This window comes from Stutzerimonas stutzeri (genome assembly GCF_000952685.1).
Classification (GTDB): domain Bacteria; phylum Pseudomonadota; class Gammaproteobacteria; order Pseudomonadales; family Pseudomonadaceae; genus Stutzerimonas; species Stutzerimonas stutzeri_E.
This window is the reverse complement of the sequence record NZ_JYHV01000014.1, coordinates 114,848-170,105: the sequence shown is the minus strand read 5'-3', so window position 1 is coordinate 170,105 and position 55,258 is coordinate 114,848. Positions and strand designations below refer to the sequence as shown.

59 protein-coding genes (2 of these 59 cut by a window edge) are annotated in these 55,258 nt (G+C 60.8%); 31 read left to right on the top strand and 28 right to left on the bottom strand.

Annotation, left to right across the window (positions count from 1 at the left end; genetic code table 11):
* Positions 1-261, bottom strand: partial view of a DUF2231 domain-containing protein gene (locus tag UF78_RS07615; protein WP_045161488.1) — the 5' portion only. The gene continues 204 nt to the left of window position 1, outside the view; the window shows 261 of its 465 coding nt (coding positions 1-261); the start codon lies at positions 259-261; its stop codon lies off the left edge, out of view.
* Positions 262-408: 147 nt separating this feature from the next.
* Between UF78_RS07615 and coxB the strand changes: the two genes are divergently transcribed.
* The 3 genes from coxB to UF78_RS07600 are packed head-to-tail and all read left to right on the top strand — an operon-like array spanning position 409 to position 4,189.
* On the top strand, positions 409-1,302 hold the full coding sequence (gene coxB / locus UF78_RS07610; RefSeq protein WP_045161740.1) for a cytochrome c oxidase subunit II: 894 nt from the start codon (positions 409-411) through the stop codon (positions 1,300-1,302).
* Complete coding sequence (ctaD, locus tag UF78_RS07605) at positions 1,299-3,830, top strand: cytochrome c oxidase subunit I (protein WP_045161487.1); 2,532 nt, start codon at positions 1,299-1,301, stop codon at positions 3,828-3,830. The genes coxB and ctaD overlap by 4 nt, the downstream gene beginning before the upstream one ends.
* The gene (locus UF78_RS07600) at positions 3,830-4,189 is read left to right on the top strand and encodes a hypothetical protein (RefSeq protein ID WP_045161486.1); all 360 of its coding nucleotides are present in this window, start codon (positions 3,830-3,832) and stop codon (positions 4,187-4,189) included. Before ctaD ends, UF78_RS07600 begins: the two co-directional genes overlap by 1 nt.
* Before the next feature lie 42 nt (positions 4,190-4,231).
* Here UF78_RS07600 and tusA read toward each other — a convergent pair whose 3' ends face one another.
* Positions 4,232-4,483: a sulfurtransferase TusA gene (gene tusA, locus UF78_RS07595; protein ID WP_045161485.1), complete on the bottom strand. Its 252-nt coding sequence runs from the start codon at positions 4,481-4,483 to the stop codon at positions 4,232-4,234.
* 64 nt (positions 4,484-4,547) lie between these two features.
* Complete coding sequence (gene rlmM / locus UF78_RS07590; protein ID WP_045161739.1) at positions 4,548-5,597, bottom strand: 23S rRNA (cytidine(2498)-2'-O)-methyltransferase RlmM; 1,050 nt, start codon at positions 5,595-5,597, stop codon at positions 4,548-4,550.
* 300 nt (positions 5,598-5,897) lie between these two features.
* Between rlmM and acnA the strand changes: the two genes are divergently transcribed.
* On the top strand, positions 5,898-8,573 hold the full coding sequence (gene acnA, locus UF78_RS07585; protein WP_045161484.1) for an aconitate hydratase AcnA: 2,676 nt from the start codon (positions 5,898-5,900) through the stop codon (positions 8,571-8,573).
* Between the two features lie 187 nt (positions 8,574-8,760).
* The gene (locus tag UF78_RS07580; RefSeq protein ID WP_045161483.1) at positions 8,761-10,329 is read left to right on the top strand and encodes a methyl-accepting chemotaxis protein; all 1,569 of its coding nucleotides are present in this window, start codon (positions 8,761-8,763) and stop codon (positions 10,327-10,329) included.
* 78 nt (positions 10,330-10,407) lie between these two features.
* On the opposite strand, the gene UF78_RS07575 is transcribed toward UF78_RS07580, so the two are convergent.
* Positions 10,408-11,091 (bottom strand): alpha/beta family hydrolase, encoded by a 684-nt coding sequence (locus UF78_RS07575; protein ID WP_045161482.1) that lies wholly within the window; start codon positions 11,089-11,091, stop codon positions 10,408-10,410.
* 82 nt (positions 11,092-11,173) lie between these two features.
* Between UF78_RS07575 and ccoN (UF78_RS07570) the strand changes: the two genes are divergently transcribed.
* The 12 genes from ccoN (UF78_RS07570) to UF78_RS07515 all read left to right on the top strand — a co-directional run bounded on the left by ccoN (UF78_RS07570) (position 11,174) and on the right by UF78_RS07515 (position 23,267).
* Positions 11,174-12,598 carry a cytochrome-c oxidase, cbb3-type subunit I gene (gene ccoN / locus UF78_RS07570; RefSeq protein WP_045161481.1) on the top strand — a complete coding sequence of 475 codons (1,425 nt, stop codon included), beginning with the start codon at positions 11,174-11,176 and terminating at the stop codon, positions 12,596-12,598.
* A gap of 10 nt (positions 12,599-12,608) precedes the next feature.
* Positions 12,609-13,220: a cytochrome-c oxidase, cbb3-type subunit II gene (gene ccoO / locus UF78_RS07565; RefSeq protein WP_045161479.1), complete on the top strand. Its 612-nt coding sequence runs from the start codon at positions 12,609-12,611 to the stop codon at positions 13,218-13,220.
* Positions 13,221-13,319: 99 nt separating this feature from the next.
* A complete protein-coding gene (gene ccoP / locus UF78_RS07560) occupies positions 13,320-14,255 on the top strand; it encodes a cytochrome-c oxidase, cbb3-type subunit III (protein ID WP_045161478.1) in 936 nt (311 codons plus the stop codon).
* A 355-nt stretch (positions 14,256-14,610) separates the two neighbouring features.
* Positions 14,611-16,038 carry a cytochrome-c oxidase, cbb3-type subunit I gene (ccoN, locus tag UF78_RS07555; RefSeq protein ID WP_045161477.1) on the top strand — a complete coding sequence of 476 codons (1,428 nt, stop codon included), beginning with the start codon at positions 14,611-14,613 and terminating at the stop codon, positions 16,036-16,038.
* A gap of 12 nt (positions 16,039-16,050) precedes the next feature.
* Entirely contained in the window at positions 16,051-16,662 is a 612-nt protein-coding gene (gene ccoO / locus UF78_RS07550) for a cytochrome-c oxidase, cbb3-type subunit II (RefSeq protein WP_045161476.1), read from the top strand.
* 6 nt (positions 16,663-16,668) lie between these two features.
* Complete coding sequence (locus tag UF78_RS07545) at positions 16,669-16,851, top strand: CcoQ/FixQ family Cbb3-type cytochrome c oxidase assembly chaperone (RefSeq protein WP_045161475.1); 183 nt, start codon at positions 16,669-16,671, stop codon at positions 16,849-16,851.
* Complete coding sequence (gene ccoP / locus UF78_RS07540; protein WP_045161474.1) at positions 16,852-17,769, top strand: cytochrome-c oxidase, cbb3-type subunit III; 918 nt, start codon at positions 16,852-16,854, stop codon at positions 17,767-17,769. It begins immediately after the preceding gene.
* Between the two features lie 136 nt (positions 17,770-17,905).
* Positions 17,906-19,318, top strand: coding sequence for a cytochrome c oxidase accessory protein CcoG (gene ccoG, locus UF78_RS07535; protein WP_045161473.1), 1,413 nt, complete (start codon positions 17,906-17,908; stop codon positions 19,316-19,318).
* 11 nt (positions 19,319-19,329) lie between these two features.
* The gene (locus UF78_RS07530) at positions 19,330-19,833 is read left to right on the top strand and encodes a FixH family protein (RefSeq protein ID WP_045161472.1); all 504 of its coding nucleotides are present in this window, start codon (positions 19,330-19,332) and stop codon (positions 19,831-19,833) included.
* A 7-nt stretch (positions 19,834-19,840) separates the two neighbouring features.
* Positions 19,841-22,285 (top strand): heavy metal translocating P-type ATPase, encoded by a 2,445-nt coding sequence (locus UF78_RS07525; protein WP_045161471.1) that lies wholly within the window; start codon positions 19,841-19,843, stop codon positions 22,283-22,285.
* Positions 22,286-22,336: 51 nt separating this feature from the next.
* Complete coding sequence (ccoS, locus tag UF78_RS07520) at positions 22,337-22,546, top strand: cbb3-type cytochrome oxidase assembly protein CcoS (RefSeq protein ID WP_045161470.1); 210 nt, start codon at positions 22,337-22,339, stop codon at positions 22,544-22,546.
* Positions 22,539-23,267, top strand: coding sequence for a sulfite exporter TauE/SafE family protein (locus UF78_RS07515; RefSeq protein WP_045161469.1), 729 nt, complete (start codon positions 22,539-22,541; stop codon positions 23,265-23,267). Before ccoS ends, UF78_RS07515 begins: the two co-directional genes overlap by 8 nt.
* A gap of 57 nt (positions 23,268-23,324) precedes the next feature.
* Here UF78_RS07515 and nadE read toward each other — a convergent pair whose 3' ends face one another.
* Entirely contained in the window at positions 23,325-24,152 is an 828-nt protein-coding gene (gene nadE / locus UF78_RS07510) for an ammonia-dependent NAD(+) synthetase (RefSeq protein WP_045161468.1), read from the bottom strand.
* 192 nt (positions 24,153-24,344) lie between these two features.
* Between nadE and hemN the strand changes: the two genes are divergently transcribed.
* The 4 genes from hemN to UF78_RS07490 all read left to right on the top strand — a co-directional run bounded on the left by hemN (position 24,345) and on the right by UF78_RS07490 (position 27,736).
* Positions 24,345-25,727: an oxygen-independent coproporphyrinogen III oxidase gene (gene hemN / locus UF78_RS07505; protein WP_045161467.1), complete on the top strand. Its 1,383-nt coding sequence runs from the start codon at positions 24,345-24,347 to the stop codon at positions 25,725-25,727.
* A 95-nt stretch (positions 25,728-25,822) separates the two neighbouring features.
* A complete protein-coding gene (gene fnr, locus UF78_RS07500; RefSeq protein WP_045161466.1) occupies positions 25,823-26,557 on the top strand; it encodes a fumarate/nitrate reduction transcriptional regulator Fnr in 735 nt (244 codons plus the stop codon).
* Positions 26,558-26,567: 10 nt separating this feature from the next.
* The gene (locus tag UF78_RS07495; protein WP_045161465.1) at positions 26,568-27,116 is read left to right on the top strand and encodes an adenine phosphoribosyltransferase; all 549 of its coding nucleotides are present in this window, start codon (positions 26,568-26,570) and stop codon (positions 27,114-27,116) included.
* 2 nt (positions 27,117-27,118) lie between these two features.
* The gene (locus UF78_RS07490; RefSeq protein WP_413043408.1) at positions 27,119-27,736 is read left to right on the top strand and encodes an SCO family protein; all 618 of its coding nucleotides are present in this window, start codon (positions 27,119-27,121) and stop codon (positions 27,734-27,736) included.
* Between the two features lie 28 nt (positions 27,737-27,764).
* Here UF78_RS07490 and UF78_RS07485 read toward each other — a convergent pair whose 3' ends face one another.
* The 8 genes from UF78_RS07485 to pdxB form a co-directional block, all read right to left on the bottom strand.
* Positions 27,765-28,472: a transporter substrate-binding domain-containing protein gene (locus UF78_RS07485; protein ID WP_052679278.1), complete on the bottom strand. Its 708-nt coding sequence runs from the start codon at positions 28,470-28,472 to the stop codon at positions 27,765-27,767.
* A gap of 10 nt (positions 28,473-28,482) precedes the next feature.
* The gene (locus tag UF78_RS07480) at positions 28,483-29,256 is read right to left on the bottom strand and encodes an ABC transporter permease (protein WP_045161464.1); all 774 of its coding nucleotides are present in this window, start codon (positions 29,254-29,256) and stop codon (positions 28,483-28,485) included.
* The gene (locus UF78_RS07475) at positions 29,256-29,999 is read right to left on the bottom strand and encodes an ABC transporter ATP-binding protein (RefSeq protein WP_045161463.1); all 744 of its coding nucleotides are present in this window, start codon (positions 29,997-29,999) and stop codon (positions 29,256-29,258) included. The genes UF78_RS07480 and UF78_RS07475 overlap by 1 nt, the downstream gene beginning before the upstream one ends.
* A 96-nt stretch (positions 30,000-30,095) precedes the next feature.
* The gene (locus tag UF78_RS07470) at positions 30,096-31,085 is read right to left on the bottom strand and encodes an ABC transporter substrate-binding protein (RefSeq protein WP_045161462.1); all 990 of its coding nucleotides are present in this window, start codon (positions 31,083-31,085) and stop codon (positions 30,096-30,098) included.
* A 197-nt stretch (positions 31,086-31,282) separates the two neighbouring features.
* Entirely contained in the window at positions 31,283-31,882 is a 600-nt protein-coding gene (gene recR / locus UF78_RS07465; RefSeq protein WP_045161461.1) for a recombination mediator RecR, read from the bottom strand.
* A 133-nt stretch (positions 31,883-32,015) separates the two neighbouring features.
* Positions 32,016-32,342: a YbaB/EbfC family nucleoid-associated protein gene (locus UF78_RS07460; RefSeq protein WP_025241324.1), complete on the bottom strand. Its 327-nt coding sequence runs from the start codon at positions 32,340-32,342 to the stop codon at positions 32,016-32,018.
* 15 nt (positions 32,343-32,357) lie between these two features.
* Complete coding sequence (gene dnaX / locus UF78_RS07455) at positions 32,358-34,403, bottom strand: DNA polymerase III subunit gamma/tau (protein WP_045161460.1); 2,046 nt, start codon at positions 34,401-34,403, stop codon at positions 32,358-32,360.
* A gap of 115 nt (positions 34,404-34,518) precedes the next feature.
* Complete coding sequence (pdxB, locus tag UF78_RS07450; RefSeq protein ID WP_045161458.1) at positions 34,519-35,664, bottom strand: 4-phosphoerythronate dehydrogenase PdxB; 1,146 nt, start codon at positions 35,662-35,664, stop codon at positions 34,519-34,521.
* Between the two features lie 121 nt (positions 35,665-35,785).
* On the opposite strand from pdxB, the gene UF78_RS07445 reads away from it, so the two are divergent.
* The gene (locus tag UF78_RS07445) at positions 35,786-37,174 is read left to right on the top strand and encodes an MATE family efflux transporter (RefSeq protein ID WP_045161457.1); all 1,389 of its coding nucleotides are present in this window, start codon (positions 35,786-35,788) and stop codon (positions 37,172-37,174) included.
* Between the two features lie 21 nt (positions 37,175-37,195).
* On the opposite strand, the gene UF78_RS07440 is transcribed toward UF78_RS07445, so the two are convergent.
* Entirely contained in the window at positions 37,196-37,951 is a 756-nt protein-coding gene (locus UF78_RS07440) for a sulfite exporter TauE/SafE family protein (RefSeq protein WP_045161456.1), read from the bottom strand.
* Between the two features lie 104 nt (positions 37,952-38,055).
* Here UF78_RS07440 and UF78_RS07435 point away from each other — a divergent pair, with 104 nt between their 5' ends.
* Positions 38,056-39,012, top strand: coding sequence for a LysR family transcriptional regulator (locus UF78_RS07435; protein WP_045161455.1), 957 nt, complete (start codon positions 38,056-38,058; stop codon positions 39,010-39,012).
* A 12-nt stretch (positions 39,013-39,024) separates the two neighbouring features.
* On the opposite strand, the gene UF78_RS07430 is transcribed toward UF78_RS07435, so the two are convergent.
* Positions 39,025-39,366, bottom strand: coding sequence for a ribonuclease E inhibitor RraB (locus tag UF78_RS07430; protein WP_045161454.1), 342 nt, complete (start codon positions 39,364-39,366; stop codon positions 39,025-39,027).
* A 358-nt stretch (positions 39,367-39,724) separates the two neighbouring features.
* On the bottom strand, positions 39,725-40,585 hold the full coding sequence (gene speE, locus UF78_RS07425) for a polyamine aminopropyltransferase (protein WP_045161453.1): 861 nt from the start codon (positions 40,583-40,585) through the stop codon (positions 39,725-39,727).
* Between the two features lie 164 nt (positions 40,586-40,749).
* Between speE and UF78_RS07420 the strand changes: the two genes are divergently transcribed.
* On the top strand, positions 40,750-41,757 hold the full coding sequence (locus UF78_RS07420; RefSeq protein ID WP_080890573.1) for a DNA-3-methyladenine glycosylase family protein: 1,008 nt from the start codon (positions 40,750-40,752) through the stop codon (positions 41,755-41,757).
* On the opposite strand, the gene UF78_RS07415 is transcribed toward UF78_RS07420, so the two are convergent.
* The 8 genes from UF78_RS07415 to aroC form a co-directional block, all read right to left on the bottom strand.
* On the bottom strand, positions 41,654-42,208 hold the full coding sequence (locus UF78_RS07415; protein WP_080890567.1) for a histidine phosphatase family protein: 555 nt from the start codon (positions 42,206-42,208) through the stop codon (positions 41,654-41,656). The two genes, UF78_RS07420 and UF78_RS07415, sit on opposite strands and share 104 nt — an antisense overlap.
* Position 42,209: 1 nt before the next feature.
* Complete coding sequence (locus tag UF78_RS07410) at positions 42,210-42,401, bottom strand: PLDc N-terminal domain-containing protein (RefSeq protein ID WP_045161451.1); 192 nt, start codon at positions 42,399-42,401, stop codon at positions 42,210-42,212.
* 3 nt (positions 42,402-42,404) lie between these two features.
* Complete coding sequence (locus UF78_RS07405) at positions 42,405-42,614, bottom strand: PLD nuclease N-terminal domain-containing protein (protein ID WP_021207933.1); 210 nt, start codon at positions 42,612-42,614, stop codon at positions 42,405-42,407.
* Between the two features lie 69 nt (positions 42,615-42,683).
* Entirely contained in the window at positions 42,684-43,367 is a 684-nt protein-coding gene (mtnC, locus tag UF78_RS07400; RefSeq protein WP_045161449.1) for an acireductone synthase, read from the bottom strand.
* A 2-nt stretch (positions 43,368-43,369) separates the two neighbouring features.
* Positions 43,370-43,915 carry a 1,2-dihydroxy-3-keto-5-methylthiopentene dioxygenase gene (locus UF78_RS07395; protein ID WP_045161448.1) on the bottom strand — a complete coding sequence of 182 codons (546 nt, stop codon included), beginning with the start codon at positions 43,913-43,915 and terminating at the stop codon, positions 43,370-43,372.
* An 87-nt stretch (positions 43,916-44,002) separates the two neighbouring features.
* On the bottom strand, positions 44,003-44,623 hold the full coding sequence (locus tag UF78_RS07390) for a methylthioribulose 1-phosphate dehydratase (protein ID WP_045161446.1): 621 nt from the start codon (positions 44,621-44,623) through the stop codon (positions 44,003-44,005).
* Positions 44,620-45,771 carry an MFS transporter gene (locus UF78_RS07385; protein WP_045161444.1) on the bottom strand — a complete coding sequence of 384 codons (1,152 nt, stop codon included), beginning with the start codon at positions 45,769-45,771 and terminating at the stop codon, positions 44,620-44,622. The genes UF78_RS07390 and UF78_RS07385 overlap by 4 nt, the downstream gene beginning before the upstream one ends.
* A 90-nt stretch (positions 45,772-45,861) precedes the next feature.
* Positions 45,862-46,953: a chorismate synthase gene (gene aroC, locus UF78_RS07380; protein WP_045161442.1), complete on the bottom strand. Its 1,092-nt coding sequence runs from the start codon at positions 46,951-46,953 to the stop codon at positions 45,862-45,864.
* Between the two features lie 155 nt (positions 46,954-47,108).
* Here aroC and UF78_RS07375 point away from each other — a divergent pair, with 155 nt between their 5' ends.
* Both UF78_RS07375 and UF78_RS07370 read left to right on the top strand, forming a co-directional pair.
* Positions 47,109-48,074 carry an alpha/beta hydrolase family protein gene (locus UF78_RS07375; RefSeq protein ID WP_045161441.1) on the top strand — a complete coding sequence of 322 codons (966 nt, stop codon included), beginning with the start codon at positions 47,109-47,111 and terminating at the stop codon, positions 48,072-48,074.
* A gap of 67 nt (positions 48,075-48,141) precedes the next feature.
* On the top strand, positions 48,142-48,930 hold the full coding sequence (locus UF78_RS07370; RefSeq protein WP_045161440.1) for a hypothetical protein: 789 nt from the start codon (positions 48,142-48,144) through the stop codon (positions 48,928-48,930).
* 36 nt (positions 48,931-48,966) lie between these two features.
* Here the strand turns inward: UF78_RS07370 and prmB are convergent, their stop codons facing one another.
* The gene (prmB, locus tag UF78_RS07365; RefSeq protein WP_045161439.1) at positions 48,967-49,887 is read right to left on the bottom strand and encodes a 50S ribosomal protein L3 N(5)-glutamine methyltransferase; all 921 of its coding nucleotides are present in this window, start codon (positions 49,885-49,887) and stop codon (positions 48,967-48,969) included.
* Positions 49,888-50,075: 188 nt separating this feature from the next.
* On the opposite strand from prmB, the gene UF78_RS07360 reads away from it, so the two are divergent.
* The 4 genes from UF78_RS07360 (at position 50,076) to folE (ending at position 52,381) form a co-directional block, all read left to right on the top strand.
* Positions 50,076-50,669 carry a cysteine hydrolase family protein gene (locus UF78_RS07360; protein ID WP_045161438.1) on the top strand — a complete coding sequence of 198 codons (594 nt, stop codon included), beginning with the start codon at positions 50,076-50,078 and terminating at the stop codon, positions 50,667-50,669.
* 84 nt (positions 50,670-50,753) lie between these two features.
* Entirely contained in the window at positions 50,754-51,071 is a 318-nt protein-coding gene (locus UF78_RS07355; RefSeq protein ID WP_045161437.1) for a hypothetical protein, read from the top strand.
* 92 nt (positions 51,072-51,163) lie between these two features.
* Entirely contained in the window at positions 51,164-51,721 is a 558-nt protein-coding gene (locus UF78_RS07350; RefSeq protein ID WP_045161435.1) for a Smr/MutS family protein, read from the top strand.
* A gap of 114 nt (positions 51,722-51,835) precedes the next feature.
* Positions 51,836-52,381, top strand: coding sequence for a GTP cyclohydrolase I FolE (gene folE / locus UF78_RS07345; RefSeq protein WP_025241301.1), 546 nt, complete (start codon positions 51,836-51,838; stop codon positions 52,379-52,381).
* Between the two features lie 45 nt (positions 52,382-52,426).
* Here the strand turns inward: folE and UF78_RS07340 are convergent, their stop codons facing one another.
* Positions 52,427-53,029: a glutathione S-transferase family protein gene (locus UF78_RS07340; protein WP_045161434.1), complete on the bottom strand. Its 603-nt coding sequence runs from the start codon at positions 53,027-53,029 to the stop codon at positions 52,427-52,429.
* A gap of 38 nt (positions 53,030-53,067) precedes the next feature.
* Entirely contained in the window at positions 53,068-54,234 is a 1,167-nt protein-coding gene (locus UF78_RS07335) for a PLP-dependent aminotransferase family protein (protein WP_045161432.1), read from the bottom strand.
* Positions 54,235-54,313: 79 nt separating this feature from the next.
* Between UF78_RS07335 and UF78_RS07330 the strand changes: the two genes are divergently transcribed.
* Entirely contained in the window at positions 54,314-54,757 is a 444-nt protein-coding gene (locus UF78_RS07330) for a MarR family winged helix-turn-helix transcriptional regulator (RefSeq protein WP_045161431.1), read from the top strand.
* Between the two features lie 151 nt (positions 54,758-54,908).
* Here the strand turns inward: UF78_RS07330 and rpsA are convergent, their stop codons facing one another.
* Positions 54,909-55,258 carry the 3' portion of a 30S ribosomal protein S1 gene (rpsA, locus tag UF78_RS07325; RefSeq protein ID WP_019339331.1) on the bottom strand. The gene runs 1,336 nt beyond the window's last position, so 350 of the gene's 1,686 nt are visible here — the last part of the coding sequence; its start codon lies off the right edge, out of view — the gene reads right to left on this strand; its stop codon occupies positions 54,909-54,911.

Sequence of the window (55,258 nt, the reverse complement as noted above, 5' to 3'; positions counted from 1 at the left end):
GGCGGTTATCTTCAGTCGAATCTCACGCACCGTGAGCAGATCGATCAGCCCGAAAATGCTCGCGACCCAGCCTCCCAGTGCACCCACTCCAGCCAGCCAGAGCCCGGCACGCCACCAAAAATCGTCCAACGTCCAGAGATGGGCGAGATCGACCGGCAGCAGGCCAGTCAAAGCCGCAACCGGGAAATGAATCAACATCGGGTGCAGAGGATGCCCGGCAATAGCGGCGCGGCTATGAATCGAATATTGGGATTTGGCCATCCGGCACTCCAACGTCAGAAAGGGGGACGGGCCACGCAACCGCTCGAACGTGCCGGCCGTCTCTTGAAATGGACCACGCTGGCGCTGGCAGTTCCTTCGTTGACCGGCTGCGGTGGCCCACTTTCCACCCTCGATCCGGCCAGCCCCATGGCCCGGCAGGTGGCCAACGTCTGGTGGGGCATGTTCGGCTTCGCCAGCCTGGTGCTGGTGGCGGTCACTGCGATCTGGATCTATGCGCTGGCCCGCGAGCCACGCCAGACCAGCGAGGAACAGGCGATACGACTCAACCGCCGTTGGGTCATTGGTGGCGGCATCGTCCTGCCTAGCCTGAGCATTATCGTACTGCTGATAGTTGGCATCCCGACTGGCCGCAGCATGCTGCCCCTCCCGGTGGAAGGCGAGCAACCGCTGAAGGTGCGAGTCACCGGCCATCAATGGTGGTGGGAGGTCCATTACCCCGACAGCGGCGTAACCACAGCGAACCAGCTGATCATTCCGGCTGGCCGGCTGATCGACGTTCAGGTCACCAGCGCCGACGTCATCCACTCATTCTGGATCCCCAGACTTGGCGGCAAGATGGATATGCTTCCGGGACGCACCAATGTGATTCGCATCGAGGCCGGGCACGCCGGGATCTTCCACGGCCAGTGTTCGGAGTTCTGCGGTCTCCAGCACACACGTATGAAACTCCATGTCGAGGCCCAGCCAGCGGCCGACTTCGAGACCTGGATCGCCGCCAGGAAAAACCTGACATTCGAGCAGCGCGCACCGGGTGCGGCCGGTCAGGTGTTCAACGATCGCTGCGGCCAGTGTCATCGTGTTGCAGGCATTACCGATGGCAATCGTGCGCCGGACCTAACCGACCTCGCCACCCGCCCCAGCCTGGGTGCCGGGGTAATCGAAAACAACCGCGAAGGTCTGCGTCGTTGGCTGCGTGAGCACAAGGAACTCAAATTCGGCAATGGCATGCCGGCGCACGACGACGTTCCGCCGGAAACCCTCGACCAGATCGCTGTTTGGCTGGAGACGCTCGCGCCATGAATGCTTCGTTCAGGGGCAGCGCCCCGTCTACCGATCCCGATCAGCTCCACGACCAGTTCAACGACGTCTGGGGCAACCCACGCGGCTGGCGCGCACTGACCATCGTCAATCACACCAGCATCGGCCTGCGCTTTCTGATCACGGGCGGTGTGTTCTTCCTGATCGGCGGGTTGATGGCGATGTTGATCCGCACCCAGCTGGCCATGCCCGGCTATGTGCTGATGGAGCCCGACGTCTACAACCAGGTCTTCACCATGCACGGCTCGGTGATGATGTTCCTGTTCGCCGTGCCGATGATGGAAGGCCTGGCGGTCTATCTCATCCCGAAAATGATCGGCGCGCGCGACCTGATCTTCCCGCGGCTCTCCTCGCTCGGCTACTTCTGCTACCTGTTCGGCGGCATCATTCTGCTGTCCAGCGTGTTTCTCGGGGTCGCGCCGAAAGCCGGCTGGTTCATGTACACACCGCTTTCCAGCTCTTCGCACATGCCGGGGGTGAATTCGGACTTCTGGTTGCTGGGCATCACCTTCGTCGAGATCTCCGCGGTCAGCGCCGGCGTCGAGCTGGTGGTCTCGATCCTGCGCACCCGCACCAATGGCATGGCGCTGCATAAGATGCCGCTTTATGCCTGGTACATCCTGGTCATGGCGCTGATGATCGTGTTCGGCTTCCCACCGCTGATCCTGGGCAGCATTCTGCTGGAGTTGGAGCGCGCCGCCGGCCTGCCCTTCTTCGACACCGCCAAGGGCGGCGATCCAGTGCTCTGGCAGCATCTGTTCTGGCTGTTCGGCCATCCCGAGGTGTACATCATCTTCCTACCCGGAGCGGGCATCGTCTCGACGCTGTTGCCGGTGTTCTGCCAACGGCCCTTGGTCGGTTATCGCTGGGTGGTGCTCGGCGTGCTGACCACCGGTTTTCTCAGCTTCGGGCTCTGGGTACACCATATGTTCACGGTGGGCATTCCGGCGCTGGCGCTGGGCTTCTTTTCCGCGGCGAGCATGCTGGTGGCAATCCCCACCGGGGTGCAGATCTTCGCCTGGGTCGCCACGCTCTGGCTGGGCAAGCCGGTCTATCACGTGCCTATGCTCTGGCTGGTCGGCTTTCTGATCGTCTTTGTCTGCGGTGGCCTGACCGGTGTCATGGTGGCCCTGGTGCCCTTCGATTGGCAGGTGCATGACACCCATTTCGTAGTGGCACACATGCATTACGTGCTGGTCGGCGGCATGTTCTTCCCACTGATGGCCGGCCTCTATTATTGGTTGCCGCACTTTTCAGGGCGCATGCCCTCGGTGCGCCTGGGCCGCTGGGGCTTCTGGCTGGTGTTCATCGGCTTCAACACCACCTTCCTGATCATGCACTGGACAGGCCTGCTGGGCATGCCGCGTCGGGTCTATACCTACGACACGGGCCTGGGCTGGGACATACCTAACCTGGTCTCGTCGATTGGCAGCTTCGTCATGGCGATCGGCATCGGCACCATCCTGCTCGACATCGTGTTGCATTTCCGCTTCGGTCAGCCGGCAAAAGAGAATCCCTGGAACGCCGACACGCTGGAATGGGCCACGGCCCTGCCACCGAGCCCGTACAACTTCGTCAGCCTACCGGATATCACCGACCGGCATCCTCTGTGGAAAGACCCGGGACTGCCGAAGAGCATTGCGCGTGGCGAACACGCGTTGACCACGATCGATCACGGTCGACGGGAAACCTGGGGTTCGGATCCGTTGACTGGCGAGGCGCGGGAAATCATTCATTTGCCGGGCAACAGCTGGTGGCCGTTCGTGGCCTCGGTATTTCTCGCCGTGCTATGCCTGAGCCTGTTGAACAAGTTCTACTGGGTCGCGCTCATTGCCACCCTCGTAACGCTGGTCGTGCTTTTGCGCTGGTCATGGGAAAACGGCGCGCACCCGGCGGCCGCTCCGGACGCACACACCCAGCCGGGCGAACCCCCGCTGCACTCGCGCACCTTCGACGGTCCGGGATTGTGGGGCATGGGCGTCACCTTGCTGGCCAACGCCACCCTGTATCTGTCGCTGCTGTTCGGCTGGTTCTACCTGTGGACCGTTTCGCCGGAATGGCAGGTTCCGCAGCGATCCGACCTCAACACCTGGCTGATGTTGGCCAGTGCCATTGTGCTGACGATCGGGACGCTATGGATGCGCCGTATACCGGCGCGGCTTCGTCGGGGCGACAACACCCGGTTGCAGAGCAATCTGGGCATGGTTGCCGCGATCGGCGTGGTCCAGTTCGGCATGCTGCTGTGGGTATTGCTGGGCGCCAATCTGCGAATCACCGAAACCGCCCACGATGCGGTGATCTTCGTGATCCTCGCCTACAGCCTGATCCATTGTGGGCTCGCGGCGATCTGCACGCTGCTACAGATGCTACGGGTACATTACGGTTATGTCGGTGAGAAGGCGCCCTACGAACCGGTGGTGGTCGAGCAACTCTGGTACTACAACCTGGGGGTGGTCTGGAGTGCTTATGCGGCGATCGCTCTGTTCCCGTCGGCCGTGGGAGGTGCCTGATGAAATACCGCCGCACCTCGATTTTCCATCCGATGCAGATCCCATTCGGGCTGACCATCTGGAGCTTCTGGTTCGCCACCATGTACGGCTCGCAGGCCGTGGTCTGCTCGATCGCGCCGCCGGACCCGGGTCAGGACATCTTCAATTGGCTGAACGCCAGTTTCGGCGTGTTCACGCTGATGGTGGTCGCGCTGCTGCTTTGGTTGGGCCGTCGGTCCTGGAAGCTGTCGCGCAAGCCGCATGAGCTCAATGAGCGGCAGGTATTCGTCACCAAGGTCGCATCGGGAATTCATTTCATCGCCGCGTTGGCGACGGTATTCGTCGGGCTTCAGCTGGCTTTCTTGCCGCCCTGCGTCTGACCGAACGACAACCCGGCGATGGTTTCAGACCGAGCAGCACGCTCAGTCGGTCTTCTTGCGGATCCAGTAGAGATAGGTGCCCTCTTCGATCTGTTGCTCCACCAGCTCGTGCCCGAGAAACACGCAGAACTTGGGAATATCACGCTGGGTGGACGGATCGGTTGCGATCACCTTGAGCAGTTCGCCGCCGCCGAGTCCGCGCACCTTGTTGTGCAGCATCATCACTGGCTCGGGACAGTTCAGGCCGCTGGCATCGAGCACCGCGTCGGCAGACAGTTCAGCAGATTGAGACATCACAGGCTCCTAAAACAGAACGGCATTGTCGCCCAGACAGATCATGCGGTCACCCGCTGCCGCGTCACAGGCGACGCAAATGGCAGGTCACTTCCTCGCGGTCATGGTAAAGCTGCTTGCAGCCAATGCTCGCTTTCACCCCTCGTTCGGCAAGCCCATCGGCGATGCGTTCCAGCAGACGCTTCACCTCCGCGTAACGCTGTTTCATTGGCAGCTTGAGGTTGACCACCGCCTCTCGACACAAACCTTCACCGATCCAGGTTTCCAGCAGGGCGGCGTTCTTTGCCGGCTTCTCGACGATATCGCAGACCATCCAGTCCACCGGCCGCTTCGGACGGAAAGCGAACCCGTCGGCTCGGTAATGGCCGACCAGACCGGATTCGAGCAATTCCTCGTTCATCGGACCGTTATCCACCGCCATCACTTCCATGTCCCGGTTGACCAACTGCCAAGTCCAGCCGCCTGGCGAGGCACCCAGGTCCACCGCGGTCATCCCAGGCGCCAATCGCGTATCCCACTGGTCACGGGGAATGAAGTGGTGCCAGGCCTCTTCCAGTTTCAGTGTCGAGCGGCTCGGCGCCTGCCGAGGGAACTTCAGACGGGGAATGCCCATTGGCCACATGGCGCTGTTCTCTGCCTCGGCAATGCCAAGAAATACCTCGCGACCACTTTTAAAAGTCAGCAGCAGGCGCGGCCCCGGGCCATCTTCGACCAGCCGCCCGGCTTTGGTCAGCGCCTTGCGTAACGGGGCCTCGAACTTACGGCAGAAGTTCGACAGTTCCTTGCCGTCGTTGGTATCCAGCACCTCGAGCCAGACGCTGCCGCATACTGGGTAGGTCTTGAGGTGTTCGAGCAATACGCCGATACGGTCGGTCTCTGGCAATGCCAGATGCTCGCCACGCGCCCATTGCCGAACGAAGATCAAGCGGGCGAAGCGCACGCCGCGCATCATGCGCTGCGCTTGTTCCGGCTCGCTGCAAATAAACTCGGCGCAGGCACTGTTCGGTTTCGCCTTGGCGTAGCCGGCCACGCTCAGTCGGGCGGCCTGGTCGCTGATCTCGGCGCAGACTTCGTTTTCGAAGCCTGGGCGGCAATGCAGCAGCAATGTATTCATGGTACGAACCCTGTTGTCGCGCAAAGGTGCAATAGCGTCGAAGCGCTCTGCGACCAAAGCCGCGCATGATAGCCGACTGGGGAACCCGGGGCTTACTGCCCCGGTCCAGTGAACAGTCACCTCGGAATAATTGCGGCTGCATACGGCATTGCCTGCTGTACATCACTCGATGCCTTGGCCCGGATTCCATTGCCAACTGGATCGGCGGCCCGTTCGTGGCGAAATGATTCGCCAAGGGCTAGCTTCAACAGACCGCTCCCTACTCAGCCAGCCCGACCGTGCGGGCACAAGGAGAGACGAATGCCATCCCTGGACAGCCTGAATTGCCGACGAAGCCTCGATGTAAACGGCAAAACCTATCACTACTTCAGCCTCCCCGAAGCGGCGAAGCAGCTCGGCGACATCAGCCGCCTACCGACCTCGCTCAAGGTGCTGCTGGAAAACCTGTTGCGCTGGGAAGATGACGTCACGGTACGCACCGACGATTTCACTTCATTGGCGGTGTGGTTGAAGACTCACACATCGGAACGCGAAATCCAGTATCGCCCCGCGCGGGTGCTGATGCAGGATTTCACCGGTGTTCCCGCAGTGGTCGACCTGACGGCCATGCGCGATGCGGTGTCACGTGCCGGTGCTGACCCTCAGCGCATCAACCCACTGTCACCCGTGGACCTGGTCATCGATCACTCGGTGATGGTCGACCGCTTCGGCAGCAACAGCTCGTTCGCGCAGAACGTCGAGATCGAAATGCAACGCAACGGAGAGCGCTACGAGTTTCTACGCTGGGGCCAGCAGGCCTTCGACAACTTCCGCGTGGTACCGCCGGGTACCGGCATTTGCCATCAGGTCAATCTCGAATACCTGGGTCAGGTGGTCTGGACGAAAGAAGAGGATGGAGAAACCATCGCCTATCCGGACACCCTGGTCGGCACCGATTCGCACACCACCATGATCAACGGCCTCGGCGTACTGGGCTGGGGCGTGGGCGGTATCGAAGCGGAAGCGGCGATGCTCGGCCAACCGGTGTCGATGCTGATCCCCGAAGTCATCGGCATGCGCCTGACTGGCAAGCTCAACGAAGGCGTCACGGCTACCGACTTGGTGCTCACCGTCACGCAGATGCTGCGCAAGCACGGCGTGGTGGGGAAATTCGTCGAGTTCTTCGGCCCGGGCCTGGATCATCTTCCGCTCGCCGATCGCGCTACAATCGGCAACATGGCGCCCGAATACGGCGCCACCTGCGGCTTCTTCCCGGTGGACCAGATCACCATCGATTACTTGCGCCTGACAGGCCGAGATCCGGACCGCATCGCTCTGGTCGAGGCGTACAGCAAGGCGCAGGGCATGTGGCGCGACAGCAACTCACCGGACCCGGTGTTCACCGCTACGCTGGAGCTCGATCTCGGTCAGGTCCAGCCCTCCCTCGCGGGGCCAAAGCGTCCTCAGGATCGGGTCTCGCTGGGTGACATCGGTGCCAGCTTCGATCTTCTGTTGGAAACCAGCGGCAAGATTCAGCATGCAGACACGGCGGTGCCTGTCGTCGGCGAAAGCTTCGATCTCAAACACGGCGCGGTGGTGATTGCCGCGATTACCTCCTGCACCAACACCTCCAACCCGAACGTCTTGATGGCCGCCGGCCTGGTGGCCAAGAAGGCACTCGAGCGCGGCCTGAAACGCGCGCCCTGGGTTAAATCCTCGCTCGCGCCAGGCTCCAAGGTGGTCACTGATTATCTGGAGCGCGCCGGCCTGACGACCTATCTGGACCAACTCGGCTTCAACCTGGTCGGTTATGGCTGCACCACCTGCATCGGTAATTCCGGTCCGCTACCCGACGCGATCGGCCAGGCGATCACCGAGAACGACCTGATCGTCTCCTCGGTACTGTCTGGCAACCGCAACTTCGAAGGGCGCGTGCATCCGATGGTCAAGGCCAACTGGCTGGCTTCGCCACCCTTGGTCGTGGCGTTCGCGCTGGCCGGCACCACGCGAATCAATATGGACAAGGACCCGCTGGGTTACGACGAACAGAATCGTCCGGTCTATCTCAAGGACATCTGGCCCACCAGCGCCGAAGTGAACGAAGCCGTCAGCAAGATCGATGGCCAGATGTTCCGTACACGTTACGCGGACGTGTTCAGTGGCGATGAGCATTGGCAATCTATTGCCGTGACCGCAGGCGATACTTACAAATGGAACAATAATTCGAGCTACGTGCAGAACCCGCCGTTCTTCGAAGACATCGGCCAGCCGCCGGCACCGCCGAAAGATGTTGAAAATGCGCGCATCCTGGCGCTGTTTGGCGACTCCATCACCACCGACCACATCTCGCCAGCCGGCAACATCAAGGCCAGCTCACCAGCCGGACTGTATCTGCAGCAACTGGGGGTGAAACCGGAAGACTTCAATTCCTACGGCTCGCGTCGGGGCAATCATGAAGTGATGATGCGAGGCACATTCGCCAACATCCGCATCAAGAACGAGATGCTGGGCGGCGAAGAAGGCGGCAATACGCTTCATCAACCCAGCGGCGAGCGGATGTCGATCTACGATGCGGCGATGCGCTATCAAGCTGAAGGCGTGCCGCTGGTGGTGGTTGCCGGGAAGGAATACGGCACCGGCTCCAGTCGGGATTGGGCCGCCAAGGGCACCAACCTGCTCGGCGTCAAGGCGGTGATTGCGGAAAGCTTTGAGCGCATCCACCGATCCAACCTGATCGGCATGGGCGTGCTGGCGCTACAGTTCGTCGGCGATCAGACCCGGCAGTCGTTGGGCCTGACTGGCAATGAGCAGCTCTCTATTCGTGGCCTGGGCGCCGATATCAAACCCCGCCAGCTGCTGACCGTGGATATACAGCGCGCAGACGGTTCGCGGGATAACTTCCAGGTGCTCTGCCGCATCGACACGCTCAACGAGGTGCAGTACTTCAAGGCAGGCGGAATCCTGCACTATGTGTTGAGACAGCTGATCGCAGCCTGAAACCCGTCACCTGTAGCACCAAAACGCCCGCTCGCAGCCCAGCTGCCGCGGGCGTTTCGCTCTGAGCGGGCCATCTGTCGAACCGCGCTCAATTTATCCAGTGGCCGGCCGTTAAAAAAGTTGGTCAGCCGACCACGTTACAAGAAAGACACGCACCAGCCCCTCCCCGAACTGCCAGGCGTACCCAATGCGAAACAACCAGCCCATCACCCAGCGCGAATATGCGTTCCCCGACCAGCAACGGCTGATTTCCACAACCGATTTGAAAGGCAAAATCAGCTATTGCAATGACATCTTTGCCGAAGTCAGCGGCTTCGAGCGCAGCGAGCTCATCGGCTCTCCACACAATCTGATCCGTCATCCCGATGTGCCATCCGCCGTGTTCGCGCACATGTGGGCCACGCTCAAGGACGGCAGATCCTGGATGGGCATCGTCAAGAATCGACGCAAGAACGGCGACCACTACTGGGTCAATGCCTACGTAACGCCGGTGCTGGACATGCAGCGCACCGTCATCGGCTATGAGTCGGTCCGCACCAAACCCACACGCGAACAGGTGCAGCGCGCCGAAGCACTCTATGCGCGCCTCAACGCCGGCAAGAGCGGTGTACCGCAGCGCGACAAGTGGATGCCGGTTGCGATCAACTGGCTACCCTTCATCGTCATCAGCCAGATCGGGTTCATGATCGGCACATGGTTCGATCATGCTTGGGGCTTTGCGCTGGCCGCGCTGCTTTCCGTGCCACTGGGCCTCGCTGGGCGTCACTGGCAGATGCGCGGGGTGAACCGTCTGGTGCGCCTGGCCGAGCAATCCACCAGCGATCCTCTGATCGCACAGATGTACACCGACAGCCATGGCGTTGAAGCCCGCCTGGAAATGGCGATGCTCAGCGAACATGCGCGCCTGAAAACTTGCCTGACTCGCCTGCAGGACAGCGCTGTACAACTACAGCAGCAGGCCAAACAGGCCGATGAGTTGGCACACAGCTGCTCGGATGGTCTGGCTCGTCAACATCACGAAACCGAACAGGTCGCCACGGCCATTAACCAGATGGCCGCGACGACCCAGGAAGTCGCGGGCAACGTGGCCCTGGCGGCAGAGGCCACCGAGCAAGCCAACCGGCTTGCTGCCCAAGGGCAGGAAATCAGTGGCCAAACCCGCAAGGCTATCGAGCTGCTGGCTCATGCCGTGAAGGAAACCGGCGATGCGGTGGCGGAGCTGGCACAGAACAGCGATGAGATCGGTACCGTGGTCGACGTGATCAAAAGCATCGCCGACCAGACCAACCTGCTCGCGCTAAACGCGGCCATCGAAGCGGCCCGTGCCGGGGAAAGCGGCCGTGGTTTCGCAGTGGTCGCCGACGAGGTCCGCCAGTTGGCCCAGCGCACCTCCGCCGCCACGGGTCAGATCCATCAATTGATCGAAAAGCTTCAGCTACAGGCGCGCCAGGCCGTCGAGACGACGGAGCAAGGCCGTGCACAGGCGAACCGTGGCGTAGAACGGATGATCGATTCGGACAAGGCGCTCTCGGGCATCACTACGGCAGTAGAACGCATCATCGACATGACGTCGCAAATTGCTTCGGCAACCGAGCAGCAGAGTTCGGTTGCCGAGGAGATCAGCCACAACGTCAGCAACATTGCTCGCCTCGCCGATCAGACATCGGGAGATGCACAGAGCTCGGCGCTACTTTCCGAGGGCTTGGCCGCCACGGCGCATTCGCAGTACTCGCTGGTGGAGCGTTTCAACCGCTGAATGCGAGCCTGGCCCTGTCGCCACACGACACGCCCGCTCGCAGGACTGCGACGGGCGTTCTACTTTCCACTGATGCCATCAGCGGCGGAGCAAGAACGCCGCGACGACGTCCGCGGCACTGTCCAGGTGCTGTTCCTGGGTCAGCCCTGACTTCTTGAGCGGCTTGAGATCATGATCGGCTGCCGTCAGCCAATGGAAACGAATCGCGGGTGACAGCGAATAGCCAGAGACGGTATTCCGATCACCCAGCGCGTCGCGTTCACCCTGGATGATCAGGGTGGGCGTGCGCAGTTCGGCTAGATGCGCCACACGGGGCTTTTCCCGCTTGCCCGCAGCGTAGAAGGGATACCCCAGACACACGAGTGCCTCGACCTTCAGTTCGTCGGCCAGCAGGCTCGCCATCCGTCCCCCCATCGACTTGCCACCGATCGCTAGGCGGCCTGCGGTTTGCTGTCGCACCGATTGGTATACCCCCCGCCACTGCTGCAACAGCTGCGCTTGCGGATTGGGTGGGCGCTTGCGCCCGGTCGCCCGCCGTTCGGCCATGTAGGCGAACTCGAAGCGGAACACGGCAATGCCCCGGGCTACAAGCCGCTCGGTGATTTGCTGCATGAAGGGACTGTCCATCGGCGCGCCCGCGCCATGCGCCAGGATCAGGCTGCTGCGAGCTCCCCCCTGCGGCTGATCGACCCGGACGAACGGAATTTCACCGCCCTGTGAGTATTGATCGGCGTCAATACCGGCCATTTGCCCTTTGCCCATCCTTGCCCTCGCTTTCGATCGAAAGAAATGTCCCGCTCAGCGCAACAAAAACATGCTCACTACCGTGGATGGAAGCCCATACATGAACACAGCAACCAGTACCGCCTACAACTATAAGGTGGTCCGCCAATTCGCCATCATGACGGTGGTGTGGGGAATCGTCGGGATGGGGCTCGGCGTTCTCATCGCATCGCAATTGGCCTGGCCGTTTCTCAACTTCGACTTGCCCTGGACCAGCTTCGGTCGCTTGCGACCCTTGCACACCAATGCGGTGATTTTCGCTTTTGGTGGCTGCGCATTGTTCGCGACCTCCTACTACTCCGTCCAGCGCACCTGCCAGACCACGCTATTCGCACCCAAGCTGGCGGCCTTCACCTTCTGGGGCTGGCAATTGGTCATTCTGCTGGCCGCAATCAGCCTGCCGCTGGGATACACCAGTTCCAAGGAGTACGCCGAGCTGGAATGGCCTATCGATATCCTGATTACTATCGTCTGGGTGTCCTACGCGGTGGTGTTCTTCGGCACCCTGGCCACCCGTAAGGTCAAGCACATCTATGTAGGTAACTGGTTCTTTGGCGGCTTCATCCTGACCGTCGCGCTGCTCCACGTGGTCAACAACCTGGAAGTGCCGGTCACCGCGATGAAGTCGTACTCGCTGTACTCCGGTGCCACCGACGCCATGGTGCAGTGGTGGTACGGCCATAATGCGGTGGGCTTTTTCCTGACTGCCGGCTTCCTCGGCATCATGTATTACTTCGTACCCAAGCAGGCCGAACGTCCGGTGTATTCATATCGACTGTCGATCGTCCACTTCTGGGCGCTGATCACCGTCTATATCTGGGCCGGCCCGCACCACCTGCATTACACCGCGCTGCCGGACTGGGCGCAGAGCCTGGGCATGGTGATGTCGCTGATTCTGCTGGCACCGAGCTGGGGCGGCATGATCAACGGCATGATGACTCTCTCGGGCGCCTGGCATAAGTTGCGCAGCGACCCGATCCTGCGCTTCCTGGTGGTTTCCCTGGCGTTCTACGGCATGTCGACCTTCGAAGGTCCGATGATGGCCATCAAGACCGTCAACGCGCTGTCCCACTACACCGACTGGACCATCGGCCACGTACACGCTGGCGCCCTCGGCTGGGTTGCCATGGTATCCATCGGCGCGCTGTATCACCTGATCCCGAAAGTCTTCGGCCGGCCGCAAATGCATAGCATCGGCCTGATCAACGCACATTTCTGGCTGGCCACCATCGGCACCGTGCTCTACATCGCTTCGATGTGGGTCAACGGCATTGCCCAGGGCCTGATGTGGCGCGCGATCAACGAAGACGGCACCCTGACCTACTCCTTCGTCGAAGCACTGGAAGCCAGTCACCCCGGTTTCGTGGTGCGCATGATCGGCGGTGCGATCTTCTTCGCCGGCATGCTGCTGATGGCCTACAACACCTGGCGCACTGTAAGTGCCTCCAAGCCAGCCGAATACGCAGCCGCCGCGCAGATCGCCTGAGGAGCAGAGAATGAAGAAGCACGAAATACTCGAAAAGAATGTCGGTCTGCTGACCCTATTCATGGCGCTGGCGGTAAGTATCGGCGGCCTGACCCAGATCGTGCCGCTGTTCTTCCAGGACGTGGTCAACGAGCCGGTGGAAGGCATGAAGCCCTACACCGCGCTGCAGCTGGAAGGTCGTGACCTGTATATCCGCGAAGGCTGCGTTGGCTGCCACTCGCAGATGATCCGCCCATTCCGCGCCGAGACCGAGCGCTACGGTCACTATTCGGTGGCCGGCGAGAGCGTCTATGACCATCCCTTCCTGTGGGGCTCCAAGCGTACCGGCCCGGACCTGGCCCGCGTCGGCGGCCGCTATTCCGACGACTGGCACCGCGCGCATCTCTACAACCCGCGCAACGTCGTGCCCGAGTCGAAGATGCCCTCCTACCCATGGTTGGTGGAGGACACGCTCGATGGCCAGGACACCGCCAAGAAAATGAAAGCGCTGCGCGCCGTTGGTGTGCCCTACAGCGACGAGGACATCGCCTCCGCCGAAGCTGCCGTCAAGGGCAAAACCGAGATGGACGCGCTGGTGGCTTATCTGCAAGTGCTCGGCACCGCGCTGCAGAACAAGCGCTGACACAACACCAGGCTATCGAGAACGACGCGCTGCAGGGGCAGCCGTCAGGGACCTAACATCGCGGGCAGTTCGAGCGTTCGGGCTGTCCAGGAGTAACAAATGAACGCTTTCTGGAGTGGATACATCGCCCTGCTGACGCTGGGCACCATTGTCGCTCTGTTCTGGCTGATCTTCGCCACCCGCAAGGGCGAGTCCGCCGGCACGACCGACAAGACCATGGGTCATTCCTTCGATGGCATCGAAGAATATGACAACCCGCTACCCAAGTGGTGGTTCATGCTGTTCATCGGCACGCTGGTGTTCGGCATTCTCTATCTGGTGCTTTATCCCGGCCTGGGCAATTGGAAAGGCGTACTCCCAGGCTACGAGGGCGGTTGGACCCAAACCAAGCAGTGGCAGCACGAAGTCGACCAGGCTGATGCGAAATTCGGCCCGATCTTCGCCAAGTACTCCGCTATGGAAGTCGCGCAGGTCGCCCAAGACGAAAGGGCCTTGAAGATCGGCGGTCGTCTGTTCGCCAACTATTGCTCGGTTTGTCACGGCTCCGATGCCAAAGGCGCGAACGGCTTCCCCAACCTGGCGGACAGTGAATGGCGCTGGGGTGGCGACGCGGAAACCATCAAGGCGACAATCCTCCACGGTCGCGTTGCGGCGATGCCGGCATGGAGACAGGTCATCGGTGAAGACGGCGTGAAGAATGTCGCAGCCTATGTGCGCGCTGATCTGGCCGGTCTGCCCCTGCCGGAAGGCAGTGATGCAGATATGGCAGCAGGTGCCCAGGTGTATGCGCAGACCTGTTCGGTCTGTCATGGCGCTAACGGTCAAGGCACAGCCGCATTGGGCGCGCCGAGCCTGGCCAACCCCGCCGGCTGGATCTATGGTTCGAGCCTGCCGCAGCTGCAACAGACCATTCGTCACGGACGCAACGGTCAGATGCCGGCGCAGGAACAGTATCTGGGGAACGACAAAGTGCACTTGCTGGCCGCCTACGTGTACAGCCTTTCGCAACACCCAGAACGCCTGGCGAAGCAGTAAAACCTCTTACAGGGCGGTAGGTCGTACCGCCCTGTTCTGTATCAATTCCCGCCCCAAAAGGTGGCAGTGCGACGCTCTGTCGCAGACCGTCCAGCCTCTGCCATCTTTGCCCATCAGCCTGACTGCTTCTATAGTCTTGCCACTCGCCGAACCCCCGCAGAACTACAAGGCGAAACCCTCGATTCAGCACATCGGCATGATGTGATAAACGACCCTGCAAAGAGCATGGAAAACGCTTGGGATCAGGGTCCGAACGGCACGAGATGGCCTGGGCGTCGATTGCATTGCCCCCCTCCTTTCTCCATACTTGCCGCCGTTTTTGCCCCTTGATATGCCTTTAGCGTGGAAGCCTTGCATGAGCACAGCAATAAGTGAGACTGCATATAACTATAAGGTGGTTCGCCAATTCGCCATCATGACGGTGGTGTGGGGAATTATCGGAATGGGCCTAGGTGTGTTTATCGCCGCACAGCTGGTGTGGCCTGAACTCAACTTCGACCTGCCCTGGACCAGCTTCGGTCGTTTGCGCCCGCTGCACACCAACGCAGTGATTTTCGCGTTTGGCGGTTGTGCATTGATGGCCACGTCCTTCTATGTGGTTCAGCGGACCTCCCAGACCCGCCTGTTCTCCGACGGACTCGCATCCTTCACGTTCTGGGGCTGGCAAGCGGTCATCGTTCTGGCCGTGATCACGCTGCCGCAGGGCTTCACCAGCTCCAAGGAATACGCTGAGCTGGAATGGCCTATCGACATCCTGCTGGCTATCGTCTGGATTAGCTATGCGGTAGTTTTCTTCGGCACCATCATGAAGCGCAAGGCTGCCCATATCTACGTAGGCAACTGGTTCTATGGCGCTTTCATCCTGGTGACGGCGATGCTGCATATCGTCAATAACCTGGAAGTACCTGTTACCTGGTTCAAGTCCTACTCGATCTACTCGGGCGCGACCGATGCGATGGTGCAGTGGTGGTACGGCCACAACGCCGTGGGCTTCTTCCTGACCACCGGCTTCCTGGGCATGATGTACTACTTCGTACCCAAGCAGGCTGGCCGTCCGGTCTATTCCTATCGCCTGTCGATCGTTCACTTCTGGGCGCTGATCACCCTGTACATCTGGGCCGGTCCGCACCACCTGCACTACACCGCACTGCCTGAATGGGCGCAAAGCCTGGGCATGGTGATGTCGATCATCCTGCTGGCACCGAGCTGGGGCGGCATGATCAACGGCATGATGACCCTGTCCGGCGCCTGGCATAAGCTGCGCACCGATCCGATCCTGCGCTTCCTGGTGGTCTCCCTGGCGTTCTACGGCATGTCGACCTTCGAAGGTCCGATGATGGCCATCAAGACCGTCAACGCGCTATCCCACTACACCGACTGGACCATCGGCCACGTACACGCCGGCGCCCTCGGCTGGGTGGCGATGATTTCCATCGGCGCCATCTATCACTTGATTCCGAAAGTCTTCGCCCGTGAACAGATGTACAGCATCGGTCTGATCAACGCGCACTTCTGGCTGGCCACCATCGGCACCGTGCTCTACATCGCCTCGATGTGGGTCAACGGCATTACCCAGGGCCTGATGTGGCGTGCGATCAACGAAGACGGCACCCTGACCTATTCCTTCGTCGAAGCGTTGGAGGCCAGCCATCCTGGCTTCATGGTTCGCGCATTGGGCGGTGCATTCTTCCTCTCCGGCATGCTGCTGATGGCCTACAACACCTGGCGCACCGTGCGTGCCGCCAAGCCGGCTGAACTCGAAGCCGCCGCGCAGATCGCCTGAGGGAACGAATAAATGAAGAATCACGAAATACTTGAAAAGAACGTCGGTCTGCTGACCCTGTTCATGGTCCTGGCGGTGAGCATCGGCGGTCTGACCCAGATCGTCCCGCTGTTCTTCCAGGACGTGGTCAACGAGCCGGTGGAAGGCATGAAGCCCTACACCGCGCTGCAGCTGGAAGGTCGTGACCTGTATATCCGCGAAGGCTGCGTTGGCTGCCATTCGCAGATGGTCCGTCCGTTCCGCGCCGAGACCGAGCGCTACGGCCACTACTCCGTCGCGGGCGAAAGCGTCTACGACCATCCGTTCCTGTGGGGCTCCAAGCGCACCGGTCCGGACCTGGCCCGCGTCGGCGGCCGTTACTCCGACGATTGGCACCGCGCGCATCTCTACAACCCGCGCAACGTTGTGCCTGAATCGAAGATGCCTTCTTACCCCTGGCTAGTCGAGCACAGCCTCGACGGCAAGGACACCGCCAAGAAGATGGAAGCCTTGCGCAGCGTAGGCGTGCCTTACACCGAAGAAGACATCGCCGGTGCGAAGGACGCGGTCAAGGGCAAAACCGAAATGGATGCCCTGGTCGCCTACCTGCAAGTACTTGGCACTGCACTCACCAACAAACGGTAACGCACGATGGATATCGGGACTCTCCGCGGTCTGGGCACCGTTCTGGTTTTCGTCGCCTTCGTTGGCGTCGTGCTATGGGCCTACAGCAGCAAGCGCAAGAAAAGCTTCGATGAAGCCGCCAACCTGCCCTTCGCAGATGAGCCCGACACCAAGAAGCGTGATGAAGAAGCTTCCAGGAGTAAGAAATAAATGACCACGTTTTGGAGTTGGTACATCACCCTGTTGAGCCTGGGGACCATTGCCGCACTGGTCTGGCTGCTGCTCGCGACTCGCAAGGGACAACGCCACGACAGTACCGAAGAAACCGTTGGCCATTCCTACGATGGCATTGAGGAGTATGACAATCCGCTCCCACGCTGGTGGTTCATGCTGTTCGTCGCCACCGTGATCTTCGCCCTTGGCTATCTCGCCCTGTACCCGGGCCTCGGCAACTGGAAAGGTCTCCTGCCCGGCTATGAGGGCGGCTGGACCCAAGTCAAGGAATGGCAGCGCGAAGTGGACAAGGCCAACGAGCAATACGGTCCGCTGTACGCCAAGTTCGCGGCGATGCCGGTCGAAGAAGTTGCCCAGGACCCGCAGGCCCTGAAAATGGGGGGACGACTGTTCGCCTCCAACTGCTCCGTCTGCCACGGCTCTGACGCCAAAGGCGCCTATGGCTTCCCTAACCTGACCGATAACGACTGGCTGTATGGTGGCGCGCCTGAAACCATCAAAACCACCATCATGGAAGGCCGTCAGGCAGCCATGCCGGCCTGGCGCGATGTGCTGGGTGAGGAAGGCATTCGCAACGTTGCCGGTTACGTTCGGAGCCTGTCCGGCCGTGACGTTCCCGAGGGCATCAGCGCCGATATTGAGCAGGGTCAAAAAATCTTCGCGACGAACTGTGTAGCTTGTCATGGCCCTGAAGGCAAAGGCACTCAGGCAATGGGCGCGCCCGATCTGACCGACAATATCTGGCTGTACGGCTCGAGCTTCGGACAGATTCAGCAGACGCTTCGCTACGGTCGAAACGGGCGCATGCCAGCCCAGCAAGAACACCTTGGCAACGACAAAGTGCACCTGCTGGCCGCTTATGTGTACAGCCTCTCGCAGAAGTCGGAGAACTGATCCGACTGATTCAGGCGCGACCGACGGTCGCACCTGATATCAACAATCGAGGCGTACCATTCGCAGCAGGTAAGCAAAAGATCCCGGCCGGCACGTATCGACCGGGACACTCACCCTCCGCCGTGGTACGTATTCGATGTCCGAGCAAATCCCCGTTCATGATGTAACCCCTCCTGCCAAGGTCGCCTCGTCTTCCGACCTTTACGCTGCTCGCGAAAAAATCTACACCCGCTCCTTCACCGGCCTGTTTCGCAATCTGCGACTCGTCGGCGGCGCGCTGCTGTTCATTCTCTATTTCGGAACCGTGTGGCTGACCTGGAACGGGCGTCAGGCGGTCTTTTGGGATTTGCCCGAGCGCAAGTTCTACATCTTCGGCGCAACGTTCTGGCCGCAGGACTTTATCCTGCTCTCCGCGCTATTGATCATTTGTGCCTTCGGCCTGTTCTTCATCACCGTATTCGCCGGTCGCGTCTGGTGCGGTTACACCTGCCCGCAAAGCGTGTTCACCTGGGTGTTCATGTGGGCGGAAAAGGTCACCGAGGGTGATCGCAATCAGCGCATGAAGCTCGATAAGGCGCCGATGAGTGCCAACAAGCTCACCCGCAAGATCGGCAAGCATGTCATCTGGCTGGCCGTGTCGCTGGCCACTGCCATCACGTTCGTCGGTTACTTCACGCCAATCCGCGAACTGGTGCCGGATCTGTTCACACTTCAGGTTGGCGGCTGGGCGGCATTCTGGGTGGGCTTCTTCACTCTGGCGACCTATGGCAACGCCGGCTATCTGCGCGAGCAGGTGTGCATCTACATGTGCCCCTACGCGCGCTTCCAGAGCGTGATGTTCGACAAGGACACCCTGATCGTCTCTTACGATCCGCGCCGCGGCGAGCGCCGTGGACCCCGCAAGAAGGACGCCGACTACAAGGCCATGGGCCTCGGCGACTGCATCGACTGCACCATGTGCGTCCAGGTCTGCCCCACCGGCATCGACATTCGTGACGGTCTGCAGATCGAATGTATCGGCTGCGCGGCCTGTATCGACGCTTGCGACACTATCATGGACAAGATGAACTACCCGCGCGGGCTGATCAGCTATACCACCGAACACAACCTGTCCGGACAGACGACCCACCTCGTGCGGCCACGCCTGATCGGTTACGCCGTCGCGCTGATCGCGATGATGAGCGTGTTCGGCTACGCGGTGAGCGATCGCTCCCTGGTCAAGCTCGATGTGCTCAAGGATCGGGTGCTGTATCGCGAGAACGAGCAAGGCAGAATCGAGAACGTCTATACGCTGAAGGTCATGAACAAGGCGCAGAACGAGCAGACATTCATCATCGAGGCCACCGGTCTTGATGGTCTGCAATACGAGGGGCGTCGCGAAATCCGTGCCGAGGCCGGTGAGCTGGTCACCGTTCCGGTGGAGCTCTCGGTCGCACCGGAACAACTTCCATCGAGCACCAACGACATCGTCTTCCACATCAGATCGGCAGACGACTCCGCAATCGAAGACGAAGCAGAAAGCCGTTTTATCGGCCCAAGCATTCGCTGAACAGGTAGTACATGAGCAATCCCGACCTCGAAAACACCCGTTGGTATACCCAGTTCTGGGCCTGGTTCGTCATTGGCATTCTGCTGCTCTCGGTCATCCTCGGCACCTCGATGTTGACCATCGCGATCCGCAATTCCGACACCCTGGTCTCGGACAATTATTACGATGCCGGCAAGGGTATTAACCAGTCACTGGAGCGCGAGAAGCTCGCCGAGCGCCTGCAAATGCAGGCGAATATCGTCCTGAACGACGCGCGAGGGCTGGCCGAGGTGCAACTGAGCGGTCACAGCGGGCCGCAGCAACTGGTGCTCAATCTGATCTCCCCCACTCAGCCCGAGCGCGATCGCCGCATTGTGCTCCAGCCCCAGGGTGATGGCTTCTACCAGGGGCAAATGCAGGAGCCGGTCACCGGTAGACGTTTCGTCGAGCTACTCGGCCGAGAGGGCGACCAGGACTGGCGCCTGTTCGAGGAAAAGGAAATCGTAAGCGGCCAAACGCTCAAGCTGAGCCACTGATCGGTCGATGGCGAGTCCTACTCCCTGCTACCACTGCGGGCTTCCTGTTCCTGCTGGCAGCGCCTTCCACGCCCGCGTGTTCAACGAGCAGCGGGCGCTGTGTTGTCCTGGCTGCCAGGCGGTCGCAGAAGCGATAGTTCAGGGCGGACTGGAAAGCTACTACCTGCATCGTAGCGATGCCTCCATCAATCCCGACGCTCTGCCACAGGCACTCGCCGAAGAGTTGGCCCTCTATGATCGCAAGGACGTGCAGCAGCCATTCGTGCAGCACGAAGGCGAACTGGCCAGCACCTCCCTGATGATCGAAGGCATCAGCTGTGCCGCCTGCGGTTGGCTGATCGAGAAACATCTACGCGGACTCGACGGAATTGCCGAGGCCAGCCTGAACCTGTCCAATCACCGCCTGCGGGTCCGCTGGAGCGATGCCGCCCTGCCGCTCAGCGAGCTGCTCGCTGAGCTCCGACGCATCGGTTACGCCGCGCATCCATACCAGGCCGACCAGGCGGCAGAGCGCCTCGCACAGGAAAACCGTCGCAGCATGCGTCAACTGGGAGTGACCGGGTTGCTCTGGATGCAGGTCATGATGGCAACCATGGCGACTTGGCCAGAGTTCAACATCGACCTCTCGCCAGGCATGGCCAGCATTCTTCGCTGGACCGCCCTGCTGCTGACCACCCCTATCGTTTTTTATTGTTGTACCGACTTCTACAAGGGCGCGCTACGGGATCTACGCACCCGCCATCTGACCATGGATGTCTCGGTTTCCTTGGCCATCGGCGGCGCCTACGTCGCAGGCATCTGGTCGACCGTGACCGGCCAGGGCGATCTGTATTTCGACGCAGTAGGTATGTTTGCGCTGTTTCTGCTCGCCGGGCGCTTCCTGGAGCGCCGTGCAAGGGAACGCACCGCCGCGGCGACCGCGCAATTGGTCAACCTGTTGCCGACGTCCTGTCTGAAACTCTCTGAAGACGGCCAAACGACGCGCATTTTGCTCAGCGAGCTGCAGCTCGGCAATCGCGTGTTGGTGCATCCTGGCGCATTGATCCCGGCCGATGGTCGTATCGTCCATGGACAATCGAGCATCGACGAATCGGTCCTCACCGGGGAATATCTGCCACAGGCACGAGGCACCGGTGACACCGTCACCGCCGGCACCCTCAACGTTGAGGGCGGCCTGATCATCGAGGTGGGTGCTCTGGGCGACGGCACCCGCCTGTCCGCCATCGTGACTCTGCTCGAACGCGCCCAGTCGGACAAACCCCGACTGGCCGAACTGGCCGACCGGGTCGCACAGTGGTTCCTGCTGATCGTGCTGCTGACCGCCGCCGTAGTCGGCTTCGTCTGGTGGCAGATAGACCCGCAACGCGCGTTCTGGATCGTTCTCGCCTTGTTGGTTGCCACCTGCCCCTGCGCGTTGTCGCTGGCGACCCCAACGGCATTGACCACAGCGACCGGAACGCTGCACCGGCTTGGCCTATTGCTCACTCGCGGGCACGTGCTCGAGGGGCTCAATCACATTGACACGGTGATTTTCGACAAGACCGGTACCCTGACCGAAGGGCGCCTGACCCTGAGCGAGGTTCGCCCCCTGGCCGACCTGGATGGCGACGCCTGCCTAGCGCTGGCTGCCGCGCTGGAGAACCGCTCCGAGCATCCGATCGCCAAAGCGTTCGGCCGAGCGCCGCAAGCAGCCGATGCAGTGGACAACGTCCCCGGGCTGGGTCTGCAGGGCTCGGTCGATGGACGCGTCCTGCGCATTGGTCAGCCCGACTTCGTTGCCGCCGGCTACGCCGGTACTGCCCCGGCTATTCCCGGCGACCATGGCCAATGGCTGCTGCTGGGCGACATGCAGGGACCGCTGGCGTGGCTGGTACTCCAGGATCGCCTGCGCGAGGACGCGCCCGCACTACTGGATGCATGCAGGCGTCGTGGCTGGAAAACCGTCCTGCTATCCGGTGACAGCTCGCCGATGGTGGATGAGGTCGCTCGCCAGCTCGGCATCGCCGAAGCACATGGCGGGATGACCCCAACCGACAAGCTCACCCACCTGCAACGGCTGCAAGCCGAAGGCCGTCGCGTGTTGATGCTGGGTGACGGCGTCAATGACGCACCGGTGCTGGCGGCTGCGAACATCAGTGTGGCCATGGGTTCGGCGACCGATCTGGCCAAGACCAGCGCCGACGCGGTCCTGCTCAGTAACCGTCTCGACAGCTTGGTGCAGGCATTCGCCGTGGCCCGTCGCAGCCGTCGAATCATCATCGAAAACCTGGCCTGGGCGAGTCTTTACAACGGCCTGATTCTGCCATTTGCCGCCATCGGCTGGGTTACCCCGCTATGGGCAGCCCTGGGTATGTCGGCGAGCTCGCTGCTGGTGGTACTGAACGCCTTGCGGCTGACCCGACTGCCGAGTCCTTCCGCCCACCATCAGCCAGCCCTGGCTAGCGTAGGATAAAAGCCTCACGCTTGGTCCGCCCTGCCTTGCCGTAACGCTCTGGAGGCTCATATGGCCGCACTTTACATTCTGATCCCCGTCGCCGTGGTTCTGGTCGCCTTGGCCATCTGGGTCCTTTTCTGGGCAGTCGACAGCGGTCAGTACGATGATCTGGACGGCCCCGCTCATAGCATCCTGTTCGATGAGGAAGATCCCAAGCACCGCGCCGGTGTCGAGCAGGCGGATGGCGGCAGCGACAAAGGGAAAACCGATCGTGGCTGAACTGCTGCCACTGCTAGTGTCTGCCCTGGTCCTCGGCCTGCTCGGCGGAGGGCATTGTCTGGGCATGTGCGGCGGGTTGATGGGTGCTTTGACCATGGCGATTCCACCGGAGCAAAGGGGCAGACGCCTGCGCCTGCTGGTCGCCTATAACCTGGGTCGAATCCTCAGCTACGCCAGTGCCGGTCTGCTCATCGGGCTGGCCGGCTGGGCGGTCGCCAACAGCCCTGCCGCCATGGCGCTGCGCGTCGTAGCCGCGCTCCTGATGATCAGCATGGGCCTGTATCTGGCAGGCTGGTGGAGCGGCCTGACGCGTATCGAAGCGCTGGGGCGGGGCCTGTGGCGCCATATCCAGCCATTTGCCAGCCGGCTGATGCCGGTCAGGAGCCTGCCGCGAGCACTGTTGCTGGGCGCCCTCTGGGGTTGGTTGCCTTGCGGGTTGGTCTATAGCACCTTGCTCTGGGCAGCAAGCCAGGGCAACGCACTGGACAGTGCACTGCTAATGTTGGCATTCGGTATCGGCACCTGGCCCGTGCTCCTGGCCACCGGCCTGGCTGCCGATCGCCTAACTGCCATGCTACGCAAACGCGGCGTACGCATGCTCGGCGGAACCATGGTGATTGTGTTCGGCCTGTGGACATTGCCAGGCCCACATCAAGAATGGCTCATGGGCCACGGCACTCATGCGCCCCAACAGCAGGCGCCCGCACATCTTCACCATTAGCGGCACGCTCAGGGCATACCGGCAATGTCCGATAAGCGTGCCCCTGGCCTCGATCCGTCAGGGCTCTTTAGGTAGCTGACGTTTGTGCGCGGTCTTGTCGTAGGTGTCGACGATGATGCGAGCCGCCTCGTCTGGCACAGACTGGCCCTGCAGAAAGGCATCGATATCCCGATAGGACACGCCATGCGCGTCTTCGTCCGGCTTGCCGGGCGAAAGCTCCTCCAGGTCGGCCGTAGGGACTTTCTTCACCAATTGCTCAGGCGCCCCTAAGGCGGCGGCCAGCTCTCTGACCTGGTGTTTGACCAAGCCAGCCAGGGGCGTGAGATCACAGGCACCGTCACCGAACTTGGTAAAGAATCCCATCACTGCTTCGGCCGCATGATCGGTGCCGATGACCAAGCCTTGGCGTGCATTGGCAATAGTGTACTGAGCCACCATGCGCATCCGCGCCTTGGTATTGCCCAGCACGAAGTCGCGCTTCTCGGGCGTCAGCGCCTCCAGCGCCTCGGTCGCTCGCGACAATCCCTGCACAGCGGCGCCGATGTTCACCGTATGGCATTCGTCCGGCTTGATCGCATCGACCGCCAGTTGCGCCTCGTCTTCGTCGTGCTGAACCTGATACGGCAGGCGGACGGCGATGAAGCGGTAATCGTCTCCTTCTCCAGCGGCACGCATGCCTTCGACCGCACGCTGCGCGAGCATGCCGGCAGTGGTCGAATCGACGCCACCGCTGATTCCCAGAACCAGCGTCTTGAGGCCAGACTCGCGCAGGCATGACTGTATGAAGGCGACACGCCGGTCGATCTCAGCCTGTACAGCGGCAGGGCCGTCGAAGGGCGAGCAAACGTTGAGGGCGGCAGCGATCTCTTGCTGGCGGCTGTGCATGGAGTTCTCCTGTGCGAGTGGACGATTCGGGATCCTAGTTTGACTAATCGACCACAATCCAGCGAATAAATCTCCTCCTGCGCACCACCAGTCCGGCGTCCGCTGCCGGTCCGAGCTCGCTTGATACAGGTCAAGTCTGCGTGGCGGCGTGCATCCTAGAATCCCGTCACCGCAGTCAACCGAGAACGTAAGATGTTCGACGCCATTCGCTGGGATGCCGATCTGATCCATCGTTACGATCAGCCCGGGACACGCTATACGTCATACCCGTCGCCATTCCAGTTCAGCGGCAGCCTGGGTTCGTTTGATCTGCTGCACGCGCTGCGTCGCAGCCGGCATGCCAGCCGGCCGCTTTCGCTATACGTTCATCTACCGTTCTGCGCCAGCGTCTGCTACCACTGCCGGCGCAACAAGGTCATCACCGACGATAGCGGACGAGCGTCTTCTTATCTGCAGCGCCTGGAAAAGGAAATCGAGATGATCGCCTGTCACCTCGGCGCTGATCAGGTGGTCGAACAGTTATTTTTCGGTGGCGGCACACCGACCTTCTTAAGCCATGAGCAATTGCGACAGTTAATGGCGCACCTGCGCAAGCAGTTCAGTCTGCAGGACGACGATCACGCAGACTTCGGCATCGAGATCGATCCGCGTGATGCGGACTGGCCGACCCTCGGGCTATTACGCGAGCTCGGATTCAACCGCGTCAGCATCGGCCTGCCGGACCTGGATCCGGCGGTGCAGCGGGCCATCAATCGAGTGCAGACGTTCGAGCAGACCCAGACGATCATCGAGGCCGCTCGAACCCTGCAATACCGAACGATACAGATTGATCTCGTCTATGGATTACCGCTACAGAAGCCGGAACGTTTCGCGCAAACAGTGGATGCTGTCATTGCCCTGCAACCGGACCGCGTAACCGTATCCAGTTATGCGCATGCCCCTGAACGGTATATGACACAAAGACGAATCGACGCCGCAGACATCCCGGCGTCGGCGGACAGGCTGGCGATGCTGCAACACAGCACGGAACGGCTGACCCGTTCCGGTTACCGTTATATCGGCATGGATCATTTCGCCCTGCCTGACGACGAACTGGCGATGGCCCAAGAAGACGGCAAACTGCAACGCAGCTTTCAGGGCTATACCACCCACGGCTACTGCGATCTTATCGGCTTGGGCGTTTCGGCGATCAGCCAGATTGGTGACCTGTACTGCCAGAACAACAGCGATATCACCCTCTACCAACAGACGCTGGACCAGGGTCAATTGGCAACGGTTCGCGGACTGCGCTGCAATGAAGACGATCACATCAGACGCCGGGTGATTCAGGCACTGGCGTGCAATTTCGAGCTGCACTTCGAAGAAATCGAGCGGGACCATGGGATCGGCTTCAAGACATACTTCGAGACGATCTGGCCAGCCCTGGAGCAGATGGCCGCCGATGGCCTCATTCAACTGCAGGATGACGCCATTGTCATCCCGCCAACCGGACGTCTATTGGCCCACTCGGTGTGCATGCTGTTCGACCGTTACCTGTCTGTACGCTCCGCTCCGCGTCTTTCCCAAGCCATCTAATCCTTAAAAACCGACCTGCGACCCTTGTGCCAATTGGCCTATGTCCCGTGCCTGAGTTAATCTTGCGCGTCCCGTAAGGTTTTTCAGGAACGCCAATGTCCGAGTCGATCAAGGCCCGCAAGCTGCCGCAACCTCATTGCAAGGATTGCAGTCTTTCCGGCCTGTGCCTTCCGCTCTCTCTGAACATGCAGGATATGGAGGCGCTGGATGACATCGTCAAGCGCGGGCGTCCACTCAAAAAAGGTGAGATGCTTTTCCGTCAGGGCGATGCGTTCAGTTCCGTGTTCGCCATTCGCTCCGGGGCCCTGCGTACGTTCAGCGTCACGGACGCCGGCGAAGAGCAGATCACGGGTTTCCACTTGCCTAGCGAGCTGGTCGGGCTTTCCGGCATGGATACAGAAACCTATCCGGTATCCGCACAAGCGCTTGAAACGACCTCGGTCTGCGAAATTCCTTTCGATCGCCTCGATGAGCTCAGCGTGCTGCTGCCTCAACTGCGCCGCCAGCTGATGCGCATCATGAGCCGTGAGATTCGCGATGATCAGCAGATGATGATGCTGCTGTCAAAGAAAACCGCCGATGAACGCATCGCGACCTTTCTGATCAACTTGTCGGCCCGCTTCAGTGCGCGTGGCTTTTCGGCCAACCAGTTCCGTCTACCCATGTCTCGCAACGAAATCGGCAGCTACCTGGGGCTGGCGGTAGAGACCGTCTCCCGCGTGTTCACTCGCTGTCAGGCGAACGGCCTGTTGGAAGCCGAAGGCAAGGAAGTTCGTATCCTTGACTCCATTCGGTTATGCGCCCTGGCGGGCGGAAACATGGACGCGTAGTGGGGTCCGTATGATTTTCGATGAGTTCTCGATCAAGACGCTGATACGCCCGGTCCCGGATTTTCCGAAACCAGGCGTGATATTTCGGGATATCACCCCGCTATTGCAGTCGCCCAAAGCCCTGCGCATGGTGGCTGACAGCCTGATCCAGCGTTATGTCGAAAGTGATTTCAGCCATGTCGGAGCGCTGGATGCCCGCGGCTTCATCATCGGCTCGATCATCGCCTACGAGCTGAACCGCCCGCTGATTCTATTCCGCAAGAAAGGCAAGCTCCCGGCCGACGTGCTGGCTGCCTCCTATCGCACCGAATACGGCGAAGCCTACCTCGAAGTGCATGCAGACAGCCTCTGCGAAGGTGATTCGGTGCTACTGCTGGACGACCTGATTGCAACCGGCGGCACGCTGGTTGCCGCTGCTCAGCTGGTTCGCCGCATGGGCGCTCATATTCACGAAGCTGCTGCGATCATCGACCTGCCTGAGTTGGGTGGCTCGCGCAAGTTGCAGGACATGGGCATCCCCACGTTCACGCTGACCGCATTCGAGCTGAACGAGCGCTAGGCGTGTTTCGCACGGCGGCTGCGACCATCCGCAGCGGAGCGCTGCTGGGTCTGCTGGCCTTCTGTCCGGCTACCTTTGGGCTCGACCGCAACGCCTTGCTCGATGAGGCGAACCTGTTGCTCCTTCCGCGTGAACGGCAGCTGCCGAACCTGGAATTCGTGGACGAGCACGGCCAGGCCGTCGCGACCGATTCGCTACGCGGCCGCTGGCATCTGTTGTTTTTCGGGTTCACTGCTTGTCCGGATATCTGTCCTACGACGCTGAGTGACATGCGCCGCCTGTTCGGCCAGTTACCGCCCTCTATCAGCGATCAGCTCCAATTGATATTGGTCAGCGCCGATCCGGCCCGGGACACTCCCGAGGCGCTGCGTACCTATCTCGGCTATTACCGAGCAGGATTCAAAGGTTGGACCGGCGACATGAGGCAACTGCAAGAACTGTCCAAGGCGCTGGGCCTCCCGTTCATCCCCGCAGAGAATACCGAGGGCGATTACAGCGTCAGTCACAGCGGTAACCTGGCGATTGTCAGCCCCGAGGGCAAGCTGCGCGGGTACATTCGCACCCCACTTAAACTGGATGGCCTGCGCCAAGCTCTGTCGCAGGTAATCGAAGCCGAGTGATCTTGGGATAACAGGCGCTCAGCAGACCTTAGTGGCAATCCAGTGTGTCGGCCAATACATAGGCCTGGAAGGCGACCTCATCAACCCAGTGCTGAGTGACGTCGGCCAGCATCTGTCTTCCTCGGTTGGATGAAACGGCCTGCTCGATCCGCTGCTGCAGCGTCACGTCATCCGCCTCGACTCGCAAAGGCAAAACGGCTTCTTCTAATCCGGGCAGCAGCCGGTTATAGCGACGCCATTCGGGAAGAGCGGCGATCTGCTGCAGCAATAGACGATCAGCTACCACCGCCTGGCATTCACCGAGTTTCAAACCGATCAGCGCTTGCGCAGTGCTGGGAAAAGCGCGGGCATGAGCACCGAAGCGAGAGGCAACGACCTTGGCATGTGGGCTGCCCGCCGCGACACAAAACGGCCTACCAGCAAGCTCCGCCCATTTGGCAGGTCCCGTGTCGGCTGCCGTCAGCCCTGCAAGCTCGCTGGCGTAGTAGACCGCGCCCGAGGCGGTCGCTCCAACCTTGAGATCGGCCCGCGCGCCTGGGTCGACCAGAGCGATATCGCTACCCAGCAACTCACCCAAGCGAGCAAGCCATAAGGCCTCGAATCCATCGGTCACCGGCTCCGCTTCTGTCGCCTTGAGCGGTCGATATTCACCAATCAGTAGCGCGTGCAAAGGCGCCGCAAAAGAGCTGACAGGGACCATCAACAGGAGCATCAGCCACAGCAGCCATGACTTCACGGCGCACCTCTCAAACGTACTGGTAGCGCAGCATACGTTGCTTGAATTTCTCCAACACGACCTGATCGATCAGGGTCGCGAGAATGGCGATGACCAGGATGTTCATCATCACCCCTGCCATATCGGCAATCTCGCCGGAATAGGCAAGCGAGCGTCCTAGGCCCTGACCAAAGCCGATCAGCATTTCCGCCGAGATCAGCGCCCGCCACGCGTTACCGAAGGCCAGCTGCGCGCCAGTGATCAGCTCCGGCATGACCGCTGGCAGATAGACCCGTCGCAGCAATTGCCAGCGCGATGCCCCCATTACCCGAGCGGCGGCAACATGGACTGGCTGCACACTTTCGGTGGCATTCATCACAGACAACGCCATAGGGAAGAACGCCGCCAAGGCGACCACCACGATGATGGGTAGATTGCCGAATCCCATCACGATGAGAAACAACGGCACCCAGGCGATCGAGGGAATCGATTGAAGAATCACGATGGCCGAGCGCAGGATTTCGCGGAAGAAAAACAGCACACCTCCCACCAAACCGAACCCGATACCGAACAGCAATGCAAAGCTGTACCCACTGCCCAGCCGACTCATGCTGCCGTATAGCCCCTCACGGAACACAGGCTCTTGAACCGTGGTAAGCAATCGCTCGAAAACGACCGGAATTCCCGGCATCAGAAACGCCGGCAGGCTCCAGGCCGCGATCTGCCAGATCAGCAGAATGAACAGAACAGCCAGCACAACGGCAAAGTATTTTTTCGGACCGGTAAGACGACGTCCCTGGCTCATCAGTGCCCTACCTCCGTCTTGATACCCAACAACCGAAGTATCTCGCGCCGCTCGGCAGCGAATTCGGACAGATCGTGGCTCTTCTCGCAATGGGTGAAATTGAAGGTTTTCAGCACCCGTGCCGGACGCGCGCTGAACACCAGTACGTGGTCGGCCAGGTACAGTGCTTCGTCAACGTCATGGGTCACCAGCAGTACGGTGGGTTGGTGCTCATCGATCAGCTCACGCAGCACGTCCTGCAAGGCCATGCGCGTCAGTGCATCGAGCGCGCCGAAGGGCTCATCCAGCAGCAGCACTTCCGGTTTGGCGATAAAAGCACGAGCCAATGCGGTGCGCTGGCGCATGCCGCCGGAAACCTGATGCGGATAGTAATGTTCGAACCCGTCCAGACTCACTCGGGCGAGCCAGGCCTTTGCCTGCTCGAACGCGTCGGTCTTGGCCACCCCCTGCAACTCCAGAGCCATGGCGACGTTGGCCTGCAACGAGAGCCAGGGATACAGCGCATGCTCCTGAAACACCAGAGTCCGTCGGGGGCTTGGGCCCGGTATTTTCTTACCATCGGCCAGCACCCGCCCTGCCGTGGGGTTCTCCAGCCCGGCAACCAGATGTAGAAGTGTCGATTTGCCACAACCGGAAGGCCCTACCAGGGCAACCAGCTCGCCTTGAGCGAATTCACCATTGAAGCCCTTGATGACTTCGAGCTGCCCGAAATGCTTGTCTACTTCTTCAAACCTGAGCTGCATCGCGTTGAAGACCTCAAAAACTGCCCAACTGAAGGGCTTGAATGACACTGCCCGGCACTAAGGCCGGGCAGTGTATGGAACGATCTGCTGCCGACCTTAGAGTTCGCGAGCTTGCTGCCAGGAAAGGTCGAGGATGGCGCTGGTGTCGAACGGTTTACCATCGCGGGTCTTGAGCGACCCGAGATCCTGAAGGATGTCGGCCAGTTCCTGGATACGCTCCAGGTCCTCGCTGCCCAGCTTGGCGCTAAAGGTCTGAGTGGCGATGGCTTCTTCAATGACCACTTCGCGAGGCAGGTCACCACGATTGAGGGTCTTGAGCGTCGGTTCGGCAATGAAGTAGTCAGCGATGAGCTTCGCCGCTTCGGCCGGCTGATTTTCCAGCATGTCGATCGCCTCTCGCTGGGCGTCCAGCGATTGCCACACCGCCTCCTTGCGCTTCTCCAAGGTCTCGCCGGAAGTGATTACAACCATGCAGGGAAATGGCCAGACCTCGCCAATCTCGTAGATCTGCTTCACAGGAGCCACGAGTTGAGCGATGCGATCATAGGGTTCGAAGAGGAACGCTGCATCGGCACGCCCTGAAACAAGGGACTGCACCGCCACCGCCGGGCTGGTGCCCATGATGTTCACCTCACTCGGAGCAAGGTTGGCGGCTTTCAGCGTCACGCCGCGCAGGACTGCGTCGGCTGTGCTGCCCTCTTTCTGAGAGGCGAGAATTTTGCCCTTCAGGTCATTGATCTTCTCGATGCCACTACCTTCACGCGCCACGATCGAGTGGTAGCCCTGCTGTGCACCACCAACAACTTTAAGATCAGCGCCCTTCGAGGCCCATGCAACCGCATTGGTGAACCCGAGAACCCCTGTATCCAACTGGCCACCGATGATGGCCTTGATCAAATCGGTACCGGAGCTGAACTCGACCAGCTCGACATCAAGGCCATGCTTCTTGTACAGCCCCCCTTCGTAGGCAACCATCGCCTGGGCATCATCCATGACACGGATATAGCCGACCTTGAACGTTTCTTGTGCGTGCGCGAAGGTGCTCAACAGCAACAATGCGGAAACCAGCCAGTGTCTAGCCTTCATCATCGACCTCAAGTTCGTAGGCATCATTAGCTATATAACCAAAATCAAGCATGTAATAAGTTTTGGTTATTAAGCATTTCTGGCTTAGAACTTTACACGAAGTTCTTTGGGGTAGGCACTACTTAGCAGCCATAAGCCACTAACCCAGAGTTATAAGTTCATGTCTGCTGGGCCCGGCCCGCTCTCCGTCACGATGATCACAGCGTGATGGTCTTTCGCCCGGCCAACGCGTGAGCAAGGGTGCCGCCATCGACCAGATCGAGCTCGCCACCCAGCGGTACACCGTGCGCAATACGGCTGAGCGTCAATCCCTTCGGGATCAGTAACTGCGCGATGTAATGGGCAGTGGCCTCGCCTTCTACGGTCGGGTTGGTTGCCAATATCGCCTCGCTGAAATTACCTTCAGCCACGCGCACCAGGAGTTCGGGAATGCCGATGGCTTCGGGGCCGAGGCCATCGAGTGGGGACAAATGCCCCTTGAGAACGAAGTAGCGGCCGCGAAACCCTGTCTGTTCTACGGCGAACACATCCACCGGGCTTTGCACGATACACAGCAGTGAGTCATCCCGCCGCGGGTCGGCGCACTGCGGACAGAGTGCCTCCTCGCTCAGCGTACGACATTGCTGGCAATAGCCCACCTCTTCCATCGCTCGAGTCAACGCCTGGGCCAATCGGAGCCCGCCGCTGCGGTCACGCTCAAGCATTTGCAGTGCCATACGCTGAGCGGTTTTTTGCCCTACACCAGGCAGGACGCGCAGCGCATCGATAAGTTGACGAATAAGCGGGCTGAAAGACATGGAATTCACCGGAGCGGGGATGATACGAGGAGACAGGACGGCCGGGCCTCGAGCCGTGAAGACCGCCTGATCCTGGCGGTTTCACGGCTCGCATGGTCCGCCGATCGGGTGTCAGAGCGACACCCGGGCTGGATCAGAAAGGCATTTTGAAGCCCGGTGGCAACTGCATGCCATCGGTCATGCCCGCCATTTTTTCCTTGCTGTTCTGCTCGATCTTGCGCACCGCGTCATTCACCGCAGCGGCAATCAGGTCTTCGAGAATTTCCTTGTCTTCCTGCATCAGGCTGTCGTCCAGGCTGACGCGCTTGACGTCGTGTCGACCGTTCATCACGACACTCACCAGGCCGGCACCGGATTGACCGGTTACCTCAGCGTTGGCGAGCTCCTCTTGCATTTTCTGCATTTTTTCCTGCATCTGCTGCGCCTGCTTCATCAGGCCGGCCATGCCACCTTTCATCATGGGATCTACCTCGGATCAGGGTTCGGAGTGTTCTACGGGTTCGATGGTACCGTCGCGAATAACTGCGGCGAACTGTTGCATCAGTTGCTGCACTACGGGGTCGGTCTGGATCGACTGCTCTGCCGCTCGCTGACGCTCGCCGCGGCGGCGTGCCGCGGCCTGGGCAGGCGTTTCCTGTTGCGGTGTCTGCAGCTCGATATCGAGTTGCAATGTGCGCCCGTGGTATTGATTCAACGCATCGTTCAAGCGCCGATGCTGAGTCGCATTGAACAGAGCACTTTGCGCCGGATCCAAGTGCATGAGCCAGCGATCGCCATCTATGGATATCAATGTACAGTTGGCCGCAATGCTGCCGGTCAGACCGCCCAAGCCAAGCTTCAGATAGATATCGAGCCACTCGGCAGCCAAGCCGGTCGCAGGTTGAACCGCGGGCGCCGGCTCGGCGGCCTGCGGCTCCAACGCCAGATCGTCCAGCCCATCGAGATAAGCCTCGGCCTGGGTTTCAACCTCGAAATAGTCCTCGTCGGTCAACGGCGGCTCGTCATCGTCCGGCTCGCTTACCTCGACCACTGCAGCCAGATGCTCCGGCTCGCCAATGGGCTCGACCCTTTGTTCCAGGGCCTCGCTTTCCACCGCGACCGGCGGCGTAACGGGCGGCTCGTTCCAAGGCACATCGACAACCGGCGGAACAGGTTCCGGCTTTGTGGGCTCGGGTGTCGCATCAACCGGCACGGCACTCGTAGTGGATAACGGTTCTGGAGCAGGAACGGCGGCTGCCGAAGCGGGTCGCGGCTCTGCCTGCTGAGCGGGCTGAGGGGTAACGGCAGCAGGCTGCGCGGGTGCCTTCGGCACTACAACCGGATCGCGAACCGGTACAGCCGATGCCGCTGTACCGGCCACATCCGTTGTTCTGGAATCAGTCGTGGCCGGACTGATCCCCAAGCTCTTTAGTGACGTTCGCGGCGCGTCTTCGCTATCGGCAGGCCGGAACGCGAGCATGCGCAACAGGACCATTTCGAAGCCGCTGCGCGGATCGGGTGCCAGCGACAGGTCACGTCGACCGATCAGACCCATCTGGTAATAGAACTGTACATCCTCGGCCGGCAGTGCCTGCGCCAGCGCCAACACCCGATCACGATCGCCCTGGCCGTTGTCTACCGCGTCCGGCAACGCCTGAGCGACAGCGACACGGTGTAGCACGTTGAGTATTTCCGCCAGAACGCCGCCCCAGTCAGGCCCTTGTTCGGCAAGATGGCGAACCGCCTCCAGCAGCGCCCGGGCATCGCCTTCCAACAGCGCCTGCAATACGCCATACACCTGCCCGTGATCGAGAGTTCCCAGCATGCTGCGGACATCGGCCGCGAGCACCTTACCCTCACCGAATGCGATAGCCTGATCGGTCAGACTCATGGCATCGCGCATCGAGCCGTCGGCGGCGCGCCCCAGCAACCAGAGGGCATCTTCCTCGAAAGGCACCTGCTCGACACCGAGCACATGGGTCAAGTGCTCGACCACGCGCTCGGGAGGCATGTTCTTCAGCGAGAACTGCAAGCAGCGCGAGAGGATGGTCACCGGCAGCTTCTGCGGGTCCGTCGTGGCCAGCAGAAACTTGACGTGGGGCGGCGGCTCTTCGAGGGTCTTGAGCAGCGCATTGAACGAATGCGACGACAGCATGTGCACTTCGTCGATCAAATAGACCTTGTAGCGACCGCGGCTGGGTGCGTACTGCACATTGTCCAAAAGCTCGCGGGTATCCTCGACCTTGGTGCGGCTTGCAGCGTCAACCTCGATCAGGTCGACGAAACGGCCCTCGTCGATCTCTCGGCAGACCGAGCATTCGCCACAGGGCATGGAACTGATGCCGGTCTCGCAATTGAGGCACTTGGCGATGATTCGCGCGATGGTGGTCTTGCCGACCCCGCGCGTGCCGGTGAACAGGTAGGCATGGTGCAGGCGCTGGCTGTCCAGCGCATTGATCAGGGCCTTGAGCACGTGCGTCTGCCCGACCATTTCGCGGAACGAGCGCGGACGCCATTTACGGGCTAGTACCTGATAACTCATAACACCATCGCGGGATAAAGCAGAGGACGGGTAATGCTAGCGGAGCAGGCCGCAAATTGCATCCGGCCTGTCGCCCGGACCCCGAATGTGCATCGCAATCGCGGACAAAGCCCGATCAGCGCTTCAAGGTCGCCCCGAGGGCTCCCACCAGCTGTTCCAGCTGCGGCTGGCTGGAGCTGATCTGGATCTGCAAGCTGTCTATTTCTCGACGCTGCGGGTATTGCTTGCGTAGCTGATCGAAGCCGATCCGACGCTGCTCTTCACCCTCGCACAAGCTGCGGCGAAAGGCAGCGTCATCCCTGCGTGGGTCGTAGATAGCTCGGCAGATCGTCGCCAAGACGTCGCCGGGCTCGGCCGAGGCATCGAATAAGAGCCCCCGAAGCGGCGTAACAGGCATCAATTCGGACAGTGCGACTTTAGGCTCCAGACCTCGACTGGCGCAAAACGCCTGATAGATCTGGGCCGTTCCGCGCAGCTTGCCGTCCAGGCTGTAGCCGGCGATATGCGGTGTCGCGATCCAGCAGAGCTCCGCCAGTTCGACATCGACCTGCGGCTCCCCCTCCCAGACATCGAGCACGGCCTGGGTGTCTGGCCTTTGGGCCAGCAGTTCGCGCAAGGCGGCATTATCGACGACCGCACCACGGGCGGCATTAATCAACCAAGCGCCGGGACGCAACTGCGACAGGCGAGCGCTATCGAACAAATGGAACGTCGAATGTTCGCCTTCCAGCGTCAGCGGTGTGTGCAGACTGATGACGTCGCACTCTTCGAGTATTTCATCCAGGCCGACGAACTCACCGATCTCGCGCGCCTGGCGCGGTGGATCGCAGACACGTACATCCCAACCCAGGCCACGCAGAACTTTCACCAGCCTGCCGCCGACTTCTCCGGCCCCAACCACGCCATAACGGCGATCACTCAGTGACACACCTTCCCCCTCGGCCAGCGCCAACAAGCTGCCGAGTACGTAGTCGACTACACCACGGGCATTGCATCCCGGCGCACTCGCCCAATCGATACCTGCCTCTTCGAAGTAATCGACGTCCAAATGGTCCGTACCGATGGTGCAGGTGCCTACGAAGCGCACGGCGCTCCCTTCCAGAAGCTCGCGGTCGACCCGGGTGACGGAACGAACCAGCAGCACCTCAGCCTGTTCGAGCGCTGCTCTATTGATGCTTCGGCCCGGCATACGTCGAATCTCGCCATGCTCTGCAAAAAAGGCTTCGACCAATGGAATGTTTTCGTCGGCAAGAATACGCATTAGCGGGCTCCGTCATTGATCGGCCCATTCTAGACCGCGTCGAGCCGCTCTGCTGCCTTCCCGAGCGCCACTCTCGCGGCGTAGACTAGTCCGCTTCTGTATACAATCCGGAAAACACGCAATGCCCACTGAGTTGAAACTCAGACGAGTCCGCGTAGAACTGCGCACGCTCTTTGCCCTCGCATTACCAATGATGATCGCCCAACTAGCGAACACCGCCATGGGTTTCGTCGACACGCTGATGGCCGGGCGTGTCAGCCCGCGTGATCTTGCCGCGGTCGCCTTGGGCAACTCCATCTGGGTTCCAGTGTTCTTGTTGGTGACCGGAGTCATTCTGGCGACCACGCCCAACGTCGCTCAGCGCTTCGGCAGTAGTCAGCATGAACAGATCGGGCCGCTGGTCCGGCAGGCGCTGTGGATGGGGTTCGGTATCGGATCGCTGTTCGCGCTGCTGATGTGGAATGCCGAACCGGTGCTGCATCTGATGCAAGTCGAGCCGGCGCTGATCGATCCCACCATGGCCTACTTGCGGGCAGTCGCCTGCGGTTTTCCGGCGGTGGCTCTGTATCAGGTGCTGCGCTGTTTCAGCGACGGGCTCGGTCACACCCGACCAAGCATGGTGGTGGGTCTTCTCGCGCTGACCCTAAATATCCCGCTGAACTACATTTTCATCTACGGCAAGCTGGGCCTGCCAGCCATGGGCGGCGTTGGCTGCGGCTGGTCGACAGCGCTGGTCATGGGTTTCATGTTGTTGGCCATGCTGTTCTGGGTGCGGCGAGCCGAGTATTACCAGTCAAGCCGGCTATTCGCCCGTTTCGATTGGCCGCAATGGTCGGTGCTGAGTCGCCTGCTTTCGGTTGGCGTGCCGATCGGCGTTGCGGTCTTCGCCGAGGCCAGCATCTTCTCGGTCATCGCCTTGTTGATTGGCGGTCTGGGAGCGACCGTCGTCGCCGGGCACCAGATTGCGCTGAACTTCACCTCGCTTATCTTCATGATTCCTTTGTCGCTGGGGATGGCCATCACCATCCGCATCGGCCAAGCGCTCGGGCGCGGCGCACCGCGAGACGCACGTTTCGTCGCCGGATTAGGGATCGTATCGAGCCTGGCCTATGCCTGCTTCTCGGCGGGTAGCATGCTGCTGTTCAGCGAGCAGATCGCCCGAATCTATACCACCGATCCGGCGGTTATCGCGGTCGCTGCCAGCCTGTTCTTTTATGCCGCGCTGTTCCAGTTCTCAGATGTGGTGCAGGTTACTGCGGCAGGTGCGCTGCGCGGCTACCAGGACACGCGCATGACGATGATTTTCACGCTCTTCGCCTACTGGGGGATCGGTTTACCGGTGGGCTACGTGCTCGGCCTCACCGACAGGTTCGGCGACCCGAGCGGCCCGGCGGGCCTATGGCAGGGCTTGATCGCCGGTTTGAGTTGCGCCGCGATACTCCTGACCATCCGCCTGGTGCGCAGTGCCCGTCGCGAGATCCACCGACAGCCGTGTCGGGTCACCGCGTAGCAGCGGCCCGACTCGACACACTCACACCTCCAGCGCCAGCATGACCGCGCTCGCCAGCAGAAAGCCGCTGAACAGCAGACGAAGCAGGCGTTCCGGCAGTGCATGCGCCAGCCTGACGCCAAGGCTGATGCTCAGCAGACCGCCGATGGCGAGCGGTAATCCCAGAGCCCAGTCGACCTGCCCATGGGTCGCATAGGCGAACAAGGTGACCGCGGTGCTGGGAGCTGCCAGCGACAATGAAAGCCCCTGCGCCACGACCTGTGAAGTACCGAATACGGCGGTGAGCACCGGCGTAGCAAGCACCGCGCCACCGACGCCGAACAATCCGCCCAACGCCCCGGCACCAGCGCCCAACACGCCCAGCCACGGCCAGGGGTGACGCAGTTCGGTCCCGCCGGGATGCGGACGAAAGAAAACACGCGTTAGGGTGTAGATAGCCAAGGCAACGAGAAAGCCGACAAAGGCGATACGCATACGCCCAGCATCCAGAGATACCGCGACCGCCGCGCCGGCGATGGCGAAGCCGAAACTGGCGACGCCCAACGCTGCGGCGTGGCGCGGGTCGATTCGGTTGCGTTGGTGATAACGCCAGATCGCGAGCAGAACGTTAGGCACCACCATTACCAGCGCCGTGCCTTGCGCAACCTGCTGGTCCAGATCGAACAGCACGCCCAACACCGGAATTGCAATCAGCCCACCGCCGATCCCGAACAGGCCACCAAGGGTTCCCAACACCAGACCCAATACCGTGTTCAGCCCGAATCCGACGAAGTCCATGATTGCTTCCCGACAAAACCGCCATGCTACTCAGCGGCGCCTGGCAGGTATACGCACAGATGTGCACAATGGCTTTGCGATTTCCGCATAACCGAGCAACCCCTATGGATACCACTGCCCTCACAGACCAGTTCAGACTGTTTCTCGACGTGCTCGATACCGGCAGCTTCTCGGCCGCGGCCCGCCTGCATGCTCTCACGCCCTCTTCCGTCGCGCGCCGCATCGACTCGCTGGAGAGGTCACTCGCCTGTCAGCTAGTCAGCCGCAGCACGCATTCGATCAAGCCCACCGCCGCCGGACAGGCGTTTGCCGAGCGCGCCAGACGCATCGTCCATGAACTGCACCTGGCGCGGGCGGAAATGACGTCGCTGCAAAGTGCGCCGGAAGGTCGTATCCGCATCGATGCACCGGCTCCCTTCGGACGGCGCCATCTGGCGCCCGCGCTGGCCGACTTCCTGCAAGCCTACCCCGGCGTGGACATTCAGCTGCGATTGATCGACAGCTTCGTCGACTTGCAAGGTGAGCATCTGGGTGAGGTCGACCTGGTGCTGCGCATCGGCCCGCAGGCCGACACGCGCCTGGTCGCAACGCCTCTGGCGCCGCTGTTACGTATCCTCTGCGCCAGTCCGAACTACCTGCAAAGACGGGGTAGACCGCAGAGCGTTGCGGAGCTGCCGGAACATGACGGGCTGGACTGGGATGCGCTGGCGCCGCCGCATGCATGGCGGTTCGAGCATGAGGGCAAACGACAACTGTTGCGCCCGAGACGCCTGCGCATGGTTGCGAACAATGCAGAGGCATTGCTTTGCGGCACCTTGGCCGGACTGGGTATTGCGCATCTTCCGACCTGGCTGGTCAGCGACCACCTGCTCCGTGGCGAACTGCTGCCGTTGTTCTGCGAACAAGGCCTGCCAACGCCGGAGCCAAGCGGTATTTATGCCCTGCGACTGACTCGGGAAGCCGACTCTCGCAGCCGGCTGCTGCTGGAATTCCTGAAAAGCCGCTTTGGCCCGGTCCCACCTTGGGACCAGGCACTGCAAAGCGGACTCGGTTTTGGTTGAGCGAATCGATGATCAGACAGCGCAGCCTGAAAGTTCCTGCGTCACGCCCCAGCCATCGACCACGCCACCCAGCGGCTCGACCAGGTTCTCCAAGTCCTGTTCGAAGTCACCGATACCGTCGAAAGTGGCATACATCACCTTGCTGACCTGGAGGTCCCAGGCGCCGTCGTCACGGGGGGCAATCTGAGCATTGACGCATTCGCCACGAAAATTGCTGGCGGCCGCGCAGGCACGTTCACGGTCGGGAAACACGGCATAGAACTCTATCGGATGGACGCGGGAGAAATCGAATCCGCCCTCTTTCATCCTCAGAAGCACGTTGCCGCTTACATCCTCATGGAAGGTGGTACTCATAAAACAACCTCCTCTCACTCATGGATGAACGATTTCAGGAATGGATAGCCTTTGTTTTGCCTCGTTGCGGATACCGACTGGACAGCGCCAGCCGTGGGTTGCCTCGTTAATCGGAAGCCCGAAGCGGTATAAACCTTGCGGTATTTCTAATAGGCCTCTGCGGCGCCTGGGAGTTCGATCCAGCCGCGATACCGCGTCCGTGCCAGACGCGCTCGGACATTGCCTATGGTACGCAGCCGCGCTTCGAACATACGGCGTATGCATCGTCACCGCAATGGGTGCGTCGAGTCGCGGCGGGCGCTACGCCGTCCGAACCGATCCAGGTGCGCTGCAAAAAAGTCGCAGCGCACGAGGCAGTTTAGCTGTTGCTGGGCTTGTTGATGGCCTGCAACACATATTGAGGTAGCGCGAACGCGCCGAGATGGATGTGCGGGTTGTAATAACGGGTGACGATGCCGCTACCGGCGAAACGCTGGCAGAGGGTTTCCAGTGGCAGTTTGCGGCTGGCCGAGTCGCAGGCGCCCCAGGCGAAGGTCATGGCCCCACCGATGTAGGTGGGAACCGCAGCCTGGTAGAAGTGCCAGTCGGGGAACAGCCCGGTCATGCGCTTAGCGGTTGTCTGCACTTCGGCAAGTTGCATGAAGGGGGTGCCGTTCTGCGTGACCAGGATGCCGCCATCGTTGAGGCAGCGGCGGCATGCCTGGTAGAAGTTCTCCGAGAACAGGACCTCGCCCGGCCCGATGGGATCGGTCGAATCGGAAATGATCACGTCGAACTTTTCCTCGGTGGTCGCAACGAAGCGCATACCGTCATCAATAACCAAGTTCAGCCGCGGATCGTCGAACGCCCCTTTCGAATGCTCCGGCAGGAACTCCTTGCACATCTCGACCACGGTACCGTCGATCTCGACCATGGTGATGCTTTCGACATCGCGGTGCTTGGCGACTTCGCGCAGCATGCCGCCGTCACCACCACCAATGATCAGCACGCGCCGCGCCAAGCCATGGGCCAGGATCGGTACGTGGGTGAGCATCTCGTGATAGATGAACTCGTCCGCCTCGGTGGTCTGGATCACCCCGTCGAGCGCCATGACGCGGCCCATGCGGGCGTTTTCGAAAATGACCAGATGCTGATGCTCAGTGCGCACTTCATGCAGCATCTTGTCGATCCTGAAGCGCTGGCCGTATCCCTCGTAGAGAGTTTCCTGATAGTCGCTCATGGGTGTTCTCCCGGATGGATGGCTAACAGACGAGCGGCGCAAGCCGTACGCTCGTACGTCGGCAAAGAGGCGCATTCTACTTTGGTCATATGACAGGTGGAACCATCTACTTTCAAAGCGCGTTCGGTGAAGACAACCCCATCAATGCTGGCTATCGTCGAACCATGACGCCCTTTTACCTGCCTTACCTCGCCCCTTGGAGCTGGTCGCAATTTCACCAGCATTTCGCCCTGCGCTTGCTACCCGGCGTGGAGGCGCTCGATTCCGAGTGCTACAGCCGCACCGTGCGGGCCGGCAACAGCGCTGGCTGGATCAGTGTTCGACCATTACCCGGACAAACTGTGCTCGAGCTGACGCTCAGCGATTCGCTACAAGAGCATGCCGCCCAGCTGGCGATCCGGGTTCGTAGGATGTTCGACCTCGACACCGATCCGGCGGTCATCGCGCGGCATTTCGCTGACGATCCGCTGCTCGGGCCGTTGGTCACCGCTAACCCCGGATTGCGCTTGCCCTCTGCGTTCGACCCTTTCGAACAAGCCGTGCGAGCCATCGTCGGCCAGCAAGTCACGGTCAAGGCCGCGGTGACCATCACCCGGCGTCTGGTGGAACGGCTCGGCGAGGAATTGCCCCAGGTAGCCGTATGTGGAGCTGGTGCCACGCTCCGGTTGTTTCCCAGCCCGCAAGCCATAGCCAGCGCCCAGCTGGAGAATATCGGCATGCCCGGAAAACGCGTTGCGACCTTGCAGCGCCTGGCCGCAGCGGTGGCCGATGGTGCGCTCGAACTTCACATCGGGGACGGCGCGGACGAGCTGGTCAAGCGGCTCTGCGCGCTACCGGGAATCGGTCCGTGGACGGCCGAGTACATCGCCCTGCGCGGGTTCGGCGAAGCGGACGCCTTTCCGGTGGCCGACCTTGGCCTGCTCAAGGCGCCGCTATGGGGCCCCCAAGGCATCACTGCCAGACAGTTGCTGGCCCGCTCGCAAGCCTGGCGACCCTGGCGGGCCTACGCCGCCGTGCACATCTGGCAGAACTACGGCAGCGCCTTGCCGGAGCCCAAGCACAAGGAGGCTAAGGCGGTGCGATCCTCGCCAGCACCCGGGGTGGATCGCCGAGTGGCAGAGCCAGGATCAAGCCCTCACCGGAACGGGGAAAGATGCCGGTCAGCGCGGTAATGTTGACCTGATGAGTCACGAGCACCACGGGCAGTGCCGCTGGCAGTGAATCGAGCCGCTGGCGCAACGCAGCGGTCTGCGCGGCCTCTCGGCCTGGCTCGGCGAAGAACGAATCAAGCGCCGGCAACGGCTCGACCGAAGCCAGCCCCATCTGCTGCGCGGTTTCCAATGCCCGGCACCAACGACTGCTGAGCACTCTCGCGTTGGAAAGACCTTTCTTGCGAAGCAAGTCGCCCCAGCGCTGCGCCTCCAACCGCCCCGCTTCGTCCAGATTGCGCTGAGTGGTGCAATCCCCAAGCACAAAGTCGGGCGGATCGCCGAATCCGGGCGCCGTGGCGTGACGCAGAATCAGCACCGCTCTTCCCTCACGCAACATTGACCAAGCTGCGTCCTCTTCAGCGAACGCACCAAACGCCCCTGATAGCAGCAAGGCGACGACCAGCGCACGCACGTTACAACCTGACCTTACCGAAATGCCCAGCCGCAACGAACCACATGATCAACCCCACGACTGGTAGCAACGCGACAACCAGACTCCAGATGATCTTGCGTCCCACCTCGATACGACTGCGCCAGACCTGGAAGATCGCCAGCGCGTCAGCGACCAGCACGATCAGGGCCAGCAGCGTGCTCCAGCTCTCCACGTGTCAGGGCCTCAAGTTCCGGTCATCGGGGCGATTGCCGCGGGGCCCCATGATGCCCCAGATGATCAGCCCCAGAACCGGCAGGATGACGATCAACAACACCCACAGGGCCTTTTTGCCGGTGGTGCTATCGCTACGCAGTACGCTGACAATGGCCCAGATATCCAGTGCCAGGATAAGCAGGCCGAAAATACCGCCGAAGGCATCGGTCATGACAAGACTCCAATTAAGGTGAGTTCGTAATTAGGATGCCTGGGCGGTTTGAGGGTTCAGGCGATCCGCTCAGTAGCCGGCCGGATCGATCGCTTCGAAGCTGTCGACCGCCACGTGCCCGGCCAGCTCGCCGCCCTCGCGAACCAGACCGCAGGTGTGCATACCCGCCTCACGTGCGGCATCCAGCTCTTCCACCACGTCAGATAGGAACAGGATTTCATTGCCCGGAAGGCCTATAGCGGCAGCGATTCGCCCGTATGAATCGGCCTCGCGCTTGTGACCACTGCCGGTGTCGAAATAACCGGAGAACAACGGTGTCAGATCACCCACCTCGGCGCAGCCGAAAATCAGCTTCTGCGCCTGAATCGATCCTGAGGAATACACGTACAGCGCATATCCCTGCTCGTGCCAGCGGCGCAACGCCTGCACCGCATCCGGATAGACATGGCCCTTGAGCTGGCCGGCGCGATAGCCTTGGGCCCAGACCATGCCTTGCAGCGCTTTCAGCGGCGTCGCCTTGCGGTCGGCGGCAATCCACTCCAGCAGGATCTCGACGACGCGCTCGATGCCCGCTTCCGGCTCACCACTCTCACGCCGTACCGCCTCTATCTGCTCCGCCACGGCGGGTTCTGCCGAATGATTGCGAACGAACGCTGGCAAATGCTCACGGGCATAAGGAAACAGCACGTCGAAGACGAAGCTCACCGCACTGGTAGTCCCTTCGATATCGGTGAGGATGGCTTTGATCGGCATCTTCAGTCCTCCAGCCGTGGGAAGCGGCCGGCGATATCTTCACCGGTGAATTGCGCAACCCAGCCCTCGGGATTGTTGAACAGGCGGATGGCAACGAAGTGCGGATTCTCCCCCATATCGAACCAGTGCCGGGTACCGGCTGGCACGGAGATCAGGTCGTTCTTTTCGCACAGCACGGCATATACTTTGTCCTCGATGTGCAATGTGAAGAGCCCGCGGCCGGCGACGAAGAAGCGCACCTCGTCTTCGGCATGGCGGTGCTCTTCGAGGAACTTGGCTCGCAGTTCGGCCTTCTGCGGGTGATCGCTGTTCAGGCTGATCACATCGACGGTGACGTAGCCGCGCTCACTCATCAGCCGGTCGATCTGCGGACGATAGGCGGCAATCACCTCTTCGGAACTGGCACCGGCTCCAATCGGCGCGCTGGCTTCCCAGCGCTCGAGATGCACTCCGACCTCGGCCAGTGTGGCGGCGATGTCGTCGACGTGAGTGAGAACCTTGAGTGGCTGCTCGGGAACACTGTCCTGATAAACGCTGAGGATGCTCATGGTGGTTGTCTCCGGCGGGAATGGCTGTCCCGGACTTGTCATCGGTTATTCGGACACGCGCTGCGTGCGACAAAAATAGGTGCAGGCTTACACCCGCTGCAGGGTGCGCATCTTTAATTCACATTCGAACAGAAACTCGAACGCCTCGATTTGCCGCAGTGCGTCGTTCATTTGTGCGCCCCAGGTATACAGACCGTGCCCACGGATCAGATAACCGACGCAATCGGGATGCTCGTCGAGCCAGGGTTGAACGCGTGAGGCGAGTCGATCGATGTCCTGGTCGTTGTCGAAAATCGGCACCAGAATCTGGGATTCGTGGGTCGCGATGCCGCTGAATGCCTTCTGCAGCTCGTAGTCGGCGAACACCAGCGAATCGCTCAGGCAAAGGCGCGAAAGCACGGTAGCGTTGACCGAGTGAGTGTGTAGCACGGCACCGATTTCCGGTTTCCAGCGATACAGCTGAGTGTGCAGCAGGGTCTCGGCCGATGGCTTCTTGCCCGCTTCCAGGCTGCGGCCCTCCATATCGACGGCCAGCAGGTCATCGACTGTCAATTGGCCTTTGTGCTTGCCGGAAACGGTCAGCAGCGCTTCGCTGCAGGTCAGACGCGCCGAATAGTTGCTGCTGGTTGCCGGCGACCAGCCGCGGCCATAGAGAAAATGGCCCGCGTCGATGATGGCCTGCGACAAGTGTTCACGAATGGCGGTCATGCCCGGTTCTCCTGCTTGGGGATGACAATGATAACGGCTGCGGCCAGTGCCGCCAGACTGGCGATAGCGAAGGTCCATAGCGGGCCGAGGCTGGCCCAGCTATAGCCGGAGTAAAGCGCACCCAGCGCCCCACCGACGCCGGCCAGCGTTGCATACAGCGCTTGCCCCTGCCCTTGCTGCCGGTGACCGAAGCTGCGTTGAACGAAATGGATCGCAGCTGCATGAAAGCTGCCAAACGTCGCCGCGTGCATCAGTTGCGCCACCAGCAGCACGCCCAGATAATCGGCCAGCGTGCCCAGCAACAGCCAGCGTATTGCCGCCAGCACGAAACTTGCCGCCAGAACCTGGCGCAACGAGAAACGCGCCAACAAGTTGGCCATCACCAGGAAAATCAGAATCTCGGCAATTACACCCAGGGCCCACAACAGCCCGATGGTGCTTCGACCATATCCGAGCGCCTCGAGATGAATGGTGAAAAAGGTGTAATAAGGCCCATGGCTGACCTGCATCAGCCCCACACAGGTGAAGAACGCCAGCACACCCGGACGACAGAGCTGACGGACAAAGCCGCCCTGCCCGGCCAGCTCCGGTCGCTGCTCGGGCACGGCATTGGGTACCCACGCACTGCTGATGAGGATGCCGATCATCACCACCATCACCGCCATGGGATAGATATCCAGGCTCAGCCGCTCGAACAACGCACCAAGCCCCACCACCGCAACGATGAAACCGACACTGCCCCACAGGCGGATCTGGCTGTAGCGGGACGCCTGCCCACGCAGGTGGGCCAGGGTGATGACTTCGAATTGCGGAAGCACGGCATGCCAGAAGAACGCATGCAGCGCCATCACCAACGCGAGCCAGGCGTAGCTCTTGCTGAAGAAGATCAGACCGAACGAGAGCAGCGTACAGAGCGCGCCGATGCGCACGATCGCCAGCCGTCGCCCCGTGACGTCACCAAGCCAGCCCCACAGATTCGGCGCCAGACAGCGCATCAGCATCGGGATGGCGACCAGTTCGCCAATACGCTCGGCGGCGAAGCCCAGGTGGTCGAAGTACAGTCCGAGAAAGGGCGCGGCTGAGCCGAGCAGCGCGAAGTAGAAAAAATAGAAGCCGGACAGGCGCCAGTACGGAAGAGCAGCAGTCATAAGCGAGAAGCCATGGGCTGAAAGCAAAGCAATTCGATACCGGAGCGAGCGCTTGGGTCATCGTCCAGCTTCAAAATTCCAGCTTCATGCTCAGATTTGCCCCAACACCGGCGTGCCCACTAGCACGTCGGCATTCTGCCCGCGGTGGCGTAACAGATGATCCAGCAACACGATGGCCATCATCGCTTCGGCGATTGGCGTGGCGCGGATACCGACACAGGGATCGTGTCGGCCTTTGGTAATGACTTGCACCGGATTGCCGTCGGTATCGATCGAGCGTCCCGGCGTGGTGATGCTGGACGTCGGCTTGAGCGCCAGATGCGCAACGATCGGCTGACCGGAAGAGATGCCGCCCAGCACGCCGCCGGCATTGTTCGACAGGAAACCTTCCGGGGTCATCTCGTCACGGTGCTCGGTCCCGCGCTGGGCGACACTGGCGAAACCGGCACCGATCTCCACGCCCTTGACGGCGTTGATGCTCATCAGGGCATGCGCCAGGTCGGCGTCCAGGCGATCGAAGATCGGCTCGCCAAGACCGGGCGGGACACCGTCGGCAACGACGCTGATCTTCGCACCGACCGAGTCCTGATCGCGTCGCAACTGGTCCATGTAGACTTCGAGTTCCGGCACTTTGTCCGCGTCGGGACTGAAGAAAGCGTTCTGCTCGACGCTGTCCCAGCTCTTGAATGGAATATCGATCGGTCCGAGCTGGCTCATGTAGCCGCGCACCTGGATACCCAGGGTCGCCAGGTACTTCTTGGCGATGGCACCGGCGGCGACGCGCATCGCCGTTTCGCGCGCCGAGCTGCGTCCACCGCCCCGGTAATCGCGCAGACCATACTTATGGTGATAGCTATAGTCGGCATGGGCAGGACGAAACTGGTCCTTGATGGCCGAGTAATCCTTGGACTTCTGGTCGGTGTTGCGAATCAGCAAGCCGATCGGGCAACCGGTGGTGCGCCCGTCGAACACCCCGGAGAGAATCTCCACCTCGTCCGCTTCCTGGCGCTGGGTGGTATGTCGGCTGGTGCCGGGCTTGCGTCGATCGAGGTCTCGCTGCAGATCCTCAACGGTCAGTTCCAACCCTGGAGGGCAACCGTCGACGATGGCGACCAGCGCCGGACCATGGCTTTCGCCAGCAGTGGTGACGGTGAACAGCTTGCCGTATGTGTTGCCGGACATGCAGGGCGCTCCGCGATCGACCTAAACAGGGGCCGGAAGTATACCCGAGCCGCTGCAGGTTTCACCGCCTCTCACGGCGGCGCATACTGCTGATCGGCGAACCAATCCGCTCGCCTCGTATCCAACCCGCTCCGCCGACGGTTGATTTCCTGCTCATGCGTTTCCTCTTATTGCTCACTTTCCTCGCCATGCTCACGCCCCATACCCAGGCCCAGACCCTGCTGCACCAGGCGATGACCCTGCATGTGTCCGATGGCAACCTGCATGGCAGCCTGCTCCTGCCGAAGACCGCCGAACCCTTGCCGGTTGCCCTGCTGATCGCCGGATCGGGCCCCACCGACCGCGACGGCAACAATCCCATGGGCCGTAACGATAGCCTCAAGCGATTGGCACAAGCGCTTGCCAGACGGGGTATGGCTAGCCTGCGCTATGACAAGCGCGGGGTTGGCCGGAGTCTGGCGGCGGCGCCAGACGAGCGTCAGTTGAGCGTGGATCGCTATGTCGCGGATGCGGTAGCCTGGACAAGATTGTTGAAGGCGGACCCGCGTTTCTCCAAGGTTGTGCTGATCGGCCACAGCGAGGGCGCATTGATTGCCAGCCTGGCGGAGCCTGTCGTGAAACCCGACGCATTGATCAGCATTGCAGGCAGCGGCGTGCCCATCGACCTGCTGTTACGCGAACAGCTACAGGGACGTCTGCCACCACCGCTACTGGCGACCGCGCAGTACCTGATCGACGAGATCAAGGCGGGACGCACGCACGAGCAGGTGCCGGAGGCACTGCAAGTCCTGTTCCGTCCGAGCGTACAGCCCTATCTGATCACCCTGTTCGATCAGGATCCAGCCGGGGCGTTCGCCAGCACGACGGCGCCTGCGCTGATCATCCAGGGAACGCATGACATCCAGGTTGGACGCGACGATGCCTACGCCTTGCAGCGTGCCAGGGAAGACGCCGAGTTGGTGCTGATCCCAGGAATGAACCATGTCCTGCGCATCGTTCCGATGGAGCGCGACCGGCAGAGGGCATCCTACAACCAACCCGAACTGCCCATCGCACATGCCCTGCCTGAGCAGATCAGCCAATTCCTGCACAAACATAGCGTATTGCCACCATCCAGTTAGTCATCCGTCGGCCGATACGCTCCTTGCCTGCCGCAACGACTCGACCGCACAGGCCCAGGACGCCGACATGACCGATAGCTCACCAGCACCAACCGACAGTGAGGCCCAAACGCCCGCCGCACCGCAGCCGCATCCTTGGGCAACTCTTGCTCCGGATCGTTTTCGATTGCTGCGCCTGTCGCCATTGCCCACCGACAGAGATACCGGTACGCGGCCGCTGAGGTTCGTTGAGCTGGCCCAGATCGAGCGGCACACACAACAGCAAAGCCTGTTGCGGCTTTTCGTCCGATTGCCAGGTCAGATCCTCTCGAAGAAGCACAACGTTCTGGAAATCTGGGCGGATCATCGTGCCAAGGAGGTGCGCTTCGGCCCCGACTCCGGTCTGCACGTGGAGCCGGTCAACCGCGGCCTCGGACGCTTTCTCCTGGCGCAGGGAGCGCTCTGGGCGCAAAAGCGCTGGGCGCACTATCTGGTGGAAGGCGGTGCACTCCCGACGAAGGACATAACCGGCAATGACATGCGCCTACGACGCGACCATTGCCTGCTGAGCCAGGGTTTCGAAGTGCTGTATGCAGACCCTCAGCAACTCAAGGCAACCTACGGGGCCCCTCGGGTCAGCACGTTGCGCCCTGATTGGAACAACGACAAAGTACAGATCATCGAGCTGACGGACGCCGCGGCAATGCTCGAACAAGCCGATCGCAACCTGCTGGAGCAGGAAAGCACGATTCGCGACATGCAGGAACGTCTGAACAGATTCCGCCGCGAAGATGGCGGCCTCAGGTTCACCATCGCTTGCCTCATTGCATTCGCGCTTTTCCAGGCGGGACTGCTGATATGGATCGCGACCCGCTGACCGGACCGCCACCCAGCGTGAGGGCGCCTGCTTCTGCTATCCCCTGAGCCGCTCGCGAAACAGTGCCTGGTGCTCGCGGCACTGGTTCGCGGCGAGCAGAAACACGCCATGGCCACCGTCGGTGAATTCCAGCCAGGTGAAATCCACTTCGGGATAAAGCGCCGCTACATGCACCTGGCTGTTACCGACCTCCACGATCAGGGAGCCGGTTTCGGTGAGGTGATCCGCGGCCTCGGCCAGCATGCGCCGCACCAGATCCAGCCCATCCTCGCCGCAGGCCAGCCCCAACGCCGGCTCATGATGGTATTCCTCGGGCATGTCGGCAAAGTCTTCGGCATCGACGTAAGGCGGGTTGGATACGATCAGGTCGAAGCGCTGCTTCGGCAAGCCGTTGAATCCGTCGCTCTGCACCGTATAGACCCGGTCCTCCAGCCCATGCTGCTCGATGTTGCGGTTGGCCACTTCGAGCGCGTCGAAGGACAGGTCTGCCAACACCACCTCGGCATCGAGGAACTCATAGGCGCAGGCAATGCCGATGCAACCGGAGCCAGCACAGAGATCGAGAATTCGCGCGGGGTTCTGCGCGAGCCAGGGCTCGAAGCGGCGCTCGATCAATTGCCCAATCGGTGAGCGTGGAATCAGTACACGCTCGTCGACGATGAATGGGAGCCCACAGAACCAGGCCTGTCCAAGCAGATAGGCGGTGGGCACACGCTGCTCGATCCGCCGGCGCAACAAACCCTGCAGATGCTCCCGCTCATCATCTTCAAGACGACAATCGAGATAGCTATCAGCCATTTCCCAAGGCAAATGCAGAGCGCCGAGCACCAGCTGACGAGCCTCGTCCCACGCGTTGTCCGTGCCGTGTCCGAAGAACAGTTGCTCGGCATGGAAGCGGCTGACCGCCCAGCGAATGTGGTCACGCAAGGTGCGCAAGCGGGAAAGCGAAGCGGTCACGAATCATCTCCTGTCAAAAGCACGGAAGTTTAGCCGATGGTCCCGAGAGTTTCTCAGCGTAATCTGGCAGCCGTAGTGGCTTATTGCCTGTCATCGCCGATTCAGATGGCGAATTCATTACCTTGGGCTGTTCACATATCGCTCAACTGGCGCCACAATCATGCCCCTCTCAAAACAAGGAGTCAGTCATGTCCAAGCCACAGACCATGCTTCAGCTCAGTGGCCGCAGTTATGCACCGGCGACTCTGGCTAACGCGACCCTTGTGGTCATTGACGTTCAGGAAGAATATCGGACAGGGACCCTCGCACTACCGAACCTGAACTCAGCGCTCGAGGAAATCAGCACTTTGTTGGCCACGGCCCGCGAGGCTGGCGCCCCCGTCGTGCATGTTCATCATCTCGGTATTCCAGGCGGGCTCTTTGATCCACAAGGGCTACGCGGTCAGATCATGCCGGAGGCGGCTCCGCTTCCCGGCGAAACCGTGATTGGCAAAACGCTACCCAATGCCTTTGCCGGCACCAAACTGCACGAACTGCTACAGCAGCATGGGCGACTGGACCTCATCGTCTGCGGTTTCATGACCCACTCCAGCGTGAGCACCACAGTCCGCGCGGCGAAAGACTATGGCTATCGCTGCACCCTGGTCGACAAGGCCTGCGCCACCCGTGATCTGCCGATGGGAGACGGTGCGATCGACGCGGCACAGGTGCATCGCATGGAAATGACCATCCTCGCGGACAACTTCGCCGTTTGCGTGACCGATGCTGGAGCACTGACTTAAGCCTTCGAGCCGCAAAGCGTTACCCGACATGATGAACCTGACCGGACAGTCCCGGTCATAGCCAGCTCTGACGAGGTAACCGGAATGAAACGAACCGATGGATTCGATGCACGCCGCCTCCGGCCTCGCCAACAGCGTAGCTGGGGCGCACGCCTCGGAGCAGCGCTCGGCCTGTTGCTGATCGTTTTCGGCTTGCTCATGACCGGCTCCGGCGCAATACCCCTGTTCAGCGACAACGAGGCACTAGCCAACTTGGCGCTGGATCGCGAAGCGGCCGTGACACTGATCATCCTCGGCCTGATCCTACTCATGCTCGGCATGTTCATCCGGCGCCGCGTTCGTCGACGCTTGAATGAACCCGGCGGTCTGAGCCTGTCCCCCAAACTGAAGAACAGGCGCTGATTGCGCAGCCGCATCGCCCGGACCCGCCTGCGCCGGAGAAGCGGTGATGACAAAAACTTTGGGGTAAAATCGCCCGCAAATGCGGAGGCCCCATGCAAGAAGATGATTTCTCTTTATTTAAGTCGGCGGTTCGCGGCGTCAAGCCGATCGAACACGACCGCGCGGACACCGGCAAACCACGCGGCAACAAAGCGCAGATGGCCACTCGGCGAGCTAATGCAGTGATCAGCGGCAGCGAAATCAGAATCGACGGGCTTTCCGACCAATTCGTCATCGATGTCGCCGCAGAGGATGAGCTCTACTGGGCGCGCGACGGTGTTCAGGACAGCCAGATGCGCAAGCTCAAGGCTGGTCAGATCCCCTTCGAAGGCAGCCTGGATCTGCATGGACTGAGCGTCGAGAAAGCCCGCGAGCTGCTCTGGGATTTTCTCGCCGAAGCGTGCAAGTTCGAGATCCGCTGCGTGCGGGTCACCCACGGCAAGGCGGCGCGAATCGACGGCAAGCGCCCCCTGATCAAGAGCCACGTCAACACTTGGCTACGCCAGCATCCCCAAGTGCTCGGCTTCACCTCATGTCTGCCAAGGCATGGCGGTACCGGCGCCGTTTATGTGATTCTCAAACGAACCATGCTCGAAGGACGCGACGAGTAAGCATAGCGTCAGGCGTCTCGATCCGCTCATTGGTGCCGCGTGCCGCTTGCAGCCCAGCGGCCGACCCCCTAACCTTCGCATTCGCGCTTTCTTGCACGCCTGACAGGTAGTCATATGTCCCTGGAAACACATTACACCGCGATCCTTGGCCAGCTGGGTGAGGACGTCAACCGCGAGGGCCTGCTCGATACGCCCAAGCGCGCAGCCAAAGCCATGCAGTACCTGTGCAAGGGCTATCAGCAGACACTCGAGGAAGTCACCAACGGTGCGCTGTTCAGCTCCGACAACAGCGAAATGGTTCTGGTGAAGAACATCGAACTGTACTCGTTGTGCGAGCACCATATGCTCCCGTTCATTGGCAAGGCTCACGTTGCCTATCTGCCCAACGGCAAGGTGCTCGGACTCTCGAAGGTCGCGCGCATCGTCGACATGTACGCTCGCCGACTGCAGATTCAGGAAAATCTCACGCGTGAAATCGCCGAAGCGATTCAAACGGTCACGGGCGCCTGGGGCGTGGCAGTCGTCATCGAGGCCCAGCACATGTGCATGATGATGCGTGGCGTCGAGAAGCAGAATTCTTCGATGGTCACCTCGGTCATGCTCGGCCAATTCCGCGAGAACGCGGCCACCCGCAGCGAGTTCCTCGGCCTGGTGAAGTAGTCCAGCTGGAGGCTCGCCAGCCTCCAGACCTCCTCTCGTCTTCTTTTATTCGTACATGCCCACATGCCGCGGATGGCTTGCAACGCGCTGCAGCCAGGCACAGATCGCAGGGTACCTGGCCAGCCAAAAGCCACCCTCTTCAGCCACGTGCGTATAGGCATATAGCGCTACATCCGCAATCGAGTAGCGATCGCCAACCAGAAACGGCGTGCGCTGCAGCTGCTGCTCCATGACATCCAGCGCTCGATAACCATCCAGTTGCTTGGCCGCATACTCATCGAGGCGATCATCGGGCAGGCCCAGATAAACCTTGATGAATCGCGCTACGGCGATAAACGGCTCATGACTGTACTGCTCGAAGAACTGCCACTGTAGAACCTGAGTGCGCAGACGCGGATCCGTGGGCAACAGCTCGGATCCATCCGCGAGGAAATTGAGGATCGCATTCGACTCCCACAAGCAGGTGCCGTCCTCTAACTCCAGTACGGGAATCTTGCCGTTGGGGTTCTTCTTCAGAAACGCTTCCTCGCGGCTCTCGCCACGAAGAATATCCACCGGTACCCACTCATAATCTCGACCGAGCAGATGCAGCATCAATCTCACTTTGTAGCAGTTGCCTGAACGATAATCGCCGTAAACCTTGTACATCTCCTCCCTCCTGGGCAACGCAAGCATCAATACCTTGATTAGGCCGCATCGGCTATCTCGCACCCGCGAATCACCTTCGCTAGCCGGCACACGCCTTCATCCAGCCGGTCCGGGGCAACATGGCTGAAATTCAACCTCAGATACCCCAGGTTTTGCTCGGGATCGATGAAGAATGGCTCGCCCGGCATGAATACCACATCCTGTTCGAGGGCAGGATTGAGCAGCGTTCGCGTATCCACAGGACATTTCAGCCGCAACCAGAAGAACAGACCGCCCTGCGGGATCTGCCAGTCGGCCAGGTCGCCAAAGTGCTCCGTTAGCGCGGCCTGCATTGCATCACGGCGCAGACGATAGAAGCGGCGTAGCTCCCTTAGGTGCGTACGATATTGCTCGCTTCCAAGCCACTGCAGCGCCTGCCACTGACCAATGCGGTTGGTGTGCAGGTCAGCCGACTGCTTGAGCCGCAGCAAGTAAGGGAAAAGATCGGGCGTTGCGATCAGGTAACCCACCCGCAGCCCTGGCAGCAAAGTCTTGGAGACCGTACCGGTGTATATCCAGCTTGCCTTGCGCATGCGGCTGACGATGGGCCTGGCGCTGCTTTCGTCGAAAACCAGTTCGCGATAAGGCTCATCCTCGATCAGGACTACATTGAACTCGTCGAGTAGAGCCGCAACCGCATCGCGTTTTTCTTCGCTGTAACGCACCGCGGAGGGGTTTTGAAAAGTCGGGATCAGGTAGGCGAACGCTGGCTTGTGCTGCTCCAGCCGTTGGCGCAACGCGACCAACGATGGACCGTCGGCCTCCTGCGGCACCGCCAGACAGTCGGCACCGAACAATTGAAAGATTTGAAGCGCCGCCAGATAGGTCGGGGCTTCGAGCAGCACCTCGGTGCCGACGTCGATGAACAGCTTTGATGCGAGATCCAACGTTTGCTGAGAACCACTGACGATAAGGACTTGGCTGGCGGAGCAATCGACACCGAGCTCGCGCGCTTCGGCGGCGATCGCTTCGCGTAACGCCGGCTCACCCTCGCTCATGCCGTACTGCCCCATGCTCGCCGGCATCTGCGCCCATTCGACCTTGGGCAACATCGACTCGGCAGGCAGCCCTCCGGCAAACGACATCACCTCGGGGCGCTGAGCAGCAGCAAGAATTTCACGGATCAGCGAGCTTTTCAGGCGGTCGACACGTTCGGAGAAAGCCATGGGGCACCAGATGCAGGAAGTAATAAAATAAGTCAAACTACTTGACCAAAATTACGCCTACGGTCGTGAATACGTCAATATGACTGACCTAAAAAAAAGCACGATTCAACGCCAAATCATGGAAAGTTTCTTTCTCGGCTATCAGGCTTTCACCGCCAAGCCGGACGAAATGCTCGCACGCCGCGGGCTGTCCCGGGTGCACCACCGCATTCTGTTCTTCATCGCCAGCTACCCTGACCTCAGCGTCAAGGAGCTGCTCGGCTATCTGGGCGTAAGCAAGCAGGCACTGAACATTCCGCTGCGACAGCTTATCGAGATGCATTTGGTCGAAAGCAGAACCGCGGAGGAGGACAAACGCAAGCGCATGCTGCGCTTCACTGCCGAAGGGGCCAAGTTGGAACAGGCGCTCCGGCGGGAACAGGTGCGCCTGCTCGAGCGGACGTTCAAGCAAATGGGTGAAGAAGCGGTAGCCGGTTGGTTGGCGGTGAATCAGGCGCTAGCGGCCAGCACTGTTCGAGACTGAACCGCACAGCGCGCCCGGCTGGACGTACAACCAGTCGCCTCCGAACGCTTTAGCGGCAGGATGCAACGAAGCGAAGAGCTGATCGACACGAAAAGCGCCTACAAAAAAGGGCGACCGAAGTCGCCCTTTTTCAATGGATCACAGAACTAACTTAGTTCTGATTTTCCATTTGCGCGCGGATCAGATCACCGATGGTGGTCGGACCGGCAGCCGGCTCTACGTCCTGCTTGGTACGCAGCTCCTTCATCGCATCCTTCTCGTCCTCAACGTCTTTCGACTTGATGGACAGGCTGATGACGCGGCTCTTACGGTCGATGCTGATGATCTTGGCTTCGACTTCTTCACCTTCTTTCAGGACGTTGCGCGCATCTTCAACACGGTCACGGCTGATTTCAGAGGCTTTCAGGGTCGCTTCGATATCGTTGCCCAGGTCGATGATGGCGCCTTTGGCGTCAACTTCTTTCACAGTACCGCGAACGATGCTGCCCTTGTCATTGACAG

Excerpts from the sequence above, each read along its gene's own strand:
- UF78_RS07370 (WP_045161440.1), top strand. The coding sequence starts at position 48,142 with ATGACCGATAGCTCACCAGCACCAACCGACAGTGAGGCCCAAACGCCC.
- nadE (WP_045161468.1), bottom strand. The coding sequence starts at position 24,152 with ATGCACAGCCGCCAGCAAGAGATCGCTGCCGCCCTCAACGTTTGCTCG.
- ccoS (WP_045161470.1), top strand. The coding sequence starts at position 22,337 with ATGGCCGCACTTTACATTCTGATCCCCGTCGCCGTGGTTCTGGTCGCC.
- UF78_RS07545 (WP_045161475.1), top strand. The coding sequence starts at position 16,669 with ATGGATATCGGGACTCTCCGCGGTCTGGGCACCGTTCTGGTTTTCGTC.
- ccoG (WP_045161473.1), top strand. The coding sequence starts at position 17,906 with ATGTCCGAGCAAATCCCCGTTCATGATGTAACCCCTCCTGCCAAGGTC.
- UF78_RS07575 (WP_045161482.1), bottom strand. The coding sequence starts at position 11,091 with ATGGGCAAAGGGCAAATGGCCGGTATTGACGCCGATCAATACTCACAG.
- ctaD (WP_045161487.1), top strand. The coding sequence starts at position 1,299 with ATGAATGCTTCGTTCAGGGGCAGCGCCCCGTCTACCGATCCCGATCAG.
- UF78_RS07335 (WP_045161432.1), bottom strand. The coding sequence starts at position 54,234 with ATGGCTTTCTCCGAACGTGTCGACCGCCTGAAAAGCTCGCTGATCCGT.
- UF78_RS07340 (WP_045161434.1), bottom strand. The coding sequence starts at position 53,029 with ATGTACAAGGTTTACGGCGATTATCGTTCAGGCAACTGCTACAAAGTG.
- speE (WP_045161453.1), bottom strand. The coding sequence starts at position 40,585 with ATGAGCGACTATCAGGAAACTCTCTACGAGGGATACGGCCAGCGCTTC.
- UF78_RS07495 (WP_045161465.1), top strand. The coding sequence starts at position 26,568 with ATGATTTTCGATGAGTTCTCGATCAAGACGCTGATACGCCCGGTCCCG.
- dnaX (WP_045161460.1), bottom strand. The coding sequence starts at position 34,403 with ATGAGTTATCAGGTACTAGCCCGTAAATGGCGTCCGCGCTCGTTCCGC.
- UF78_RS07385 (WP_045161444.1), bottom strand. The coding sequence starts at position 45,771 with ATGACTGCTGCTCTTCCGTACTGGCGCCTGTCCGGCTTCTATTTTTTC.
- UF78_RS07530 (WP_045161472.1), top strand. The coding sequence starts at position 19,330 with ATGAGCAATCCCGACCTCGAAAACACCCGTTGGTATACCCAGTTCTGG.
- ccoO (WP_045161476.1), top strand. The coding sequence starts at position 16,051 with ATGAAGAATCACGAAATACTTGAAAAGAACGTCGGTCTGCTGACCCTG.
- UF78_RS07480 (WP_045161464.1), bottom strand. The coding sequence starts at position 29,256 with ATGAGCCAGGGACGTCGTCTTACCGGTCCGAAAAAATACTTTGCCGTT.
- UF78_RS07405 (WP_021207933.1), bottom strand. The coding sequence starts at position 42,614 with ATGACCGATGCCTTCGGCGGTATTTTCGGCCTGCTTATCCTGGCACTG.
- aroC (WP_045161442.1), bottom strand. The coding sequence starts at position 46,953 with ATGTCCGGCAACACATACGGCAAGCTGTTCACCGTCACCACTGCTGGC.
- mtnC (WP_045161449.1), bottom strand. The coding sequence starts at position 43,367 with ATGCCGATCAAAGCCATCCTCACCGATATCGAAGGGACTACCAGTGCG.
- recR (WP_045161461.1), bottom strand. The coding sequence starts at position 31,882 with ATGTCTTTCAGCCCGCTTATTCGTCAACTTATCGATGCGCTGCGCGTC.
- folE (WP_025241301.1), top strand. The coding sequence starts at position 51,836 with ATGTCCCTGGAAACACATTACACCGCGATCCTTGGCCAGCTGGGTGAG.
- ccoN (WP_045161481.1), top strand. The coding sequence starts at position 11,174 with ATGAACACAGCAACCAGTACCGCCTACAACTATAAGGTGGTCCGCCAA.
- UF78_RS07470 (WP_045161462.1), bottom strand. The coding sequence starts at position 31,085 with ATGAAGGCTAGACACTGGCTGGTTTCCGCATTGTTGCTGTTGAGCACC.
- UF78_RS07440 (WP_045161456.1), bottom strand. The coding sequence starts at position 37,951 with ATGGACTTCGTCGGATTCGGGCTGAACACGGTATTGGGTCTGGTGTTG.
- UF78_RS07375 (WP_045161441.1), top strand. The coding sequence starts at position 47,109 with ATGCGTTTCCTCTTATTGCTCACTTTCCTCGCCATGCTCACGCCCCAT.
- acnA (WP_045161484.1), top strand. The coding sequence starts at position 5,898 with ATGCCATCCCTGGACAGCCTGAATTGCCGACGAAGCCTCGATGTAAAC.
- UF78_RS07330 (WP_045161431.1), top strand. The coding sequence starts at position 54,314 with ATGACTGACCTAAAAAAAAGCACGATTCAACGCCAAATCATGGAAAGT.
- rlmM (WP_045161739.1), bottom strand. The coding sequence starts at position 5,597 with ATGAATACATTGCTGCTGCATTGCCGCCCAGGCTTCGAAAACGAAGTC.
- fnr (WP_045161466.1), top strand. The coding sequence starts at position 25,823 with ATGTCCGAGTCGATCAAGGCCCGCAAGCTGCCGCAACCTCATTGCAAG.
- ccoO (WP_045161479.1), top strand. The coding sequence starts at position 12,609 with ATGAAGAAGCACGAAATACTCGAAAAGAATGTCGGTCTGCTGACCCTA.
- UF78_RS07445 (WP_045161457.1), top strand. The coding sequence starts at position 35,786 with ATGCCCACTGAGTTGAAACTCAGACGAGTCCGCGTAGAACTGCGCACG.
- UF78_RS07390 (WP_045161446.1), bottom strand. The coding sequence starts at position 44,623 with ATGACCGCCATTCGTGAACACTTGTCGCAGGCCATCATCGACGCGGGC.
- ccoP (WP_045161474.1), top strand. The coding sequence starts at position 16,852 with ATGACCACGTTTTGGAGTTGGTACATCACCCTGTTGAGCCTGGGGACC.
- ccoP (WP_045161478.1), top strand. The coding sequence starts at position 13,320 with ATGAACGCTTTCTGGAGTGGATACATCGCCCTGCTGACGCTGGGCACC.
- UF78_RS07430 (WP_045161454.1), bottom strand. The coding sequence starts at position 39,366 with ATGAGTACCACCTTCCATGAGGATGTAAGCGGCAACGTGCTTCTGAGG.
- UF78_RS07360 (WP_045161438.1), top strand. The coding sequence starts at position 50,076 with ATGTCCAAGCCACAGACCATGCTTCAGCTCAGTGGCCGCAGTTATGCA.
- UF78_RS07525 (WP_045161471.1), top strand. The coding sequence starts at position 19,841 with ATGGCGAGTCCTACTCCCTGCTACCACTGCGGGCTTCCTGTTCCTGCT.
- UF78_RS07420 (WP_080890573.1), top strand. The coding sequence starts at position 40,750 with ATGACGCCCTTTTACCTGCCTTACCTCGCCCCTTGGAGCTGGTCGCAA.
- UF78_RS07355 (WP_045161437.1), top strand. The coding sequence starts at position 50,754 with ATGAAACGAACCGATGGATTCGATGCACGCCGCCTCCGGCCTCGCCAA.
- UF78_RS07600 (WP_045161486.1), top strand. The coding sequence starts at position 3,830 with ATGAAATACCGCCGCACCTCGATTTTCCATCCGATGCAGATCCCATTC.
- UF78_RS07395 (WP_045161448.1), bottom strand. The coding sequence starts at position 43,915 with ATGAGCATCCTCAGCGTTTATCAGGACAGTGTTCCCGAGCAGCCACTC.
- UF78_RS07435 (WP_045161455.1), top strand. The coding sequence starts at position 38,056 with ATGGATACCACTGCCCTCACAGACCAGTTCAGACTGTTTCTCGACGTG.
- pdxB (WP_045161458.1), bottom strand. The coding sequence starts at position 35,664 with ATGCGTATTCTTGCCGACGAAAACATTCCATTGGTCGAAGCCTTTTTT.
- UF78_RS07460 (WP_025241324.1), bottom strand. The coding sequence starts at position 32,342 with ATGATGAAAGGTGGCATGGCCGGCCTGATGAAGCAGGCGCAGCAGATG.
- ccoN (WP_045161477.1), top strand. The coding sequence starts at position 14,611 with ATGAGCACAGCAATAAGTGAGACTGCATATAACTATAAGGTGGTTCGC.
- UF78_RS07580 (WP_045161483.1), top strand. The coding sequence starts at position 8,761 with ATGCGAAACAACCAGCCCATCACCCAGCGCGAATATGCGTTCCCCGAC.
- UF78_RS07350 (WP_045161435.1), top strand. The coding sequence starts at position 51,164 with ATGCAAGAAGATGATTTCTCTTTATTTAAGTCGGCGGTTCGCGGCGTC.
- coxB (WP_045161740.1), top strand. The coding sequence starts at position 409 with ATGGCCCGGCAGGTGGCCAACGTCTGGTGGGGCATGTTCGGCTTCGCC.
- UF78_RS07475 (WP_045161463.1), bottom strand. The coding sequence starts at position 29,999 with ATGCAGCTCAGGTTTGAAGAAGTAGACAAGCATTTCGGGCAGCTCGAA.
- hemN (WP_045161467.1), top strand. The coding sequence starts at position 24,345 with ATGTTCGACGCCATTCGCTGGGATGCCGATCTGATCCATCGTTACGAT.
- tusA (WP_045161485.1), bottom strand. The coding sequence starts at position 4,483 with ATGTCTCAATCTGCTGAACTGTCTGCCGACGCGGTGCTCGATGCCAGC.